Origin of the sequence: Microcystis sp. M083S1 (assembly GCF_020246405.1) — a bacterium.
Classification (GTDB): domain Bacteria; phylum Cyanobacteriota; class Cyanobacteriia; order Cyanobacteriales; family Microcystaceae; genus Microcystis; species Microcystis aeruginosa_C.
This window is the reverse complement of sequence record NZ_JADBTB010000029.1, coordinates 1-41,672: the sequence shown is the minus strand read 5'-3', so window position 1 is coordinate 41,672 and position 41,672 is coordinate 1. Positions and strand designations below refer to the sequence as shown.

The 41,672-nt window shown below is 40.8% G+C and carries 37 protein-coding genes; 4 read left to right on the top strand and 33 right to left on the bottom strand.

Features of this window, described 5'->3' with window-relative positions; genetic code table 11:
- Positions 1 to 219: 219 nt before the first annotated feature.
- From IM450_RS02845 to IM450_RS02835, 3 genes are all read right to left on the bottom strand, one after another.
- A complete protein-coding gene (locus IM450_RS02845) occupies positions 220 to 597 on the bottom strand; it encodes a DUF5615 family PIN-like protein (protein ID WP_072925155.1) in 378 nt (125 codons plus the stop codon).
- Positions 598 to 617: 20 nt separating this feature from the next.
- Positions 618 to 1,046 carry a transcriptional regulator gene (locus IM450_RS02840; protein WP_287670761.1) on the bottom strand — a complete coding sequence of 143 codons (429 nt, stop codon included), beginning with the start codon at positions 1,044 to 1,046 and terminating at the stop codon, positions 618 to 620.
- 103 nt (positions 1,047 to 1,149) lie between these two features.
- Positions 1,150 to 4,377: an nSTAND1 domain-containing NTPase gene (locus tag IM450_RS02835; protein ID WP_287670759.1), complete on the bottom strand. Its 3,228-nt coding sequence runs from the start codon at positions 4,375 to 4,377 to the stop codon at positions 1,150 to 1,152.
- Between the two features lie 165 nt (positions 4,378 to 4,542).
- On the opposite strand from IM450_RS02835, the gene IM450_RS02830 reads away from it, so the two are divergent.
- Positions 4,543 to 4,917, top strand: a complete 375-nt coding sequence (locus tag IM450_RS02830; RefSeq protein ID WP_287670757.1) for a CU044_2847 family protein — start codon at positions 4,543 to 4,545, stop codon at positions 4,915 to 4,917.
- Positions 4,918 to 4,985: 68 nt separating this feature from the next.
- Here IM450_RS02830 and IM450_RS02825 read toward each other — a convergent pair whose 3' ends face one another.
- From IM450_RS02825 to gcvH, 3 genes are all read right to left on the bottom strand, one after another.
- The gene (locus IM450_RS02825; protein WP_287670755.1) at positions 4,986 to 5,567 is read right to left on the bottom strand and encodes a hypothetical protein; all 582 of its coding nucleotides are present in this window, start codon (positions 5,565 to 5,567) and stop codon (positions 4,986 to 4,988) included.
- A gap of 240 nt (positions 5,568 to 5,807) precedes the next feature.
- Positions 5,808 to 6,980 (bottom strand): molybdopterin-synthase adenylyltransferase MoeB, encoded by a 1,173-nt coding sequence (moeB, locus tag IM450_RS02820; RefSeq protein ID WP_002802953.1) that lies wholly within the window; start codon positions 6,978 to 6,980, stop codon positions 5,808 to 5,810.
- A 159-nt stretch (positions 6,981 to 7,139) separates the two neighbouring features.
- Positions 7,140 to 7,535: a glycine cleavage system protein GcvH gene (gcvH, locus tag IM450_RS02815; protein ID WP_008201043.1), complete on the bottom strand. Its 396-nt coding sequence runs from the start codon at positions 7,533 to 7,535 to the stop codon at positions 7,140 to 7,142.
- Between the two features lie 249 nt (positions 7,536 to 7,784).
- Between gcvH and IM450_RS02810 the strand changes: the two genes are divergently transcribed.
- Positions 7,785 to 10,493 carry a bifunctional acetate--CoA ligase family protein/GNAT family N-acetyltransferase gene (locus IM450_RS02810; protein ID WP_287670752.1) on the top strand — a complete coding sequence of 903 codons (2,709 nt, stop codon included), beginning with the start codon at positions 7,785 to 7,787 and terminating at the stop codon, positions 10,491 to 10,493.
- A gap of 23 nt (positions 10,494 to 10,516) precedes the next feature.
- On the opposite strand, the gene IM450_RS02805 is transcribed toward IM450_RS02810, so the two are convergent.
- The 26 genes from IM450_RS02805 to IM450_RS02680 form a co-directional block, all read right to left on the bottom strand.
- A complete protein-coding gene (locus IM450_RS02805; protein ID WP_287670750.1) occupies positions 10,517 to 11,497 on the bottom strand; it encodes an NAD-dependent epimerase/dehydratase family protein in 981 nt (326 codons plus the stop codon).
- 20 nt (positions 11,498 to 11,517) lie between these two features.
- Positions 11,518 to 12,297: a glycosyltransferase gene (locus IM450_RS02800; protein WP_287670748.1), complete on the bottom strand. Its 780-nt coding sequence runs from the start codon at positions 12,295 to 12,297 to the stop codon at positions 11,518 to 11,520.
- Positions 12,298 to 12,587: 290 nt separating this feature from the next.
- A complete protein-coding gene (locus tag IM450_RS02795; RefSeq protein ID WP_287688699.1) occupies positions 12,588 to 13,259 on the bottom strand; it encodes a class I SAM-dependent methyltransferase in 672 nt (223 codons plus the stop codon).
- A 49-nt stretch (positions 13,260 to 13,308) separates the two neighbouring features.
- Positions 13,309 to 14,355, bottom strand: a complete 1,047-nt coding sequence (locus IM450_RS02790) for a glycosyltransferase family 4 protein (protein ID WP_287670744.1) — start codon at positions 14,353 to 14,355, stop codon at positions 13,309 to 13,311.
- Positions 14,356 to 14,399: 44 nt separating this feature from the next.
- Positions 14,400 to 15,347: a glycosyltransferase family 2 protein gene (locus IM450_RS02785; protein ID WP_287670742.1), complete on the bottom strand. Its 948-nt coding sequence runs from the start codon at positions 15,345 to 15,347 to the stop codon at positions 14,400 to 14,402.
- Between the two features lie 23 nt (positions 15,348 to 15,370).
- Positions 15,371 to 16,303 (bottom strand): class I SAM-dependent methyltransferase, encoded by a 933-nt coding sequence (locus IM450_RS02780; protein ID WP_287670740.1) that lies wholly within the window; start codon positions 16,301 to 16,303, stop codon positions 15,371 to 15,373.
- Between the two features lie 364 nt (positions 16,304 to 16,667).
- The gene (locus IM450_RS02775; RefSeq protein ID WP_287670738.1) at positions 16,668 to 17,405 is read right to left on the bottom strand and encodes a Uma2 family endonuclease; all 738 of its coding nucleotides are present in this window, start codon (positions 17,403 to 17,405) and stop codon (positions 16,668 to 16,670) included.
- A gap of 598 nt (positions 17,406 to 18,003) precedes the next feature.
- A complete protein-coding gene (locus tag IM450_RS02770; RefSeq protein ID WP_287670736.1) occupies positions 18,004 to 18,321 on the bottom strand; it encodes a hypothetical protein in 318 nt (105 codons plus the stop codon).
- 75 nt (positions 18,322 to 18,396) lie between these two features.
- A complete protein-coding gene (locus IM450_RS02765; RefSeq protein ID WP_287670734.1) occupies positions 18,397 to 19,122 on the bottom strand; it encodes an FkbM family methyltransferase in 726 nt (241 codons plus the stop codon).
- Positions 19,123 to 19,149: 27 nt separating this feature from the next.
- The gene (locus IM450_RS02760; protein ID WP_272015621.1) at positions 19,150 to 19,941 is read right to left on the bottom strand and encodes a class I SAM-dependent methyltransferase; all 792 of its coding nucleotides are present in this window, start codon (positions 19,939 to 19,941) and stop codon (positions 19,150 to 19,152) included.
- Between the two features lie 80 nt (positions 19,942 to 20,021).
- The gene (locus IM450_RS02755; RefSeq protein ID WP_287670730.1) at positions 20,022 to 21,290 is read right to left on the bottom strand and encodes a glycosyltransferase family 4 protein; all 1,269 of its coding nucleotides are present in this window, start codon (positions 21,288 to 21,290) and stop codon (positions 20,022 to 20,024) included.
- Positions 21,287 to 21,454, bottom strand: a complete 168-nt coding sequence (locus IM450_RS02750) for a hypothetical protein (RefSeq protein WP_287670728.1) — start codon at positions 21,452 to 21,454, stop codon at positions 21,287 to 21,289. The genes IM450_RS02755 and IM450_RS02750 overlap by 4 nt, the downstream gene beginning before the upstream one ends.
- Positions 21,455 to 21,535: 81 nt before the next feature.
- Positions 21,536 to 22,360, bottom strand: a complete 825-nt coding sequence (locus IM450_RS02745) for a class I SAM-dependent methyltransferase (RefSeq protein ID WP_287670726.1) — start codon at positions 22,358 to 22,360, stop codon at positions 21,536 to 21,538.
- 91 nt (positions 22,361 to 22,451) lie between these two features.
- Complete coding sequence (locus IM450_RS02740; protein WP_287670724.1) at positions 22,452 to 22,862, bottom strand: FkbM family methyltransferase; 411 nt, start codon at positions 22,860 to 22,862, stop codon at positions 22,452 to 22,454.
- A 432-nt stretch (positions 22,863 to 23,294) separates the two neighbouring features.
- On the bottom strand, positions 23,295 to 24,227 hold the full coding sequence (locus IM450_RS02735) for a glycosyltransferase family 2 protein (protein ID WP_287670722.1): 933 nt from the start codon (positions 24,225 to 24,227) through the stop codon (positions 23,295 to 23,297).
- A gap of 51 nt (positions 24,228 to 24,278) precedes the next feature.
- On the bottom strand, positions 24,279 to 24,548 hold the full coding sequence (locus IM450_RS02730; protein ID WP_287670720.1) for a DUF2283 domain-containing protein: 270 nt from the start codon (positions 24,546 to 24,548) through the stop codon (positions 24,279 to 24,281).
- 260 nt (positions 24,549 to 24,808) lie between these two features.
- Positions 24,809 to 25,705, bottom strand: a complete 897-nt coding sequence (locus IM450_RS02725; protein ID WP_287670718.1) for a Uma2 family endonuclease — start codon at positions 25,703 to 25,705, stop codon at positions 24,809 to 24,811.
- 201 nt (positions 25,706 to 25,906) lie between these two features.
- The gene (locus tag IM450_RS02720; protein WP_287670716.1) at positions 25,907 to 26,731 is read right to left on the bottom strand and encodes a Uma2 family endonuclease; all 825 of its coding nucleotides are present in this window, start codon (positions 26,729 to 26,731) and stop codon (positions 25,907 to 25,909) included.
- A 717-nt stretch (positions 26,732 to 27,448) separates the two neighbouring features.
- Positions 27,449 to 28,801: a hypothetical protein gene (locus tag IM450_RS02715; protein ID WP_287670714.1), complete on the bottom strand. Its 1,353-nt coding sequence runs from the start codon at positions 28,799 to 28,801 to the stop codon at positions 27,449 to 27,451.
- Positions 28,802 to 28,841: 40 nt separating this feature from the next.
- Entirely contained in the window at positions 28,842 to 30,041 is a 1,200-nt protein-coding gene (locus tag IM450_RS02710; protein ID WP_287670712.1) for a glycosyltransferase family 1 protein, read from the bottom strand.
- A 144-nt stretch (positions 30,042 to 30,185) separates the two neighbouring features.
- A complete protein-coding gene (locus IM450_RS02705; RefSeq protein WP_287670710.1) occupies positions 30,186 to 31,748 on the bottom strand; it encodes an oligosaccharide flippase family protein in 1,563 nt (520 codons plus the stop codon).
- Positions 31,749 to 31,936: 188 nt separating this feature from the next.
- Positions 31,937 to 32,953: a glycosyltransferase family 2 protein gene (locus IM450_RS02700; RefSeq protein ID WP_287670708.1), complete on the bottom strand. Its 1,017-nt coding sequence runs from the start codon at positions 32,951 to 32,953 to the stop codon at positions 31,937 to 31,939.
- A 603-nt stretch (positions 32,954 to 33,556) separates the two neighbouring features.
- Entirely contained in the window at positions 33,557 to 33,913 is a 357-nt protein-coding gene (locus IM450_RS02695) for a hypothetical protein (protein WP_287670706.1), read from the bottom strand.
- 84 nt (positions 33,914 to 33,997) lie between these two features.
- The gene (locus IM450_RS02690; RefSeq protein ID WP_002803016.1) at positions 33,998 to 34,297 is read right to left on the bottom strand and encodes a hypothetical protein; all 300 of its coding nucleotides are present in this window, start codon (positions 34,295 to 34,297) and stop codon (positions 33,998 to 34,000) included.
- An 84-nt stretch (positions 34,298 to 34,381) separates the two neighbouring features.
- Positions 34,382 to 34,702, bottom strand: coding sequence for a hypothetical protein (locus tag IM450_RS02685; protein WP_287670704.1), 321 nt, complete (start codon positions 34,700 to 34,702; stop codon positions 34,382 to 34,384).
- A 148-nt stretch (positions 34,703 to 34,850) separates the two neighbouring features.
- A complete protein-coding gene (locus IM450_RS02680; protein WP_287670702.1) occupies positions 34,851 to 35,621 on the bottom strand; it encodes a Uma2 family endonuclease in 771 nt (256 codons plus the stop codon).
- A 249-nt stretch (positions 35,622 to 35,870) separates the two neighbouring features.
- Between IM450_RS02680 and IM450_RS02675 the strand changes: the two genes are divergently transcribed.
- Entirely contained in the window at positions 35,871 to 38,183 is a 2,313-nt protein-coding gene (locus tag IM450_RS02675; protein ID WP_287670700.1) for a GumC family protein, read from the top strand.
- Between the two features lie 213 nt (positions 38,184 to 38,396).
- Entirely contained in the window at positions 38,397 to 39,854 is a 1,458-nt protein-coding gene (locus tag IM450_RS02670; RefSeq protein ID WP_002803021.1) for a DASH family cryptochrome, read from the top strand.
- 120 nt (positions 39,855 to 39,974) lie between these two features.
- Here the strand turns inward: IM450_RS02670 and nadA are convergent, their stop codons facing one another.
- On the bottom strand, positions 39,975 to 40,934 hold the full coding sequence (nadA, locus tag IM450_RS02665) for a quinolinate synthase NadA (protein ID WP_043998019.1): 960 nt from the start codon (positions 40,932 to 40,934) through the stop codon (positions 39,975 to 39,977).
- Positions 40,935 to 41,672: the final 738 nt, after the last annotated feature.

The window sequence follows — 41,672 nt, the reverse complement described above, 5'->3', positions numbered from 1 at the left end:
GCAAATGGAGAGAATTCTTGTCCATTAAGAAATGTTACAAATTACATGGGTACATTAAGAAAAGTTAAGGGGTTACATCCATTGATGGATAAGGGTTTTCGGCTATTATAGTATATATGTATGGGGGGAAGTTCAGATATACTAAGCCAGAGCCTTGGCACAAGCAATAACTGTTAACTGTTCACTGATAACTGTATCAGCCTTGGCACAAGCAATGAATCAAATTTTTGGCTTCAAATAAACAAGTCGGTTTGTCCAATTCTGTTTGCTTTGTAGATCCCATAAAGCTAAAAGTGAACGAATTAAAAGACCAAAATTGCTAGGAGGAATCGAATGATAATCGATAAAAATAACGCCACTATGACTTTTTTGAGCTTCTCCCCATTCGCACAAAAGTGGGGGAATAGTGTTCTGGTCGTATGTTACTAGGGTTAACTGGGCTTCGGTTGCGGCTTTTAAAACGATTTCATCTGAATCAGCTAAATATCGACCTTCTTGCCAAGTGATTAAGGGAAAAATCAGGATTTCTGGACGTTTACGACTAATTTGTTCGGCAACCGTCGGAGAAATATGTTCATCTAATAAAAAAGATAGCATTTTAGCTATTCCCCACTCACTCACAGGGAATCAGGAGAAACCGTAATTGTTTCCAATTGGGGTAAGAGTCGTTTGAGTGTCGTTTCATTGAGGGTTTGAGCCTGGATGATCGCCTTTTGAACTTCTGACTGATAAGCTTCAGCATAGAGCAAAGCAGAGCAGACCCATTCGAGGGGTCGATGAAAATGTGCCGCCGTTTTTTGTTCATCTAGCGCGTAGCTTTGAGCAATTTGAATTACTTCCCAGAGAGCCAAACTGGAGTTTTTGAGGTAGGGTTGTCGCCCCAAAGGAGACTGGCGAAATTCAATATAGGGGAACTCGCTTTCTCTGAGAGATTCCTCAATTAAAATTGCGCTGGTTTCACTAGGAGTTTTTCCTAATTGACGGGCTAACTGTTTAAGTCGTTCTGCTGTGCGATCGGGAAGTCGGGTACTAATAACTTGAGACATAAATTTTTCAACCTTAAATCACACTGTTTACATTGTAAATTGTCGATTTAGAGATATTCTATGCCAAAGCAGAGCATTGGCACAAGCAATAACTGTTAACTGTTCACTGAATCACCTTCCTCGACGACGCAACTACCCGAAACCCGTCGAAGTCGCTGAGGTAATCGCAGTCGCCGCGATACGCAGAACGACAACTCCTGGGACCGTCGCCCCAAGAGCCGCCACGTACTACATATTTCCTTTTTAACAACACATCAGGACACAATTCTTCTTTCCATGCCCGACCATCATTGGGCGCGTCTTTATAGTTATCGTGCCAAGGATCTAGACACCATTCCCAAACGTTCCCGTGCATATCATAAAGTCCAAAGGCATTCACGATTTGAAACCTGCCTACGGCCGTCGTCCTTGCACGAGCGGTTTGACCGTAATTTGCCAAAGCTGGGTCAATGTTGCACCCAAAATGATAGGGCGGATAAATCGGATTTTGAATTGATTCTTCACTGATAACTGCACGACAGGCGTATTCCCACTCTGCCTCACTGGGTAAACGGTATTGATAGCCTTTTCCTTTTTCCTGTGACCAGAGTGATAGTCTCTTACAGAATTCCACTGCCTCGTACCAACTAATACATTCCACTGGTCGGCGATTATCCCCTTTATAGGTTGAGGGGTCTGGGTTAAGATCCCGTTCAACTCTAGGCAAAGAAGCCACTGCTCGCCACTGCGCCTGCGTTATCGGATATTTGCCCATCAGAAAGGGAGAAATCGTGACCCTGTGTGGCGGGCGCTCATCTGGATATGATCCGTCTTCTCGCTCCGGCGAACCCATCCAAAATTCACCACCGGGAATTTCCAACATTTCTAGGTTTATTCCGTCTTCTAACTCTTCGATTACTGTGGCTGGTAGATCGTTTTCTGCGATAATTGAGAGGGCAATTTTTCCTTGTTTATCAACCTTTGCTTTCCAGATAGGAACCTCCTCTCCCCACTGCTTCAGCAACCAGGAAGCTGACAGCCTTATCTGTGCTTTTTCCTTCTCATCTTCGAGTAAGTTTCTCAACTTTTCTCGGTTTAAAAATGATTTATTGGCTGCTTCCTTTTCTAATGTCTCTCGCTCTAAATTATCAATGTCTGAACTGCGGAGGTAATTATATAATTCTTGCTGGCTACTAGCTTCGAGAAAATCTTTAGCCAAGTCCGTAGTTTCCACTGTGTCTTGATATTCTTGCAGAATTTTCTCTGCATCTGCTAACTTGTCACCCGACCACAAATAATACTGAGATTTGTTATTTTTTTGCCAGTCTTTGGCATCTTTATCCACCTGTTTGGCTAATTCTCTTCCCTTGCGAGTTTCGGTTCGCCACAGATTCAGGTTGTCCCACTTTTCAATTAAAGCTTCATGTGCCAAATCTACCCAAGCTTCTTCTTCTCGTTCAGTTTTTCCCGTTACTAAAAGGCGACCTTTTACTAATCCTTGTTTTCCTTCAATTAGTTCTGTTAAAACTTTTTGTCCTTCTTGATTATCTCCGGCTAAAGACAAGATAAAGGCTTTTGATTGACGCAATCTGGTATCTTTTTCCCCATCTCCTATTTGCAGAAGATTCAAGAAAATTCGCTTGATTAAAGCTTTCTCTGCTTCCGTTCGCTCTTTTACAGGTTTTTCTTCTTCATAATCCCTATATTGATAAACTTTATCTGCATGACAATTTAATGCGCCTTCCATCCTACCTATCGCCTGGTAAGCGTCTAAAGTAACCTGATACTTTGCTTCATCTCGCCTCTGCCAAAGCTGGGTTAAAGCAAACTCTAATAAGGGTAAAAATCCGGGTTCTTGTTTAATATCTTCAAGGATTTGATTGAGTAAATTATTAGTAACTTCATAACCTTGCAGCTTGGCTGGTTCGCTGATAGCTTCTAGCAAATCTAATCCCCTTAGATCTGGCAGGTATTCGGCGTTATTTTGAATCAGTTGTCGCAAAGAATCGTAACGCAAACAGGGTTCAATGAAATCCGCCCTCATGGTAGCGACAACTGCCAGAGGAGAGTCTGGAATTGTGGCAACTTGAGTAATCAATTCAATAAAGCGATCGCGCTGTTCCGCTAGAGCAAAAGTGAATAATTCCTCAAATTGATCGACCACCAGCAAGAATTTGTGTTCGCGGGGAAAAAGTTCTAATAGCGGTTTTAAACCTTCGCTGTCTTGATTATTGATACATTGATCCAGCAATTGTTGATCATCTCGAAAATAGGGTAACAGCAGGCTTTCCAACATTGTCAACGGCTTAAATCCGGGCTTGATCGGTTCGAGAATGTGCCATCCTAATTCTTCCAACCAGGGTATCAATCCCGCTAGAACTACCGAAGATTTACCACTTCCAGAAGCACCAATCAGAGGGACAAAATTTAGCCGATCCAGCTTAGATTTGATGTCGTCCACCACTCGCTTGCGTCCGAAGAAAAATGGGCGTTCCTTCTTAGTAAACGCCAGCAATCCTTGATAGGGACAGCGCAATTCTCCCTTCTCATCTAGTAACGGTTTCACCTCTTCAACTTGAGGTTGCGCCCCATATTTGACTAGGATTAGCGATCGCCCAACTCCCATGCGAATCGGTTCTTGACCCTTCCCGCGCAATTCCCGCGAAACGAAATCAAACAGGCGATCGGCACTAATTTCTCCCGTTTTTGAGTCCGCCTCTTTTTGGGACAATCCCTTCAGTAAAGCGGCGGTGAACAAACTGTATTCCTCATCTTCCCAAGCCACCTGTTGTGACCGACAGGCGGCGATTAGGTAGTAATCTTGCTTCTCCTTAAACGCTGAGAGGCTAGGTTCTAGCAAAGTGCGATTTAATTCCGGATTTTCGGGCAATAACGCCCCCGCATGGCAACAGTCTAGCATTACCACCAGATTGCTCAAATTAGAACGCCTTAATAAAGGATTGAGTTCTCGGTCTAAAGAAATGGCATTTTTGCCGTCGGGTTGGCTATCGGAGGTGGCGAGATAGGCTTCCCCGTCACCGATGCGATTGATCAGGCGAAACCCGTGTCCTGAAAAGTAGATCAAGACTTCTTGATTTTTGGTCTGCTCTCCCGATAAAATTTGCTGTAAGGCCTGCAAGACTTCATTCCCCGTTACCTTTCCTGGAACAACTTCGTAGCGTTTTTCTGCGGCAATCCAGCAATTGGGTAGGCGTTCTACATTGGCAAATGTCCCAGTATTCTCCAAGAATTTAGCAACAGCTTCCGCATCTTTGGCGGGTTTACTCAAAGATGGTAGAAAGTTCCGGTTATCGTAATCGTTAATGCCGATGACGAGGGCGTAGCGAGCCATAGACAGTCAGCAAGGGATAGAAATGTTTTTTATGTTAGGTTATTTTTTGGTAAACTGCAAGGAAAGCATAGGCCCTCCCTTAGATGACCTTTTCTTATCATCACAAGTACGGGAGAGCCAAGAAATAGTTAAGAAAAAAGTTAATTTTCAATTTTTGCATTATTTATGACTCGACTAACTCCAATCCAAATTGACGAAAACACTCTAATTTATATAGAGTCCACCGATGACCTGGAAATTCCGACCGAGACATTAAAAACGGAGGGAAGAGTTCCTAAAAGGGGAACTTCTATACCAGATAAACAGCAAATTTTGCAGAATTTTCAGACAATTGAAGATACAATTCGTACTTACACTACTTACACTTTAAACGCTTTTCGCAATTTAGCCATTGCCAACATTGAGGAAGTCACTTTACAATTTGGTGTGGAAATCGGCGGTGAGGTAGGAATCCCTTATATTACTAAAGGAACCGCTAAAAGTAATTTAAATATTACGGTTAAGTGTACCTTTCCTAAGCCGCCGAACTCGTCTGATTGATGGTTCAATCTTTAACGTTTTCTGGTTTTTCCATATATTCCCAAAATAAGAGAGCTAAATAATCTTGATTAAGGTCTCTGGTCTTGATTTTGGGGATAACTGGGGAATAGATCTCTGGGGAAATCCTCGGCACTTAAACAGGTTTGTAAAGCTTGGGAGGGGTTATTTTTGTCCACACCACGACTGACAGCGATAACGCACTCGGAAAAGCGACCGGGTAATAAACTTTGACGACAGGAATCTAAAACCTGTTTAGAAATCCCTAATTTATCGGGTTCCTTGGCTGTTTCCGTTTGTTTGAGGGAATTAGTGGCAAATAAGGGGGCAGCGCGATGGATATCGACTACACAATTACCTAGGTCAATAGGACGACGCACTTGAAAACAAGCTTGCAGGGCCAGATTACCATCGATCGGGGTTTTGGATTTAATCATCACCACACAGCGGGATAATTCTTTAGGAATTAATGCTTCTGAACAAGCGGTGGCCGCATCTTCGGGACTCACCCCCGTGCGGACAATCTGACTGATACAGGCACTGAATTGATTATTGTTGCCAAATGCGATCGCTGTTCGGTTCATTTCTACTAAGCCAAGGGAAATAGTAGCGATCGCGCTCCAACTAGCAATTTTTTTAATATGGTTTTTCATTGTTTGCTCACACCCAAGATTTTAAGGCTAACTCGCCACGATCTTAACAGATTCACGGGGAACAGGGAACACAGAGAAGGGGGAATGGGGAGATGGGGGAATGGAGAGAGGGAATTATAAATTATGAATTATGAATTATGAAGTGGGGAGATGGGGGAATGGGGAGATGGGGAGATGGGGGAATTTGACTAATACCCCAAAACCCTAACACCCTAACACCCCAAAACCCAAGGGCTAAAATTAGTATTCTGGTACAGTGGAATCGACTTCGCGACTCCAGGCGCTGATGCCACCTTTGACGTTAATTCCTTCGATACCTGCGTCTTTGAGGATAGCGAGGGCTTTAGCGGAACGTCCCCCCATCTTACAATGGGCGATAAGACGATAACCGTTGACTAATTCCTTAATTTTGGGAATTGCCGAACCATTTTCGATATCGGGTAGGGGAATTAATACCGAGTTGGGGATCTTAGCGATTTGGTACTCGTTGGGATTACGCACATCGATGAGAACGTAATCATTAGCATTGCTGTCAAGTAGGGTTTTTAACTCCACTACGGTCATTTCTGTCATGTTTTGCTGTTCTGCTGCTTCTTGTGCCTTCGCTTGCGGGATACCGCAGAATTGTTCGTAATCAATTAGTTTTTCAATAACGGGACGGATGGGATTCGGACGCAATTTTAACTCGCGGAATTTCATTTCCCAAGCATTGTAAAGCAGTAAACGACCACTGAGGGTATCCGGTGCGCCGAGGATAATTTTAATGGCTTCTGTGGCTTGAATTGTGCCGATTACTCCGGGTAAAACCCCTAAAACGCCGCCTTCCGCACAGGAGGGAACCATCCCCGGTGGTGGCGGTTCGGGATAGAGATCGCGGTAGTTGGGACCACCTTGGTAGTTAAAAACGGTTGCCTGTCCTTCAAAGCGGAAAATTGAGCCATAGACGTTGGGTTTGTCGAGAAGAACACAAGCATCATTAGTCAGATAACGGGTGGGGAAATTATCCGTCCCGTCGATGACTACATCATAGGGGGCTAAAATGTCAAGGGCATTTTCGGAACTTATGCGGGTTTCGTACAAATCCACCTGACAATAGGGGTTAATTTCTAGAATTCTGTCCTTAGCGGAAACAATTTTCGGTTTACCTACCCAGGAAGTGCCGTGAATAATTTGACGTTGCAGATTGGAACTATCGACGATATCAAAGTCAACAATACCGATTCTACCGATGCCAGCCGCCGCTAGATAGAGTAAAAGCGGGGAACCGAGTCCCCCGGTGCCGATGCAGAGAACACTGGCGGCTTTTAGTTTTTTTTGACCTTCTAAGCCCACTTCGGGCAGAATAATGTGTCGAGAGTAGCGTTGAACCTCCTCTTGGGAAAGTTCGATCGCCGCGAGATTAGGATTTAGCATAGATTGGGTAAATAGTCAAAGCTCACTCGATTCGGGCTAGAATTTCGTCTCAGCACGGTTTAGAGACAAAAATCAGGAAGACTCGATCGCTTCCTGGATTTTTAATTCTTTCTATGCCTATGATAGTGTGAGGGTCTGGCTCCGTGTTGTTAATATTAGTTAACTTTCCCCTGCTACTTGGGCGCGGTATTCACTAGCGGAGAGGGTATCAGCCAAGGCAGTATCGGGATTTTCTACCCGCACTTTTAATAACCAACCCTCCCCGTGGGGATCATCGGCAATTAATTCGGGGGAGTCAATCATCGCTTGATTGCGATCGACTACGGTTCCCGAGACGGGAGGATAAAGATCTTCTACCGCTTTTACCGATTCGATCGTGCCGAAACTACTACCCACTTTCAGCGCCTCTCCCAATTCGGGCAATTCTAGAAACACGATATCACCCAATTGATCGACGGCAAAAGCACTAATTCCCAAGGTAGCGATTTCACCTTCGAGTCTGACGTATTCGTGGGTTTCTAGGTATCTCAAATCCTCGGGATATTCCAGTTCCATCGTCTGTCTCTAAATATTTACAGCATCAGTTAGTTTACTAGATTTCTTGGGGAAAATGTTCATCGGCTAGGGCTGTTTTATTGCCGATCGCTACCTAGACAAAATTAATTACACCGATCGAACCCTGATTAAACAGCTAGAATTGGTCTAGGTTGATCAGGGAACGCCACAGAACACTGGAACAGTAAGGGTTAGCTGCTTTTTTAGCTCACTTAACAATACCCAGTTTAAATGCCTCCTAGCTTACTTATGTTAAATTCCATCTTAGAGCCTCGCGGTGGCGAACATCAAACTATAAGAGCCTTTTTTGAGCCAAAAACCATCGCTGTGGTGGGATTTAATCGCCAAAATCCCCAACTTGATCGCACTCTTTTAAATAATCTCTATCATAATCCCGGTCAGCACCGCCTTTATTTAGTTAATCCTCACCCCGACAACCGGCTCGATCTTCCCAGCTATAGCAGTTTACCGGATATCCAGGCGGCGATCGATCTGGTAATTATCACCGCCCCCGCTCCCGAAATTCCCGCTATTATCGCCCAATCTGTCGAAAAACAGGTTAAATGCGCCCTGATTCTCTCCACGGGTTTTCGGGAAACCGGCCAGATGGGGGAAAATTTACTCAGGGAAATTAAAGCGATCGCTGGTCAAAAATTACGCATCATCGGTCCCCATAGCTCAGGAATCAGCAATCTCAGCCAAAATCTTAACGCCACCTTTTCCCCCATCCTGCCGAAAACTGGTTCAATTGCCCTGATTAGTCAAAGTGGGGCGATCGCGGCTGCCGTGCTTGATTGGAGTTTAAGCGAAAATGTCGGTTTTAGTCACTTTATCTCCCTCGGAGTCCTTTTAGATGTGGATTGGGGCGAATTACTCTATTATTTGGGAGACGATCCCCAAACTAAAAGCATCGTTATCTACCTGGAATCCCTGAATAATGCCCGCTCTTTTCTGTCCTCGGCCCGAGAAGTTGCCCTAAATAAACCAATTATCGCCATTAGTCGCCACAGTACCGACTTTGACCCCACCGCTCTTTCCCATGCTGGCAAATTGACCAGCGATCAGCTAACTCTCTCCGCTGCCTTTGCTCGCTGTGGCATCGTGGAAGTACAAAGACTGGCCGATCTCTTAAATATCACGCAAGTTTTAGCGAAAATTCCCCGATTTCCCCGGGGAAAACGCTTGACAATCATCAGCAATGGTGTTGCTCCCGCTCTTTTAGCGGCCTCGGCTTTACTGGCGGAAGATGGACAACTGGCAACCCTTACCCCCGCAACGATCGAAAAATTAGCGCCTCTTGTTCCCGCAGATATTGTCCCCCAAAATCCCATTGATCTGCGTCGCAGCAGCGATCCCGATAGCTACGCTCGCGCCCTAGAGATCGCTTTAGCGGATGCACATACCGACGCGGTGTTGATGATTCTCTCGCCTCGCTTTAACACTGATCTGCGAGAAATTGCCCTTAGAATTGCCTCAATCGCTCAAAATAGCACAAAACCCATTTTAGCAAGTTTGATGGGCGGAGAGGGCATTGCAGAGGGAGTAGCGTTATTAAATCAGCAGGGTATCCCCACCTATCGCTATCCCGATTCGGCGGCCCGGGTGTTTAATTTGCTCTGGAAATATGAAGAGAATCTGCGCGGTCTTTATCAAACGCCAATTTTAACCAATTCCAGGGAAAATGGCTCCGATCTAGTTTTAGTGAGCCAGATTATCGAGCAAGCAGGGGATAGAACAATTCTCAGTGAGCCAGAGTCTTTAGATATACTCAAAGCTTATGGAATCCCTGTTATTGTCACTAAAATTGCTGAAAGTGCCGCAGAAGCAGTTAATCTCGCTGAATCTCTCGGTTATCCCGTGGTGATGAAACTGCATTCGAGGACGATTATCCATAAAAGCGCGGTGGGTGGGGTACAATTGCCGCTTTTTTCCCCTAGGGCAGTGGTGCAAGCGTATCAAGCGATCGAAGCTAATGTTAGCGCACAAGTGGGTGGGGAGCATTTTCTCGGGGTGAGTATTCAACCGATGTTAGAAATTGATCGAGGATATGAGTTAATTATCGGCTCTAATTACGATGATCAGTGCGGACCGGTGATAATTTTTGGTACTGGCGGCCGTTTAGTCGATATTTTTCAAGATTACGCCACCGCTCTACCTCCTTTAAATACTAATCTCGCTCGCCGACTTTTAGAAAAAACCAAGATTTATCGGGCTTTTAACGGGACAAATGGGCTTAAATCGCTTAATTTAGCGAATTTGGAGCAAATAATCGTTAGATTTAGCCACCTAGTCAGTGAACAACCTCGCATTAAAACTATCGATATTAATCCCTTTTTTGCCGATTCAGAGCAATTAATCGCCCTTTCCGCTTCTATCCTTCTTCATCCTCCAACTACTCCCCCAGAAAAGTTATCTCATCCGGCGATTCGTCCCTATCCTGAACATTATATAGGTCCTTGGACGACGAAAAGAGGCTTAAAGGTGCTAATTCGTCCGATTCGGGCAGCGGATGAGCCTTTAGTGCGACAATTTCACCATTATCTCTCGGAAGAAACCATTTATTATCGTTATTTTCATCTTGTCAATCTCGATCGCCAAACCGCTTATGATCGTCTTACGCGCATTTGTTTTATCGACTACGATCGAGTAATGAGCTTAGTGGTAGAGATTAATAACGATCAGACGGAAGAGCCAGAAATTATCGCTATAGGACGCTTAAATAAACTGCACGGCGTTAATGTGGCGGAATTTGACCTATTAGTTAGGGATGACTATCAAGGTCAGGGTATTGGTACTGAATTACTACATCGTTTAGTCACTATTGGCAAAAAGGAAGGATTAGACGGAATTGAAGGGGAAATTTTAAGTGATAACCGCGCTATGCAGATGATAGCCGCTAAAGTGGGGTTTTCTCTTCATAAAACTGCCGATTTTGTCAAAGTGGAACTTGAATTATGAAGCCTTTTTTGATCAGCTGATCACTAATTTTCTGGCTGAATTGTTTGGGCTAATCCTTGCTCTAAAGTAAAGGGAGGTTGCCAATCTAGGGTTTTTTGAATATAGCTAGAGTCAACGGCAAGAGAACCAAGCAAGCGATCGATACTATAGGTGTTAAAAGGGAGGTTTTTCCCTGTTATGGATTCTATGGTATCACCCAGATAACCTAAGAATCTAAGTAGGGTAGTGGGGACGGGCAGCAATTGACATGGTTGTTGAATTCGTTGAGCAATGAGACGAATTAATTGGGGAGTAGAAACATTTTGGTTATCGCTAATTAAAAAGATTTGATTAACCGCATTAGGATGATCTAAACAGGTAATAATGGCATCAACTAAGTTACCCACAAAGACAAAACTGCGACGGTTTTTTATCGCACCAAAAGGTAAAGGTAATCCCCGTTTAATTAGTTTCATCAAGCGCTCCATATTAGCGCGATTGCCTAGTCCGTAAACTAGAGTAGGACGAAGGATTGTCCAAGTCATGTCACTATCTTTGGCAAGGTTAATTAAAGCTTGTTCCGCTTGTAGTTTACTACGACCATAGGGACTATCAGGGTGACAGGGAGAATTTTCGTTAAGAATATTATCACTTTCGGCAGCCATAGCATGAATAGAACTGACAAAAATAAAGTGCTTAACTCCCGCTTTTAGCGACTGCTTAACTAGGTTAATAGTCCCCTTAGTGTTAACTTTTATAAATGCTGCTTCTGGATTGGATATAGTCTCATGAAGGATATGAGCGCGTCCTGCTAGATGAATAACGGTATCAATGCCTAGCAATGCTTCTTGCCAATCGGTTATATCATCAATTTCACCCACCTGAATAGCCTTAATTGACAGGGATGCAGGAAACTCAAATTTCTGGCGAATTGCAGCTGTTATTTGGTAGTTATGTTGGTGTAAAGTTGGCAGTAAGTGGCTGGCAATAAAGCCGGTAGAACCTGTAACTAAAACGTTTTTCATTATTGATTATTCAATTAAGTTTAGTAAAGTTTCCAACCATGTTTATTGAAAAAATACACGGCAGATTGAGCAAAGACTATAGCCAGTTTAGTAGAGTTGTGCGCTCCTCTTGCCCAATGATGATAAATATTCACATGGGGATAAAGTATGGTTTTATATTTTTTAGACATTCTAAGGGTCAAATCATAATCTTCAAAATACATAAACATATTTTTATCAAAGTAGCCAATATCATCTAAATATTTTCTGTTAAATAGCATAAAACAACCACTAATAATCGGTACTTCTATTATCTGGTTATAGCTAATATCTCTCATTTCATACCAGTCCAATCTCTTTTTGAAAAGAAATTGCATTTTTTTTGGTATAAAACGTCTAATAAATAAGGTCAAAACTGTGGGTTGACGCTTGCAAAGGTATTGGATGTCCCCATTAGGGTAAGATATTTTTGGAGTAATCAATCCCACCTCTTGATGCTTATCAAGGTAGTGAATAAGTTCAGTGATCACATTATTATCAAAATAAACATCTGGATTGATAACTAAATGATAATCATAATTTTTAGCCCTAGTAATAGCTAGGTTATGTCCTTGACCAAAACCAACGTTATTACCATTATTGAAGTAATAATCTATATCGTATTCCTGAAAATTATCGAATATTTTTTTGAATTCATCGGTGGGAGAATTATCTACTACTGATAAATTAATTTCTATGGGTGTGCTGAACAGAGATTTAATTGCTTGAGTAACTATCTCTGGGTCATTTTTGTAAAGGACAAGGGAGGCCGTCAGTTGCATAAGTATCTAAAGCTATCTTTTACTAAAAACAGTTCCAAGTTGATGATTTTGATTGACGCTTGCTAGTTTTACTTCTGGTAACTTAAGCAATTATAGTATTCTCTCATAGTCTTTTTGTCAAGTTTCAAATATAGTTAAAACATTCCCAGTCATTTAAGATATTTTTTCTCAGAGATTTCTCCAAAGACGACAACGCTACTTTGGGATTACGGATAAAAAGAGAGTTGTATTTGCAGGAAATTAACATTTTATTCTCATCTCCAGTTGATTTTTTAGTGACAGTCATAGAACTACATTTTTTTTGCTATGATAACCTTCTGATCTTCAATTACATTGCGCGTCGAGTTTACTAGACGTATTTCAGCGTGAAAACCACAACTTTCTAACCGTTCAGTTATATCCAATCCGTAATTTCTGAAGGCAAGAACTCTTCCCTGTCCACGAATTTGATCGCCATGATACTCAGGCTCAAGCTGATGTATGATAGTCCCATCAGGCTGCAAGAAACATCTTTCAACTGTTTTCGGGTTATCTGATAAAGGCACGGTAAAAATAAAATATCCATCTTTTTTTAAGACTCTGTAAATTTCAGAAAAACCCTTGCTGTCATCAGGAACATGCTCAAAAACTTCGGTAGAAGTCACTAAATCAAAAGATTCGTCATTGAGAAAAAGATTTTGAACGTCTTGACAGACAACAGAGTTCTTCATCAACCCTAGAGGTACATCATCAAAGTATTCAGAAAAGTATAAATTCTTAAAGTTACCTTTTAAGAATTTATACAAAGCTCCGCGAGAAGACAACTCGTAAACAGAGGTACTGGTTGAAAAGTTTAGAGATTCAATTGTCAAACCAACTGCTCTATGAATTTTAGTAGATCTACAGTTTAAACAACGAGTACCAAAATATCCTGGATGTATCCGAACCACCACAGAACCGCACAAATTACAAATCCCAATCATCTAAATAGAGCCTCCTTTTATTTTCATATATGGTTATAGTTCATAGTTGCTAATTAGCATCAATTAAATTTTTGTACTCCTGATAGTAATTGTAACACATACTTTCCAAAGAAAAAAGTTTTTCTGCTTTCAACTTAGCTAGAGAAACTTTGTCTTTAATTTCATCTAACATAAGTATTTTGTTGTTCAAGTCGTCTATATCATCAAGCTGAAAAAAAGTCACTTCATTTTCTCGAAAGATTTCCCTAAATGTCGGAATATCAGAACAGATAATCGGAATTTCTAAATTAGCTGCTTCCACTAGAGCTAAACCAAATCCTTCCGAGCGAGATGGAAAAACAAAAACGTCAATATTAATCGCGGTTTCCCAGGGATTTTCTCGATAGCCTGTAAAAACACATCTTTGGGCAACTCCTAGTTTTTCTGCCAAGACTTGCAATCGATTAATGTCTTGAGATGTTCCCCCTATTGCTATCAGATCGTACAGGGTATTTTTCTGTAATACTTGGATAATTTGCTCCACTCCTTTTCTTTTATTTAGGATAGAAACTGTACCTATTACAATTTTATCTCCAGTTTTTATATCACTCCCTTTGATTGTCTTTCTACTGTCATCCATTTTTTTTATTCCATTGTAAATTACAGTAGTATTTTTATAGCCAAGTCCTTGATAGTATCTTTCCATTGTCTGACTTATGCAAACTGCCAAATCTAATTTTCGGCAGGCTAGGTTCCATAAATTTCCCCATATATAACCTAGTAGAGAGCCTTTTTCGTAGCTGAGTTCATCGACGTGATAGCCATGAATGGTTGTAATCTTTATGCCCTTAATCTTATGGTAATTAATGGCAAGGTACAGATCGGGTTTTAATCCATGGGAGTGGACTATATCGTAATCTTTTAATTCTTGATAAAAGCTGGTGAAACTTATTCTTTGAGCAGGAGCATTAAAGCTGAGGCATTTTTCTTGAGCATTAGTTTCACTAAAGTAGAATACCTTCACCTCATGCTCAGGATAAAAACTATTAGACAGCCACAGAGGTATTCTCGTTAAGCCACTATCTTTGAGACGAGGAATAATATAAGCGATTTTCATATATCGTATTTGCTCTCAACTTTTATTATCTATCTTCACTGCCATTATGCTGGACTATTTTTGACAAATGTAGTGATTCGCAGTTGTCGCTTAATATATCGCATTATTACTACTGCCAAAGAGAGCAATAATTCTAGTTTTGACAGCCTTAAAACTTCCTTTCTAGCTCTAAATTCTTCCCGCAATGCTAATTTTATATCTGAGGAGCGACCCCCCAGTAAAAATTCAGCAGTGGCATAATCAAATTGTTTGGGTTTTGATAATTGAGTGAACCTGAGCCAGAGATGGTAATCCATAGCACATTTATAATTATTGTCAAACCCATTTACTTCTTCTATCAAAGCTCGTTCAGAAAAAACAGTTGGATGGGGAATCGTATTTACTATGTGAAGTAGTTTTTGACTAAATTTAGGGGGACAGAAACAACCCACTATCGTATCGTCTGTATGACTTCTCAGTAGTTGATTACCAAAACACCATCGCCAGCCTTCTGAATTATAAGATGAAACCACTGACGACAGGGTTGTATCATCGGCAAATTTATCCCCTGCATGTAAGTGATTAATTAGAATGCCTGTCGCTAAACTTATCCCTTTATTCATAGCGTCAGAAATTCCTGCATCTGGTTCGCTTACCCAATAATCAATTACTTCCTCATACTTGCGTATAATATCAACTGTACCGTCCGTGGAACCTCCGTCTATGATGATATATTCCACGTTATCATAAGTCTGGCTAATGATACTCTGAATTGTCTGCTCTAAGTGCTTTTCTCCATTAAAAACTACCGTTATAATAGTAACCAAAGGAAATGTAATTTTTTCCGATAACTCACTTGTCTCCCCGTAGGAGTGCTTGAAATATTCCTTTGTTCTCAATCCTCCTTCTCCCTTACGTTCTGGATTTGGGGGAGATAATATTGGATATTGTAGGGGATCAGAAGTGAGCTTGCGAGTCGTGGAAAAGTTATGATTAAGATTAATTATTTTCATGGTTTTTTTAAGGCGAGTAATCTTCAAGCAATCATCCAGAAAGAACCGGGTAATCGATCTTCATGATAAGCATTGATACTCTCAAGAAACACAGAATTCTTATAATAAGATAGCATAGATAAGGATGCCAAAACTTCAAACTTTTTGTTAAATTGTAGAAAGGTCTCTAAAAAGTATTGCTCGTTCCAGTATCGTGATTCTTTGAGATTCCAATCGATGGGATAATCATAGGGAAAGAATATATCGTGAATATGAACTAAGACTCCTGTTTTTAAACGGGGATAAACTTGAAGAAATTCAAACTCCACATCACTACCAGACTTAAATACATGACTGGAATCAACGAACAGAATATCATTGGTTTGCAGGGATTCAAAAACAGACAAATCTACGGCTTCTACTTTCTGGGTAAGCAAACTAAATTCTAGAAAATCTTTACTAACATTAGCAAAGTCTTTTAAAAAATCTTGAGGATAAGGCTCGATCGAGATCAGTTGTGATTTTTGGGAATTTTCTATAAAATTCATTTTTAAAGCTGCGGCGATAATTTTAGTGCTACCACCCGACCCAATTTCAATTACCTGAGAGGGGTTTTTTTCTCTGACCATAGCATAGAGGACTTCTGCATCGCCACTAATGAGAGCAGAAGTATCTTCGGAATAACCAAATGCTGAAAAAATTTCTTTATTGTTAAATTCTAAAGCATATTTTTCTAGTAAATATTTAACCAGTTCAGTTTGCTTGTCTAGATGCCATTCAATTGAGCTAAGAGGCCTTTCTTTGCCCGCGTATGTCATAATTTCCTGACGGTTGGGTATGGGCTGATAAAAATGGTCAGTAATTAGGGTGTAGCCAATATTTCTTAAGAGGGGATTGAAGATTTTTCTGGCTGGGGCAAATTTAATATTTTTTCTACCCTGCTCGGTTTGCCTACGGTTAAGTAATTTTTTTAACATTGTCAACTTTTACACTACTAATATTTACTGTCATGTTTTGTCGTCAGAGCCAACTGGGAACTGGCATCCTTGATCAAACTATTACTAGCCGGTTGTTTCCTATTAAATCTTGACAAAATACTGATGCGGCAGCCTGTCACCCATAATGGGCAATTTAATTAACCGACCAGTTCAAGACCGGATTCAATGGGCATAATTTGCTAGATTATACCTGATGATCAACTTCTTGTAAAGAAAATTTTTAATCAGCTAACACCAGAAAGCGAACAAGAGTTCTCTAAGGTTATTGGTTGTCTATGCTTGATGCTCCTATCCTATTAGCTTTCTGGAGAGTTCTTGTACTTTAGCCGGTCAATATCTAGATTTATTCTGGCAAATCCCCAAAACGCTCTCGATAGCGCTGGAGCAATGCTTGTAAATCCTCAGCCCGCATTCTTTCCTGTTGGGCCCGCATTCTTTCTTGTTCAGCCCGCATTTTTTCCTGTTCAGTTAGCTCTGACTCCGTGGGCAGTAAATCGCCGGCAAAAGTCGCCCAACGCAGCCAAACTGCCTCGACTCCCTTATACTCCCCTTGCCAGCGTACCAAAGTTAACCCTAGCCTTTGACTGAAAAATCTTTCTCCCGTCTCTAGAGATAATGGCTCGTAGTTGCCGTCTCTGAGGATAAAACCCGCCCAATCTTCAGGATTGAAGGGATCGTACCAGAAATATTCTGGCACTCGCAAACGGTCTTGATAGATGGCTTTCTTTTCAGTTTTATCCTGTTGAGCGGTACTTTCGGAAAGGAGTTCGATAACCACGTCGGGAGCTTTCCCTTCTTGCCAAACCACCCAACTTTTTCTTTCCCCTTTAGGAACCCCCAGGACAGCAAAGAAATCGGGACCGCGAAAGTCCTCGCTTTTTAACTGTGCGGCACTGAAATAAACGAACATATTGCCGCCTACATAGCCATCTTCCCTAGCAGCTAACCAGGGGAACAAGGCATCTATGAGTATATCCATCTGGAGTTTATGTCGTTGGGTTTCCATGGGAACGCCGTCATCGCAGGGCAATTCATCTTGGGTAGGCAGTGAAAGTCGAGAAGGGGCAATAGTTGAAGTCATCGGAGTCACGCTGGTGATGAGACTTAAGGAGCTTTTTCCCCAATGCTAGGGGAAAATATCTAGGGGCTAGAATTGAGATGGGGGCAAAATATTACGGCAATTATAGCCTTCTTCTAGGAAATTAGTTTTTTAAGCAAATATTGTAGGCTTGATCCGCCTTCAATTTTTGGTACAGCAAAGGACTCTTTTCTCTACAAGACTGTTGTAGTTCCTGAAACTCGGCTTCACCCTTTTTCAGATAGGCATCCACAAGCTCTCGATTGGCCAGATAGAAAGCGATCGCGCCATAAACCTGTTCGAGGGAAAGGAGTGGAAAATTTTGGGCAATGCTTTCGGGCGATTATCCGTTCAAGAAAGAATAGACAACTGAATCAAGGGAGATACGAGTTCCTTCGAGCCAATATTCTTCGTCTCGTTGCTCGATGTACTGCTTTGTTGGGATGGAGGCTAATTTCATAGGAGTAATGTTGCTGTTTAGCTAAAAGGATAAGAAATCGCATTACCAAGCAGGAATACCATTGCTAGGACTAGGGTATAGATTTTTGGAGATGTCTATTTATTATGATGATATTAGCGTCGAGAACGATGAATTTGAGTCTCACTTGTCCAAATCCTTTCTCTGATTGGCTCTATCCGCTTCACACATCTGACGAAACTCACGAACAATATCGTCCTCGGAAATTCCCTTTTGACTTAACAGGTACTCAAATTGAGCGGCCACCGCTTGTAAGGCAGCGATATCGGCGCTTTTACTCCCCTGTTTAACGGGGAAATAGAACCCAACAGTATGACCGTGACGTAGTACCTCAACGGGAGTCTCACCGTATAGGTATTTAGGGAGTTCGCTCCGAAATTCTCGCACCCCAATTTTCTCAATGTCATACTTAATCCATAGTCTCTCTCGTTGTGTACGCATTGTGTACATACTGTAGCACTATTTAAGAAGGGATATCTACAAATAAATTTGCTCATGTTTTACCAGATTAAATTTTTAATCTGGTTTAAAGAAAATGCCATCCATCTGCAACATCCTCCCAGTTTTTTCGGCAGTAAACCCTGGTTCAATACCGTACAGTTCGTAACCTAATTTTTCTACGATATCAATCATTTCTTTAAACAGGACTTGACCTTCGTAGAGAGGGACTAAAGATAATTCAAGCTTAATGCCTTTAACCAAAGGCAAAATTGCAGTTGCTCCTTCTAGCACTTGTTTTTCCAATCCTTGCACATCTATTTTGAGAAAAATGGATTTAGTTTCGCTTTTGATATAGTCCTTGGCCAGGGTATCTAGCCTGCTCAATTTTACTGTTTCTGAACCAGAGTAAGCTGATTCGGGGGCAGATTCTAAGTGAGCATCCAGCATTGGCAAAGCTGAACTACTATAACTATTACCTGCAATATTGATGACAATCTCACCTTCTTGGTTGCCGATGGCAGTTTGGGGAGCAATTTCCCACAGAGGGTCTTTTTCACTAACAGCTTTTAACTGAGAGTAAGCACTTGACAGTGGTTCAAAGGAAACAATCCTACCTGAATAGCCTAACTCTCGCAGTAATTTGGCATATTGCCCAATATTAGCGCCAACATCGAATACTAAGTCAATGTTGTGATAGGCTAACAAGCGCTGCATCTTTGCCGCTTCAGATGTTTGGATATTGTATCTTTTTAGATCAATTCCTAAACTTCTGGAGAGTTTCTTAATCGTTTTTTTGAACATGATAGATAGTTAATTAACCGTACTCAGCTACCATAATGAAACTTGATCGTACTTAATTTCAGGCTTTCCTGTAAACTTTGTAAGACAAGTGTATTGACTGTATGTCGACTCTCTTTTGAGATATCCTGGCAGCGCCAACCTTTTGATTTGCCTTTTAATACCTGCAAGTCTTGCCTTGAGCTTTCTTAAGTTTTTATTGCCCGGTTTGGTTGAGGTTTCAATCATAAACTTAGTTGCTGGCCAGGAGATGTCACTATAATGATCGTTCAAGATAGTAAATCCTTCAGAAAGTAACAGAAACCGAAATGTTGAGGGAGTAAAAACACTTATATGTCCGTAGGCAAGATAATTAGATATATTATTATCCACATCAGGTCTATAGTCCAAGGGCACCTCGAAAACTTGAAAAGCACTTACGCGGGCAATTTCTCTTAAGAGGCGGCGAGGATCTTCAACGTGTTCTAGTACATGGTAGCAGACTGCAAGCTCAAATTCAGTTTCATCAAACGGTATTTCGTAACCGTTAAATTCTTTAAATTCCCTAAATTTTGGAAGTTTTAATTTATTAATCTCCTGCACTGCACTTCCGGAAATTTCAACTCCACATATACTCCCAAAATTTTCTGTCTCTGCTAGACGCTTTGCAACTGCTCCATCTCCTGCTCCAACATCTAAAACGCTATTATAGTTTTTGCTATTGACGACCTTTAAAGTATTTTCGAGGCGCATATAAGAACACAAATCCGTCCACAGAGCATCAACGTCAGCGTTTTTTGCATAATGCTCATCATATACGGTTGCAAGGTTATTGCTAGTCATGATTGAATAAAAAATTCGCCTTACTATAGTATCAGTTTAAATAATATTAGGCAACCCTTTTAAGACATAAAAAAGACTTATTATTCCCTTGCAGTGCATAAGTAGAACTCATGAATATCTTGATAAACTGAGAGATAGTATTTAGCCTGTACTTCTAGGCTAAATTCTTGCACTACTTTTTCACGAGCGCGATCGCACAATTTTCCGTATCTCTCTCTATCTTCTAGTACCCAGGCGATTCCCTTAGCCAAGTCTTCAACCTCGAAGGGTTGAGCGAGATAGCCATTTTGTTGATGCTCAACAATATCTTTGAGTCCAGTAGCGTTGAATGCTACTACTGGTGTACCACAGGACAGAGCCTCAGAAGCAGTTTGACCAAAAGATTCCTGAATTGATGGCACAATCATTACATCGGCTGCTGAATAGACAAGTGCTAATAAAATATCGTCGTTTAGCCTCCCTAGATAGTGAACTTTAAAACCTAAATCGGGCGAATCAATAGGTTCGGATGCACCAAAAACGACTAATTCAATCTGATATGGCTGTTTAGTTTGATTGAGTTTTTGTAAAGCTGGTAGAAGAAACTGAAATCCCTTGCGATGATCGCTGTTGGCACTCATGGCACCGAATAGAATAAGCTGTTTATCGTGAGGCAAGTTTAACAAGTGTCGCGCTAGTTTTTGTTCTATAGGTCTATATGTTTTAATATCTAAGCCATTGGCAATAACTTCTATTCGTAAATTCTGAAATAGAGAACTATTTTTAGCACAATCAGCTAACCATCGACTAGGTGTTATAATTGTTAGATTTAAATTTTTCCAATTCTTAGCTTTTCGCTGCCAAACCCAGCGCGATATGTCCCAGTCTTGATCGCTATGCAGTTGAGGACAAGAACCGCAGGATTTCATATAGCGATCACATTCTCCACTATAGTGGCATCCGCCAGTAAACGGCCACATATCATGGATTGTCCAAACAAGAGGCTTATTGAGCCTAGCAACAGTTTCAATCTGTAAATATCCCGCATTAACCCAATGTAGATTAATAATATCGGAATCAAGTTGAGCAACTTGGGAAGCAATTCTATCGGAAATCCATTGGATAGAGTAAGGAGTGTGATCGCGATTAGGATACAACATTAGTGGCAAATGATCCAGGGTTGGTGTCAGCTTGCTCCACCCTTTAGCCAGCTTGCTGTTAGGTGACAAAACAGTATGATCGTCACGGGTTTTGTCACCAACCAGCATGGTGGAATCTACTCCCATCTTCCGCAAACCTTGATGCAGGCGGTAAGCGGCTGCATAGCCACCGCCTCGACCGTCAGAGTGACTGAGTAGACATACTTTCATGACTTAAAAAAAATCCCATCTAATTGAAGCATTTTTACTGTTTTGGCGTCAGTGAAGCCAAGAACAACCGCATGAATATCATAACCTAGTTCTCCACAAAACTCTAGCATTTCTTCAAAAATAAGATTATCTTTATACGCTACATTCTCGAAGAAATCTGGCATACTGATCGTAATTAGCACCTACATTGAAAACTAGATCTATACTATGATAATTCAAGAAACATTCTATAGAGAGTATCTTATTTATGGCTTAATTCCTTCCATAAATAAAGAAACTGGTTTACGAACTTTGCCTTCTACTATATCTAGATTGTAGCTATTAAAGTCTGGAATTCTACTTTCATCGGCACGACAAATGCGCACATCGATAAAGCCGGCTTGTTCAAGTAGCCGACGCAACGAATAGCGATCATACATCCAGCGATGGATTTCTCCTGAGTTCCGAAATACTCCTTCTTCAAATGCTTGCATAGCTTCATTTCCTGCTATCCTAGCTACCAGAAATTTTGTGATAATAATTCTTAGTTTTTGAACAAACCAATAGGGCTGTTTAGAAGTGATTTTCTCCCATAAAGATTTTTGAAGTGGTTGTACTTCCCAATAATTCTGAGCTTCAGCACCTATACGGGGGCGTATAAAATCTTTATTGGAAATATCTGGGTTAAGAAGAAAACGCATCATTTCACCACCTCCAAAGCTGCGAACTGTTTGATCGTAAAATTCGAGCATGATCCAATCATAGTTAGGCTCTACTTCTTTTAATCCAGAATCGACTTGTTCTAAAGCATTTAAGTAATCTCTAACTATCGATTCAAGATCGGGAACGACTATTCTAATTATCCCTTTTTGCTTGAGGACGCGGTGACACTCTACAAGCATTTTTTGAGCTTCATCTTGTTTGAGATGCTCTACAACATGAGAGCTATAACAAGCATCAAACTCAGCATCAGGATAGGGCAAATTTTTACGAATATCGTATGCTCTAACTTCCCGTGAAAATGAAACCAGATCAATATTCACCCAAGCTGGATGAAAAGTAGCACCACAACCAAAATTTAAGAGTTTCATAATTTAAAAAATTATTATTGTGAAATTACTGTAAATTTGAAACATTTTTACTTTTGTACAGACTTAGTTTTCGTAGGCTTTGTTTAACTTATTATTTTGGAGTCGCAGAAATAAAACATCTACTGTCTTGAGCTTCCTCAAGAATATTAAGTTCATAGTTTAATGGAAATAAAATCATAGCTACATATAGCATTGCTGATACGGAATGAATTTCTACAAGAATTATCGGCTTTAAACTTTCAAGAGTTTTACGTCCCCCTTCTAGAACTTTATGTTCTGCTCCTTCTACATCAATTTTAATCAATTTTAAATTAGTTATTTTTTTCTCTGTAACAAAATTATCTAATGTATCTACTTTTACCTCCATTGATGTAAAACCTGCCTTTTCATATACATCATCACTAAGAGACTTATAACTTCCTTCAATATATCCTCCAAAACTTGTTGAATTATCAATATTTTGAGAAAAATTAAAAGCAGCAGTTCCCTGAGAATCTGACAAGGCAAACTTATTAAATTAATAGATATGTTGTCTGAAATGTCTCTATTTTTGCCAAAGATTAGCTCCATACGCTCTACATTAAAAACGTTTGGTTCAAAAACATAAACTTTCCCCTTTTTTCCAGTTAACTTAGCAAAACACATTGAATGGTAGCCAATATGTCCTCTAATGTCTATAATAGTTTGTGATTCTAGATCAACCTTTTTCAAGAAATCGCAAAAAAAGTTATCATAAGCTCCCTCGATCATTTCTTTGAAGTAAAATTGTTCAGTTGGCACATAAATTATACACCCTTCCAATATGCCTCCTGAAATTTTATTCCACTTTGGCTTCGGTGAATAAAGATGATTGCGTAATGATTGAATTGCCTTATATACAATAGGGGGAAGTATTTCTTGGATTAATTTCTTCATTGGTCTAGTTCTCCTTAAATTAAATTTCCAGATTCAAATATGTAAAATTTCTAAATTTCTGTAAAATTAGAGATAGAATGGGAATTTTGTAAATATGCTTATGAGTAAAATCATCTGCCTGAACATGGCGTATCAAAAATGGGGGATGCTCTAAAGGAAAATTCATTTCTTTAACAGGAAGATTTGCCAATCTACTTTTACTACCAATTGTATGAGTAGCATCTTCACCAAATCCAATATTACTAACTAAATTTACATTAGGAAGGATAGTTAGACCATTCTGAATCCAACAGGCAAAATTCCAAGGATAATCCCAAGTATCAATTTTACCATCATAATAAGTTTGAAAAATCTTCGTCCAGTATTTGACAGCCTGAGTTTTTCCTAAAATAGACTCAAGCCAGTTACCATCACGAATTTCTTGCCAGAGCTTCATTTTAACATCATAATATTGCCACGCTCTCCTCCAAGTTGCCCAACCCCAAATGTGACTATAGCAAGAAAAATAGTAACTGTACCCCGTGCGCTTTCTGCCAAACTGAAAATTATCCCCTGAAATAGCCGTAATTCTTTCATCATTTCGATAATAATCAAGCAAGTCTTGGCAAAAGCGAAAAAAACTAGGATGTGGTAAGCAATCATCTTCAAGAATAATGGCTTGCTCAACCGTATCAAAAACCCAATCTAATCCACTCGATACCCGATTTTTACAACCTAAATTTAAATCAGAATAATTGCTCAATACCTCACAATCCCAATCAACGCCATCAACAATAGCACGAGCCGCCTTACACTTCTCAATATCATCGGCTTTATCCGGGCGCGGACCATCAGCAACCACTAATAACTTAGGTGGTTTAGCCTGACGAATGGCTTCAAATACCCTCGCCGTCGTATCAGGTCGATTGAAAATCAGTAAGGCGACAGGAGTGGTCAGTTGGAAGTCAGTCATAGACGAATTTACTGTTAACTCGTTGTATCCTAACCCATCCTGACCAAATTGTCAACCCATTTCAGGATTTTCAGAGCCATTAATTTTATTTTCACTATCTCCACTGTTAAAATCCGAAGCTTTCAAGACAGTTAATCCAACTAAGTCTCGATCTCTATAGTAATAGATAATATTGTCTTCTAGCAAACTATCATTGGCTCTTTGAGGGTTACGAAAGCTAATATATAAAACATCTGCTTCTTCATCATAATCTATCCAGATTCTTGAAGAAGGTGCGGTTAGCAAATAAGGAATTGATTTTAACAGATTGACTTCTGCCATAGGATGCCTCGCTTGATAATTTTTTCGCAGGAGGATGTCAAAAAAGCAGTTATGACAAATCCATCGTTCTTTAGTTCTTTATAGATGACGACCGCGTCTTTTCTTGAGATAACAGTTTTCGGATAATGTTTTAGTGCTATTAGCTCATCAGTCCATCCCTTAATAATCAAATCAGGTTCAGCAATAGTTTTTAGTACTATATCAATACATCCCGCCATGTAAGATACTTTCATGGCTTAGAAAATCCATTCATTATTTTCTCAATTTAACTGCCCGAATTGTTCCTGGTAACGAGCCAACAAAGCTTCTAGTTCTAGAACTCGCTGCCGTTCTCTTTCTGCGCGTTGAGCTTCCTGCTCGGCGCGTTGAGCTTCCTGCTCGGCGCGTTGAGCTTCCTGCTCGGCGCGTTGAGCTTCCTGCTCGGCGCGTTGAGCTTCCTGCTCGGCGCGTTGGGTTTGCTGCTCGGCGCGTTGGGTTTGCTGCTCGGCGCGTTGAGCTTCCTGCTCGGTAGGAGTCAGTATCCAATTGCCGTCTCGTCCGTACCAGCGCAGCCACAACCGCTCAATGCCTTGACAATTTCCTGCCCAAAGTCCCAATCCCAATTGTACTTCCTCTAGCCACAACTGCTGGTTTTCTAGTCTTAAAGGCTGATATTTTCCTGATTTTAAGGTAAATGCCTGCAATTGGTTGCTGTAGCGATCGAACACCACATAGTAGGGAATGCCTAAAATTCGTTCGTAAACTTCCCACTTGGCGGGAGGTTGGTTGATTCCCCGCACGGTACGCCCTAAATCTTCTGCTTCCGTTCCAGGAGAGAGTAATTCGATGGCGATGAAGGGAACAATTTCTTCCTGCCAAATCACATAACTCAGGCGCAATTCCTCTCCTTGGTACAGCCGCGAGACTCCCAAAGCGGCAAACCAGTCCGGCCGCTTGTACCATTGGGGATGGTAAGGGTCGTAGTAGAGATTTAGATCGCTGGCGATAAATATTTGTTCGGCAGGATAGTTAGAAGGTCGAAAGGTCTGGCGCAATAATTCGGGTTGGAAGAGATGAAATTCGTCAGGCAAGCCAGGTTCCTCCTGGTTTTCGCTGGGGAGGTCGTACATGGTTGGTAACATTTCTTTGGGTGGAAGGGACGGCGTTCTCTGGTACATGGGGGGAATGTTGCTAGTTTGGTGTTTAGTTTAGCAAGATAATATGGCATTCATGTCAATTTTAGACCCCTGAACGCCGCAAGCCTTGATGCACAATAAATCGGAACAGTCGTCAATTCCTCGTTCTCCATTGGTGAAAATGCCGATTCAAAAATGAACTACCCCACCAGGAGAGTCTTACCAAAATCCGCCCCGAGGAAGTTAGAGACTTTCGGGATTAATCCCCAATTCCCTGAGTTTAGCCGCCAATCGCTCGGCTTTTTCTTCGGCTTCTTCAGCTTTCCATTGTGCTTCCTCAGCTTTCTGTTGTGCTTCCTCAGCTTTCTGTTGTGCTTCCTCAGCTTTCTGTTGTGCTTCCTCAGCTTTCTGTTGTGCTTCCTCAGCTTTCTGTTGTGCTTCCTCAGCCAACTCTCGCGGGGTTGGTAACAACATTCCATCTAAAGTTGCCCAGCGAATCCAGACGGTTGTTACCCCTCTATATTCTCCCTGCCAACGAACTAAAGCTAATCCCAAACGACCACTGATTAGCCATCCTTTCTCGTTGGGTTGCTGCGGTTCATATAGGCCATCAACTAAGACAAATTCGGCAAAATCTTCAGGATTAAAAGGATCGTACCAGAAATATTCAGGCACTCGTAACTTATCTTGATAAATCTGTTTTTTCTCGGTTTTGTCTATTTGGGTGGTACTTTCTGAGAGTAGTTCAATCACTACATCGGGGGCTTTTCCCTCCTCCCAAGTAACCCAACTTTTTCGCTCCCCTTTTTGTACACCTAAGACGGCAAAAAAATCAGGTCCTTTGAAGTCTTGATTTTTCAGTTGTGCTGTACTGAAATAGACGAACATATTGCCACTGGCATAACCATCTTCTCGTTGGTCTAGCCAAGGTGATATAGTGTCTATTAACAGATCCATCTGCCATTTATGCCTTTGAGTTTCCATGGGTACTCCATCATCGCAGGGAAGTTCATCTTGCGTGGGTAATGCAGTTAACTGCATCGGTTGACTAAGCGTCAGAGTTTCCATATTTTTGTCCTATATTTTGGGTTTAGTTATTTAGATTTACTAGATTTTTTGCCCTCTTTCAGGCAAATATTACTTTAATTGACTGGCTATAGCAATTCTAAATGAGTCGTGAACGGACAGGGGGCTTAAGCCCCTTGTTCAGCTACCTGTTGTCAAGGGTTTAGGGGATTACTATATGTTATATCATAATTCTAGGCTAAGACGCATTTAATTAGAAATCATCATCCAAGAGCTGCTCAATTGAAAGCGGATAATTGATTTAATCTCTTCTTTTGTCACGACTTTTCTGGCAGGTAGTATCTTTAGTCCTATTATATCAAAGGCGATTGCGGCTCTCAGTGCCAGATATAGATGCCAAGTTTATCAAACATATCTTCTACACTTTGACAACTTACCATCTCTTCCTTTCGGTCAGTCTTTTCAAAGGTTTCTGCGGTTGTTCTGTGAGAGATGTCAACCGCAAAAGGAAGCCACTTAATTTAAGGCAAAATTTTGGCAAAATAAGGTGATTGACGCGGCGTTTATCGATCCTAATTGTTGAAAAATTTCTTCAAACATTTCCTTTAATTAAGACTCAAGATTAGCTGTTATTGACATTTTATTTGTCAGAGTAAATTGCAAGAAAAATCGCTTCTCAGTTAATTGTGGCTCCTGTACAATTTTTCAGCTTCAGTACAGGACAAAAAGCTTAAAGATTGCTTTGTGTCTATTTATTAATTACTCAAAGAAAATGCCCAGACCATTCTTTCTAATATGTGAGTAAGCACCAAAAGCAAACCCCAACCCGAAGTAATGTGCGCTAAAATAACCTCCATTGGTTAATAGCCATATTGACCATCCAAGCACACCTGGTAGAACAGTTAGCAAAGCCGTGCGTTTCTTGGAATCAAAAGCATAGGGGTTAAGCAATGCCTTACTATATAAATAGGGTATCTTAATATAGAAGAAGAATATAACGAGAAAAAATAAAGGTAATCCTCCCTTGAGGAGAAAAGTCAGAGGTCCTATATGAAGCCAATTTATTTCCATATCTAAATTCCAACCTCTGCGTATAGGATTAATAAAAGTAGCACCTAGACCTTTACCGAATAAAAAATCTAGATCTTGTAGATTTCCAATTACAAAAGAAGCCTCTTCAATTCGTTCGTTATTTGAACCGCTAGACTCATCAGTAAAAGCTCTCTCATATAGTAAATTATCCTGGAATAGGCGTATCAGATCAAAATTGATAATATCGAACATTATAACAGTAAATATAAAAATAGTAAAAGATATTAAGATAAACTTTAGCAAACTTAATGACATAGATGGTTGAGGCTTAAGAACCATAGTTTTGCTACATAGTCTATACAATAATAAGCTAAAGCCAGAAAAAATTAAGATAACTAGTAAGCTTAGAAAAGCACCTCTAGATGCGGCTATGAATCCACCAAAGTATAATTCTAAAAAGACTAATCCTAACATTGAAATTACCCAAAACCATCCCAATCTGCATAAAATCACTATAGAAATACCAGTGGGTATCAAGCTTGCAGCTAAAATGTCCATTACCCCACCTGCTACTCTTGTTTCTGTTCCTATCCTCGATATTGTACTTATGGCTTCTTTCGCTAACATAGCTTCAATAGTTATCTGAAAAGTTTGGTAGATCATGCAAGCTAAAAAAAACGCATAAGCAGTAAGTTGAAACTTTGGAGAATAGGATTTGGAGAGAAGGAAGAACATAGCCATTCCAACCCATGGATAGATAAAAATAATCCACTCTTTGTACATCCAGTAAATTTCATTACCAGAGATCCAGCCTATCAAAATATACAAAAATAAAGCAGACCCATATAAAATTCCTATTTTTCCCAAAAGCAACTTTCTAAACTCTTTTTCAATCAAAAATGCCGATGCTAGGGAAAGTAAAACTCCCCATGTTGGCAGAGAAATAATAAATTTAATGATAACCTCAGTTTTTCCCAACCAAGCATACACAAGATCATTAAAATTAAGTAGAAGCAAACTGATATAGAAAATCAAAGTAGCGATGAGTTTATTAACTAATTTATTCTCTCTATTGTTCATTTTAGTTTATCTTCTATGTAATAGTTTCCATAAATTAATTTTACACAAACTCTAAAATTTTCTGAAAAGCAGAGATCAATTGCTCGATTGAATGCAGGCGTCTATACCCTTCAAAATCTGGCTGGATAGAAAGATTGCCGGTGGAGAGTTCCTCATGCAATCTTTCTAAGATGCTAACACACTGAGACACATTTCCTCCTTCAATCCCATAGCCAAGATTAAACTTCTCAACCCGTTCGCCCATACAGTAGTTTTTGCTGGCGATTACAGGTTTCTGAAAGATTGCTCCTTTAGTCAGGATGTTGCTACTGTAAGGAAAATTTTCATAGGCAGCATAAAGGACATCGCATACCTGAACAACGGCATTAAATCCTGACCCGTCAGGAATCGAATTCCAGTAAAAGAAACAGTTGTCTGGGTTGGCTTTGACAATCTCCTCAATTTTCGCCAGTTCTGCGGCTGTAAATGCTGGTTCAGCCAGCCTACCTGCAAAGACAAAAAACCAGCGATCGCTCACTTGTTGAGAAACTTCCAGAAGCGTAAGTGTTCCTTTCCGCTTATCTAGAGATCCCAACAAACCAATGATCTTCCTGCCAGCAGCTTTAGCACGAATTTTTTGGGCAATCTCAAAGCTCATATCGGGTGGCGATTCATCGGTGATATCAGTTAAGACGACTACCGGCTTATTAAGCTTCTGTTGTAACTTGTCAGCAATACCTTCGTCTAGCACGGCCACTACTGGACAGTGGGAAGATTTTAGCACTGATAAGGGATTTAAGATGCCGTGGCGCATCCACCGCAGTTTTGGTGGTATCCGTAGGTAGCCAGGTTGAAAATAAAGCCCTGACCAAGGATAGGGAAAGATGGTGTCGGTGATAGCAGGAATTAATCCTAAGTATGTATCAAGCCAGGCAAAAAAGGTGATATCGGGGGCTTTGCCTAGCTTTGAGGAAATTTCTTGGATACTCTGGGCGACTCGTTGCCAGCGGGCTACAGCCATTGCTCTCGCCTGCAACTGGCGACCGGAAAACTGACTTGGCGAGGGTTCATGCAACTCAAAGGAGTGAAAGTTACTTGCCAACTCTGGACAGTGGCTGGCAATCCACAGGTTCATCTCTTCCGGTTCGGGACACAGAGAGATTACTTCATTTCCCAGGTCTAGTAGCGTCTTGGCGAAAAACTTCAGGTAGGTAGGGTGGTGGCCACCCCACAAGGTATCCACTAGGGCGATGGTTTTCAAGGTTTTTAACTCTGCTCCTTATACTTCTGGGATACAGCGACAAATCTAATTTTAATCTCCAGGCTATCGCTCTTGTCACTCTTCTTTAAAAGAATTTTAGATTTTTCACGTTCTTGCTACTTGCTACTCTCCATATTCAAAGTATCAGAATGGTTTAATACCCAATAAACGAAAAACTAATTTTTCGGAAATTCCTAACTTTCCCAAGACTAATGACATCGCTCTTCCTAAAGTTTTTAGGCGATCTATACCGCCAAAATAAGTGACTTCAAGACGAGGGATAGATAAGATTGCCACTATATAAAAAACAATCATTGTAGCAATTTGTATTCCAGGATTTGCTTTTAAAACAATGAGTATAACACGAAAGCAACAAGCTACGACCATTAACAACAAAGACGAGTATAGAGGGTTAATTAACCAACGACAAAAAGTAATCCAGTAGATTTTAGGCTTAAGACGACGAGACAAATAAATTGTTCCAGCCAAGGTCATTAGCTGTCCTAGCACCGCATATTGGAAGCCAAACACTAAAGCAAATATAACAAAAAACGGCAGATAACCAAGCCCGATAATCATGTGATATATCCAGTTGCCTTTTGCATCTCCCTTGCTCAGTCCTAAGAAAAATTGTACTATCGCATTGCCATGAATATAGCCTACCCAACAGAAAATAAACAACTGAAAACTAGCTTTGCTAGAAAATTCGGCATTGACCATAATAGTCAATAAGGCTGGACCTGCAATAATCAGTCCTGAATAGACAAAACCTGCAATTAACCCAATAAACCAGCGCAAGCGGTCTTCTATTTGTTCGGCTACCACTTCTAATTTATCTCCTTGAGCCGAGAGCATGGGAAATAGATAAGAAGACTGTCCATTTAAAATTGCATGAACTTGCACATATATGTTTTGTGCAAAAGTATAGAAAGGCAAAGAACTACTACCAAATACAGATGTTAGAAATATCTTATCAAGTCCCCATAGTATGCCTGCAAGCTGAGTTAGATAAACCCATTTTCCAAACGACCAAAGCTCAATAAACATGGCTTGATGCCAGGAAGGACGTGTCAGAAATCCAAGGATTTTAAAAACTATAAAACCAGTACATAAACAATTCAAGCAAGACAAGGCTAACTGAATTGTTGCCAAGGTTAAAATATTAGGAAAGGCTTTCAAAAAAGTGATTCCCAAAATACCATTGGCTAACATAAAAGTAGTATTCAGCTTAGTCTGCCAGTCAAATCTTTGAAGAGAAGTGAGAAATATATTCAAATAACCGGTGATTTGTTGTAGCAAAAACACCAATCCTAGTAATATACAGTACAGGCGAGCTAAATCAGGATTGCCCTCATATTTGCTCCACTGAACAATCCAAGGAGAGCCAAAAGTAAAAAGACAAAACCCAAGCAATCCAAAAGCCAAAGAAGTTGAAAAACAAACACCCGCTATTTTCTGAATTTCCTGAGAATTATTTTCTTCATAAGCGCGACTGAGCAATCGCATTGCGGCAGTCCCCAGTCCAAATCCACTCAAGGTGTTATTAATGCCAACAATAGCAGAGATCGCAATGGCAAATCCAGCTTCCGCTTCACCCAACCAACGAATCGTTAACCCAGCAAATAGAAACCCCAAGATTGCTGTCATTACAGAACCGATGGCTGTCCAAGTAGAATTATTAATAGCTTTGGCAAGTAGATTGCTCATAAAAAATTGGTTCTTCCGAACTTACACTGTAGAAAACTCCCCAAGCTCCCTCTCTGTCCAGCAATGCTCTAAAGTTGATAAATATCAATCTAACAAAAACTCAAAGCCCTATTATACAAGCTTTACAAGTATTAGTTGTTGATAGTTTTGCATAACAGGTTCGGTAGAGCCTAAAAATTCTGCTCTATTTATTCTAATATGGTTTCTGAATTTGTCTGAAGTGGTCTGTTCATTGCTTGGGAATATTGATTTGGAATTAATAATCTAAAGAGCAAATTGCTGAGCCCAACTCGAATTTTAATTGGCATGAGAGACAACATACTACATAATATCAAAAACAAGCGGATTTTTCCAGGATAACGGGTGATACAGAAAACAAAATCTGAAAAATCAATAGATTTACCAGTACAGAGATAGTAGATTGAATCGGATATGAGAGGACCTAGCAAAAGACCACACTTTAGGGCTTTATTAGACCAGTTAACTTGAGGATTCAATCTTCGTATTTCTTCTAAAGCCCGGACAAAACCTATGAAACGACTGCGGAATGTATCATAGGAAATTCGCTTAGGTTTATCTGATTTTTCTGAAGCAAACTCGCTGACTGGATTGAGTTCAACAATTGTATCGTCATTGCTGAGATGGACAAAAACACCTAAATGCGGATAGCTATAACCTGAACAACGAAATAAAGAGCGGCCACAATTCAAAAGATATTCTCTGTTTACTATAAAACCACTGATATTTCCCATAAAAAACATGAGTTTTCCTAGCGCAATTAAATCTATCTTCTCTAAGGGTATGGGTAAATAAGTCTCTGGTAAAACTTTTTGATATTGCTCAATACGAGCATAACCCAAAGTAAAGTTCAACCCCCCCTTAAGGTTTTCCAAAAAATTCAAGGCCTCACTTTCATAAACAAACATATGATCGGATAAAAGCCAAATATACCTTCCTGTGGCAAGGACTAGCGCCTGAATCACGTTTCCTTCAATACCAAAATTAAATGGATTTCTTTTTATTTTTATTCCTAAGTTTTCATGCTCGGAACTAAGCCATTCCCAAGTTCCGTCGTCAGAAGCATTATCAACGACTAATATTTCAATTTCATCTTGTTTAGCTAAAGAAGATAATGAAGCTAGGGTTTTTTGCAAAGAATCAATTCGGTTAAAGCTCGGGATTGCAATTGACAATATCGTTTCCATCTAAATTATCTTTCCTAATGAAATAAGATGTAAATGAATAGCCGCAGGTATAGATTGGGCTAATTCAAGTTTGAAGTGGACTAGTCCCTGACTGATTGAAGAATACCTTACAGGAAGTGGGATAGTCAAGGGATTTTCGGGGTCGATGGTTGATTAATGGGAATTAAACGCCAAACAAGGATCGAATCGAGTACAATCGTCACGGGGTAAGCATTTTACGTTGAGATCTCAGCGATGAAAGAGACAACCCCAGACGCAATGCCACCGTGCTTTCACCGATGGTGTCGGCGGTTTGACAATTGCTTCAAAAGCGATTTCTATAAAAAGCAATCAATCAAAAGCTCAAGCCCTTGCTAAATCAGGCCTTTAAGAGGTTAATTTTAATACTTTAGCACGGCAGGTTCCGTAGAACCGAAATTTGTTTAAGTCCCACTAGTCATAGCTTGTTTTTCTCCTTTATCAGTTTCCAAAGCCGCTCTAATTAATTCGTAGATAGTTAATCATACCGAATCCTGGTAATTTAATCGCTCATCGTAGCAGATATTGAGCAGTTGGTCAAGGCAAACCATGACGCAGCAGGATTAGAAGGGGAATTACTGGTGCTTAATCTCCTGGTTTAATTTGCCGAATCAAATAGCGAACTTCTGACAGCAAAACCTCAAAACGCTTGTCTGACTCTTCCTGTCTTTGCCTGATTTCGGCAATTTCTGCTTGCCGAGCTTCATTTTCTCGTTGTTGCTGTGCCGCAATTTGCAGTAGAGCGTTTGCCGTTAATCTTACCCCTTCTACTGAATCTTTAACTTCCGAAACTGATTCTCGCAATTCCGAAACTGATTCTCGCAATTCCGAAACCGAGTCTTTGACTTCCGAAACCGATTCTCGCAATTCCGAAACTGAGTCTGCCAATTCATCTAGCATCTCATCTGTCCATCTCGTCCGTTCCCCATCCCTTCTTGTCATGGCTTGTTTTTCTCCCTTCTCAGTTTCAATAGCTGCTTAAATTATAGATAATTATAGACGCAATCGCCGCCATTTTCCTCAAGCTTATGATTGATTCTCTGGTTTAATTTGCCGAATCAAATAGCGAACTTCTGACAGCAAAACCTCAAAGCGTTGGTCCGACTCCTCCTGTCTTTGTCTCATTTCATCCATATTACGCTGTTGCTGTGCTGCGATTTGTAGCAAAGCTTGTGCCGTCAATCTTACCCCTTCTACTGAATCTTTGATGTCCGAAACTGATTCTCTCAATTCCGAAACTGATTCTTTAATTTCGGAAACTGAGTCTGCCAATTCATCTAGCATCTCATCTGTCCATCTCGTCCGTTCCCCATCCAGTTTTGTCATGGCTTGTTTTTCTCCCTTCTCAGTTTCAATAGCTGCTTAAATTGTCAATAATTATAGACGCAATCGCCGCTGGTTTTATCAAGCTTATGATTGATTTTCTGGTTTAATTTGCCGAATCAAATAGCGAACTCCTGACAGTAAAACCTCAAAACGCTTGTCTGACTCTTCCTGTCTTTGCCTGATTTCGGCAATTTCTGCTTGCCGAGCTTCATTTTCTCGCTGTTGTTGAGCAGCTATTTGTAACAGTGCTTGTGCTGTCAATTGTAACCCTTCTACTGAATCTTTAACCTCTGAAACTGATTCTCGCAATTCCAAAACTGAGTCTTTGACTCCCGAAACTGAGTCTGCCAATTCATCTAGCATCTCATCTGTCCATCTGGAGTGTCCGGCCGAGCTTCTGGTCATGGCTGGCTTTTCTCCTTTTTTAATAACTGCTTACAATTCATTTATTATCGACGCAATCGCCAGCAATTTCCCAACATATTTCCTCTCTAAGCATAACAGTTGCCACCATAGCACACAATCAGCTAAATTGTAAAGCTGTATAGATTCTTCATTCAGCCTCCAGGTCAATTCCCATTGCCTTAAGTTGCGCCGCCAATCTGTCTGCCCTAGCTTTTTCTCCCTCAGCCCGCAGTTCAGCTTGTTCGGCTCTTTCCCGCTCCTGTTCAATCCGTTCACTCCCCCACAATAGTAAATTACCCGATTGATCCCACCAGCGCAACCAATAAGCTGTCATCTCCGCTTTTTTCCCCTGCCATACTCCTAGAAATAAACCAATTTCTGCCAGCCAGTAACGATAATTTTCATCAGCTTTCTGTAACTCATACTTCCCTGATACTAAGCGATAAACTTCTAATTCTCCGCTTTGTGGTTGAAAAATAATATAGACAGGTACTTGTAAGATTCGCTCGTAGAAATACCACTTGCCATAGGGATAGTGGGGATTGATAGAATACTCCCCTCCCTCCGTTTCTGAGATGAATTCCATGACAATTGCTGGTACTTCCCCTTCTGCATGAGGCGTGTAGCTGCGGCGAATTTCTCCTTCTCGGATAGGTGCTACTGCGGGTACATAAACCCAATCGGGAGCTTTTACTACTTTCTTACCGCTAACGGTGGCGCAAATGCCAAAATTAGAAGCAATAAGACTCGCTTCCACAATTAAACTGGCTAATTCTAAAGATTCTCGCGAAGCCGCCGCGAGGAGGGGTTGTAGGGTGCTTTCCACTGGTTCATCAGGGAGGGCAAAATCCGCTGGCAATTTCTCCCAGGTAATGGGGGGTAAAGTATCAGAGATGCGAGGTGCTAATGGGATTGTCATTTAGGCTCTCGTGTGATGGTGGTTATGGCGGTTTAGCTTGTGGCAGGATAGCACACAATTTGTAACCGTTCAGGGGGGGGTATGTCAAGCCGCCAGTGGCATTGACTAGGTTAAACCCACCTTATTTGGTAATTACTGGAAAAACTAGGGTTATCATTGTAGCACGGTGTTATGATTGAGCGGTGACAAATCGAGCCAGATTGCCACCGGAAAATCTTTTAATACAGTTATCCCTTGACTATTTGATTAATGATGAACAACCAACAAAATGGGGCTTTAAAAACCCAAAGTCAAGCAAATCTGCCAGTTTTTGCCCAACCGGCTTTTATCCCCTCCCCGACGCAAGAAGAAGAGGAACTGAACCTGCGTCAAGTCCTTTCTGTCATCAAGCATCGCTGGTGGGTAATCGCTGGCATCACCCTAGGGGTGACGGGTGCGATTGCTGCTTATACTTTCTTAAAAACCCCTATCTATCAAGGTAAATTCCTGCTGCTCATCGGTCAACCCATCGAGGAAAATAAAAGTTCTTCCAGACTGGCAGCCCAAGATATCCTACCTCAGTTAGGTGGTGAAGACATCGATTATGATACCCAAATCGCCGTTTTAACCAGTCCTCAACTTCTTAACCCCATCCTTAGTAAAATAACCCCTAAGTATCCCGACTTTACCTACAGTGATTTAATTAGTAAAACTGGCAAATCTGATCTCGAAATTAGTCAATTAAAAGAGACGAAAGTTTTAGAAATTTCCTATCGAGATGCGGAACCGGAAAAAATCAAGCTGGTTTTAGATAATTTAGCCCGTCATTACCTAAAATATAGTTCTCAGGAACGCAAGACCGAAATTAATCAAGGTTTGGATTTTGTTAACGCTCAATTGCCGGTGCTGCGGGAACGAGTTAATTCTCTACAAAAACAAATGCAGCAATTCCGGCAGCAATACAATTTCCTGGATCCCGATAAAGAGGCGACTCGTTTATCACAACAGTTAACCACTACTGAACAAGATTATCGGGCAGCCCAAGTTGCCCTTAACGAAATTAACTCTCGCTATCAAGCTTTACAGCAACAGGTGGGATTGGCCCCTAATCAAGCAATTATCGCTACTTATCTCAGTGAATCTCCCGGTTATCAAGATTTGCTCAAGCAGCTGCAGGAAGTAGAAGTGGAATTGGCCAAACAATCGGCAGTTTTCGCGAAAGATAGCCCGATAATCGCCACCCTAGAGGAAAAACGCGCTAATTTGCTGCCCCTACTGCAAAACGAGGCCCAGAGAACCCTAGGGGAAAAACTGCCCCAGACAGTGGGTAATTCCCCGGCTTTGGTATCTCAGAGTGCTTTGCGAGTAGAATTAACCCAACAATTGGTGGAAGCCGCTAACAGTCGCCAAACCCTAGAAATTAAGGTAGAATCCCTTGCCCAAGCCCTCGAACAACAGAAAGCCTCGGTCAAAAATCTTGCGGTTTTAGCCCGTCGCTATACGGATTTGCAGCGAGAGTTGGAAATCGCCACCACCAGCCTTAACCGTTTTCTGGATCAACAGCAAAAATTACAGCTACAGGTGGCACAACAAGTGGTGCCTTGGCAACTAATTTCCCCACCAGAGGTAGGGGAGGACTTCGTTTCTCCTAAACCTGTGCGAAATCTGGCTTTAGGGCTTATCGGTGGCCTTTTATTAGGACTGGGGGTGGCCTTTTTAGCCGAAAGATTAGACCCCGTTCATCATAGTGCAGATGAACTAAAAGAAGATACTAAACTACCCCTTTTAGGCGCAATTCCCTGGCAAAAAGACATCGGTAAGATCGAAAAAGTGATCACCGCCGCCCTACCCCAGTTAACAGTTGGCGATCGCAAAATTACTATCCCTAATACTAGCCCGAAATCAGCCAACGAAAACCCCTACTACTATAATTTCTCCCCCTTCTCGGAAGCTTTCCACACTCTTAACACCAATATTCGCCTCCTCGGTTCCGATTCCCCCCTCAAGTCCCTCGTGATTAGTTCTGTATCACCGGGAGATGGTAAAACCACCATGGCAATAAATATCGCTAAGGCCGCCGCTGGTATGGGAAAAAGAGTCTTACTGGTGGATGCCGACCTGCGACGACCCCAAATTCACCTGCGACTTAATCTCGATAACGACCACGGACTTAGTAATGTCCTCGCCGAGGGTCTCGATTGGAACGAGGCAATTCAATCCCTACCCCGCTACGAGAATTTATCGATTCTTACCGCCGGTTCAATTCCCCCAGATCCAACCCGCTTGCTTTCTTCCCAGAGAATGCAGGAGATGATCTCGCAATTACAGCAAGACGACGTTTTCGATCTAATTATCTACGATCTACCACCGATCACCGCTTTTGCCGATGCGAAAATTCTCGCCGCCATGGCCACTGGCCTAATTCTCGTCACCAAACTGGGCAAAACTGATCGCTTTGCGCTCAAAAATCTACTCGAAGATCTGAGATTATCCCACATTTCCGTGTTAGGTTTAGTGGCTAATAATGTTAGTCGGAAAGACCATAATTATGGTTACTATGGCCATTACTACGGGAAAAGATAATTAAATTCAAGATAGATTTTGGCTTCGATCCCCCCTTAATCCCCCCTTAATAAGGGGGGTGCCGATCCCCCCTTATTCCCCCCTTAATAAGGGGGGTGCCGATCCCCCCTTATTCCCCCCTTAATCCCCCCTTAATAAGGGGGGTGCCGATCCCCCCTTAATCCCCCCTTAATAAGGGGGGTGTCTGATGGTTTTTAACACCTAACTACTTAAATGCGGGTTTTAATCTGGTATCGCAATGATCTGCGGGTTCACGATCACGAGGCAATTCATCGAGCCATTCAAGAACAATTAGAGATAATTCCCTTTTATTGTTTTGATGAGCGTCAATTTGGTCTTACTTCCTACGGGTTCCCAAAAACTGGCAAGTTCCGAGCTAAATTTTTATTAGAAAGCGTAGCAGATTTGCGACAATCTCTGGAAAATTTAGGCGGTAATTTAATTATCCGACGGGGAAAACCAGAAGAACTTATCCCGCAATTAGTTCAAGAATTGCAGATAGCCAAGGTTTATTATCATCAAGAGGTAACAGCAGAGGAATTAGCGGTAGAAAAAGCGGTAAATCAGGCTTTATCTGGGTTTCCCGTGCAGATAAAAACTTTTTGGACAGCCACTTTATACCATCCTGATGATTTACCTTTTACCCTTAATCAACTGCCGGAATTATTTACTAATTTTCGTAAACAAGTAGAACGTCATTGGGAAATAAGAACAACTTATCCCACGCCGAAAAAGTTGACAAAATTACCTAAAATAGATTTTGGAAACCTTCCTAGTTTAAACGATTTAGGCTTAACAGAACTAATTCTAGACTGGCGAGGTGTTTTGTCGTTTCAAGGGGGTGAAATGGCAGGAAAATCACGGGTTAAGGAATATATTTGGGATAGTGATTCCTTAAAAACCTATAAAGAAACCCGCAATGAAATGTTAGGGACTAATTATTCCTCAAAATTCTCAGCTTGGTTAAGTTTTGGCTGTCTTTCCCCCCGTTATATCTATGAGGAAGTACAAAAATATGAGCAAACAAGAGTAAAAAATGACTCTACCTATTGGCTTATTTTTGAATTATTATGGCGAGATTTTTTCCGATTTATTTGCAGTAAACACGGTAATAAAATCTTCTATAAATCTGGTTTGCAAGAACTTTATTTACCTTGGCTAGAAGATTGGGAAAGATTTAATCTCTGGTGTGAGGGAAAAACCGGTTATCCTCTTGTAGATGCTAATATGAGAGAATTAGCCGCTACAGGATTTATGTCAAATCGTGGCCGGCAAAATGTCGCTAGTTTTCTGACCAAAAATCTCGGTATTGATTGGTCTATGGGAGCAGAATGGTTCGAGTCATTATTAGTTGATTACGATGTCTGTAGTAATTGGGGTAATTGGAATTACACTGCTGGTGTCGGCAATGATGCACGAGGATTTCGTTATTTTAATATCCCTAAACAGTCGAGAGATTATGATCCCAAAGGTGATTATTTACGTCACTGGTTGCCGGAATTAGCCCTAATAAAAGGCGATAAAATTCACGAACCTTACAAATTATCTCCAGAGGAACAAAAGCGTTATGGGGTGATTTTAGGGGTTAATTATCCTCGTGCCATTGTCGATTTTTTTCAATCGATCAAACACAACGAAAAAATTTATCTTCAGCATTTCAGTAATCAGTAATCAGTAAACAGTAATCAGTGAAAACACAGTAGGAAACTAGCATTTGATGAGGCTCACTTAATCCATACTGCACACTTAAAACTCAAATCTGATAACTGATAACTGATAACTGATAACTGATTAAGACATTTCTAACATTCTTTGAATCGGCAACAGTGCCTTAACTCTTAAATCTTCAGAAATAGTAATTTCTGGAGTTTTATCTCGCATACAGAGATACAATTTTTCGAGAGTGTTCAGTCTCATGTAGGGACACTCATTACAAGCACAGTTATTTAAAGCTGGTGCGGGTATAAATACTTTCTCTGGGGCGGATTTTTGCATCTGGTGAATAATCCCCGGTTCTGTGGCGACAATAAAGGTTTTTTCAGAACTTTTCAGAGAATAATTTAATAGTGCCGTCGTGGAACCAATATAATCGGCATGGCGTAAAACCGATGTTTCACACTCAGGATGGGCGATAATTTTTGCTTCTGGATGGGCAACTTTTAATTCTATTATCTTGCGTTCGGAAAAAGTTTCATGGACAATACAACTACCCTGCCAGAGAACTAAATCTCTACCAGTTTGCTGACTGACGTAACGGCCTAAATTGCGATCAGGAGCGAAGATAATCGGTTGATGGGCAGGGATTTGGTTAACTATTTTGACTGCGTTGGAACTGGTGCAGATAATATCACTCATGGCTTTAATTTCTGCACTGCAATTGATATAGGAAATCACGATATGATCGGGATATTGGGCTTTGAAACGAGCAAAATCTTGAGGATGACAACTATCAGCTAAAGAACATCCCGCATCTAAATCCGGCAGCAATACCAACTTATCTGGGTTTAAGATTTTAGCTGTTTCTGCCATGAAGTGAACCCCCGCAAATACGATCACATCTGCTGGCGTTCGGGCAGCCTGTTGGGATAAACCGAGAGAATCACCAATATAATCAGCTATATCCTGTATGTCAGAATTTTGATAGTAGTGAGCCAGAATAACGGCGTTTAATTCCCGTTTAAGCTCTTTAATTGCTGTAAATAGGTCATCAGGTAAGCTCGAACGATTTGCGGGTTGAACAGTTGTGAACACGGCGGCATTTATGGTTGTTTTTACCAAATACTAAACAGTCCTCTATATCATAGCAAATTTTTCTGAAGAGAGACCCCAAACAAAAAAAGCTTGATGGAACAGCGATCAAACGACTGACAACCAAACCCCGATAATACCATTTTTCAAAAAGTAGGACTTACTTTTTGGAAAATGGTATCGGAGTTTATTGCTTTTGCACTGTCCCCCCTATCCTATCGAGAGATTCTTGGTCAAGGGTAAACCCTATTTTAGGGGTAATCACAATATCAGCTAAGAAAATTTCAGGCTTATTCCTATCAAATTTCTGGGGACACTTCGGCCGAACAAGATAAAATCAAGAAATCTTGGCAGGGTTCCGATTTGGTGCGCTCTCACTTGTATGCTCACGCTCTTTGCACTATTTGCCTGAATAAACCCGCTAAAACTGAGATTATCGCTAAAATCAAAGACTGTTGGTTAAATTCTGGAATTCACACCTATTTTACTTGAGTAGTTATTGGTCAACCTGGTCCGACGAGCAACACAAAAATCTGTCGGCAAACTTTAAGCAAATTCGATTTTACTTACCGTTTGTGGCTTAGTAAGGTTGAGAATTATTGCGCTAATTTTAGAAGTAATAGAATGGGAGCAATCAGGGGAAGTAATTGACGTTATAATTAGCCATAGTTTTCCGTCAAAATTCGATTTTGTCTCTTAAAACCCTGATTAATCGGTTTTTAGAGCTAATTTTGACTCTTG

Coding starts and splice junctions, on each gene's coding strand:
- IM450_RS02700 (WP_287670708.1), bottom strand. CDS start 32,953: ATGGAAACGATATTGTCAATTGCAATCCCGAGCTTTAACCGAATTGAT.
- IM450_RS02765 (WP_287670734.1), bottom strand. CDS start 19,122: ATGTTCAAAAAAACGATTAAGAAACTCTCCAGAAGTTTAGGAATTGAT.
- IM450_RS02715 (WP_287670714.1), bottom strand. CDS start 28,801: ATGAACAATAGAGAGAATAAATTAGTTAATAAACTCATCGCTACTTTG.
- IM450_RS02785 (WP_287670742.1), bottom strand. CDS start 15,347: ATGAAAATAATTAATCTTAATCATAACTTTTCCACGACTCGCAAGCTC.
- IM450_RS02760 (WP_272015621.1), bottom strand. CDS start 19,941: ATGACTAGCAATAACCTTGCAACCGTATATGATGAGCATTATGCAAAA.
- IM450_RS02800 (WP_287670748.1), bottom strand. CDS start 12,297: ATGCAACTGACGGCCTCCCTTGTCCTTTACAAAAATGACCCAGAGATA.
- IM450_RS02825 (WP_287670755.1), bottom strand. CDS start 5,567: ATGAAAAACCATATTAAAAAAATTGCTAGTTGGAGCGCGATCGCTACT.
- IM450_RS02795 (WP_287688699.1), bottom strand. CDS start 13,259: ATGATTGGGATTTGTAATTTGTGCGGTTCTGTGGTGGTTCGGATACAT.
- IM450_RS02745 (WP_287670726.1), bottom strand. CDS start 22,360: ATGAAACTCTTAAATTTTGGTTGTGGTGCTACTTTTCATCCAGCTTGG.
- IM450_RS02835 (WP_287670759.1), bottom strand. CDS start 4,377: ATGGCTCGCTACGCCCTCGTCATCGGCATTAACGATTACGATAACCGG.
- IM450_RS02685 (WP_287670704.1), bottom strand. CDS start 34,702: ATGACCAGAAGCTCGGCCGGACACTCCAGATGGACAGATGAGATGCTA.
- IM450_RS02735 (WP_287670722.1), bottom strand. CDS start 24,227: ATGACTGACTTCCAACTGACCACTCCTGTCGCCTTACTGATTTTCAAT.
- IM450_RS02680 (WP_287670702.1), bottom strand. CDS start 35,621: ATGACAATCCCATTAGCACCTCGCATCTCTGATACTTTACCCCCCATT.
- IM450_RS02755 (WP_287670730.1), bottom strand. CDS start 21,290: ATGAAAGTATGTCTACTCAGTCACTCTGACGGTCGAGGCGGTGGCTAT.
- IM450_RS02770 (WP_287670736.1), bottom strand. CDS start 18,321: ATGCGTACACAACGAGAGAGACTATGGATTAAGTATGACATTGAGAAA.
- IM450_RS02705 (WP_287670710.1), bottom strand. CDS start 31,748: ATGAGCAATCTACTTGCCAAAGCTATTAATAATTCTACTTGGACAGCC.
- IM450_RS02840 (WP_287670761.1), bottom strand. CDS start 1,046: ATGTCTCAAGTTATTAGTACCCGACTTCCCGATCGCACAGCAGAACGA.
- IM450_RS02805 (WP_287670750.1), bottom strand. CDS start 11,497: ATGAAAAACGTTTTAGTTACAGGTTCTACCGGCTTTATTGCCAGCCAC.
- IM450_RS02845 (WP_072925155.1), bottom strand. CDS start 597: ATGCTATCTTTTTTATTAGATGAACATATTTCTCCGACGGTTGCCGAA.
- gcvH (WP_008201043.1), bottom strand. CDS start 7,535: ATGGAACTGGAATATCCCGAGGATTTGAGATACCTAGAAACCCACGAA.
- IM450_RS02690 (WP_002803016.1), bottom strand. CDS start 34,297: ATGACAAAACTGGATGGGGAACGGACGAGATGGACAGATGAGATGCTA.
- IM450_RS02670 (WP_002803021.1), top strand. CDS start 38,397: ATGCGGGTTTTAATCTGGTATCGCAATGATCTGCGGGTTCACGATCAC.
- IM450_RS02675 (WP_287670700.1), top strand. CDS start 35,871: ATGATGAACAACCAACAAAATGGGGCTTTAAAAACCCAAAGTCAAGCA.
- IM450_RS02725 (WP_287670718.1), bottom strand. CDS start 25,705: ATGTACCAGAGAACGCCGTCCCTTCCACCCAAAGAAATGTTACCAACC.
- IM450_RS02695 (WP_287670706.1), bottom strand. CDS start 33,913: ATGACAAGAAGGGATGGGGAACGGACGAGATGGACAGATGAGATGCTA.
- IM450_RS02720 (WP_287670716.1), bottom strand. CDS start 26,731: ATGGAAACTCTGACGCTTAGTCAACCGATGCAGTTAACTGCATTACCC.
- IM450_RS02830 (WP_287670757.1), top strand. CDS start 4,543: ATGACTCGACTAACTCCAATCCAAATTGACGAAAACACTCTAATTTAT.
- IM450_RS02730 (WP_287670720.1), bottom strand. CDS start 24,548: ATGGCAGAAGTCAATCTGTTAAAATCAATTCCTTATTTGCTAACCGCA.
- IM450_RS02790 (WP_287670744.1), bottom strand. CDS start 14,355: ATGAAAATCGCTTATATTATTCCTCGTCTCAAAGATAGTGGCTTAACG.
- moeB (WP_002802953.1), bottom strand. CDS start 6,980: ATGCTAAATCCTAATCTCGCGGCGATCGAACTTTCCCAAGAGGAGGTT.
- IM450_RS02775 (WP_287670738.1), bottom strand. CDS start 17,405: ATGACTTCAACTATTGCCCCTTCTCGACTTTCACTGCCTACCCAAGAT.
- IM450_RS02750 (WP_287670728.1), bottom strand. CDS start 21,454: ATGCCAGATTTCTTCGAGAATGTAGCGTATAAAGATAATCTTATTTTT.
- IM450_RS02810 (WP_287670752.1), top strand. CDS start 7,785: ATGTTAAATTCCATCTTAGAGCCTCGCGGTGGCGAACATCAAACTATA.
- IM450_RS02780 (WP_287670740.1), bottom strand. CDS start 16,303: ATGTTAAAAAAATTACTTAACCGTAGGCAAACCGAGCAGGGTAGAAAA.